The organism is Marinobacterium iners DSM 11526, from assembly GCF_900107855.1.
GTDB classification, from domain to species: domain Bacteria; phylum Pseudomonadota; class Gammaproteobacteria; order Pseudomonadales; family Balneatricaceae; genus Marinobacterium; species Marinobacterium iners.
The window spans coordinates 1-57,204 of the sequence record NZ_FNRJ01000014.1; the positions used below are offsets into that span (position 1 = coordinate 1).

Annotated in this window: 59 protein-coding genes and 2 pseudogenes (1 of these 61 only partly in view); 24 read left to right on the forward strand and 37 right to left on the reverse strand. The window is 53.4% G+C overall.

Features of this window, described 5'->3' with window-relative positions:
* The 3 genes from BLV48_RS19220 to BLV48_RS13690 all read left to right on the forward strand — a co-directional run.
* On the forward strand, positions 1-214 hold a 214-nt coding region (locus tag BLV48_RS19220; protein ID WP_217633023.1), incomplete at its 5' end, for a hypothetical protein.
* Between the two features lie 32 nt (positions 215-246).
* Positions 247-1,212 (forward strand): DUF4238 domain-containing protein, encoded by a 966-nt coding sequence (locus BLV48_RS13685; RefSeq protein ID WP_091827360.1) that lies wholly within the window; start codon positions 247-249, stop codon positions 1,210-1,212.
* A gap of 57 nt (positions 1,213-1,269) precedes the next feature.
* Complete coding sequence (locus tag BLV48_RS13690; RefSeq protein ID WP_091827361.1) at positions 1,270-1,749, forward strand: hypothetical protein; 480 nt, start codon at positions 1,270-1,272, stop codon at positions 1,747-1,749.
* A gap of 28 nt (positions 1,750-1,777) precedes the next feature.
* Here BLV48_RS13690 and BLV48_RS13695 read toward each other — a convergent pair whose 3' ends face one another.
* A complete protein-coding gene (locus BLV48_RS13695; protein WP_091827451.1) occupies positions 1,778-2,728 on the reverse strand; it encodes an IS110 family RNA-guided transposase in 951 nt (316 codons plus the stop codon).
* 331 nt (positions 2,729-3,059) lie between these two features.
* On the opposite strand from BLV48_RS13695, the gene BLV48_RS13700 reads away from it, so the two are divergent.
* Positions 3,060-3,332, forward strand: coding sequence for a hypothetical protein (locus BLV48_RS13700; protein ID WP_091827362.1), 273 nt, complete (start codon positions 3,060-3,062; stop codon positions 3,330-3,332).
* A 165-nt stretch (positions 3,333-3,497) separates the two neighbouring features.
* Positions 3,498-4,034 carry a hypothetical protein gene (locus BLV48_RS13705; RefSeq protein ID WP_217633024.1) on the forward strand — a complete coding sequence of 179 codons (537 nt, stop codon included), beginning with the start codon at positions 3,498-3,500 and terminating at the stop codon, positions 4,032-4,034.
* Positions 4,035-4,248: 214 nt separating this feature from the next.
* Here BLV48_RS13705 and BLV48_RS13710 read toward each other — a convergent pair.
* Positions 4,249-5,126, reverse strand: a pseudogene (locus BLV48_RS13710) (IS5 family transposase).
* A gap of 81 nt (positions 5,127-5,207) precedes the next feature.
* Between BLV48_RS13710 and BLV48_RS18785 the strand changes: the two are divergent.
* The 5 genes and pseudogenes from BLV48_RS18785 to BLV48_RS13735 form a co-directional block, all read left to right on the forward strand.
* Entirely contained in the window at positions 5,208-5,735 is a 528-nt protein-coding gene (locus tag BLV48_RS18785; protein WP_139253928.1) for a hypothetical protein, read from the forward strand.
* 107 nt (positions 5,736-5,842) lie between these two features.
* Positions 5,843-6,082: a helix-turn-helix domain-containing protein gene (locus BLV48_RS13720; protein ID WP_091827365.1), complete on the forward strand. Its 240-nt coding sequence runs from the start codon at positions 5,843-5,845 to the stop codon at positions 6,080-6,082.
* Positions 6,075-6,581, forward strand: coding sequence for a Clp protease N-terminal domain-containing protein (locus BLV48_RS13725; protein WP_091827366.1), 507 nt, complete (start codon positions 6,075-6,077; stop codon positions 6,579-6,581). The genes BLV48_RS13720 and BLV48_RS13725 overlap by 8 nt, the downstream gene beginning before the upstream one ends.
* A 106-nt stretch (positions 6,582-6,687) precedes the next feature.
* The gene (locus BLV48_RS13730; RefSeq protein ID WP_091827367.1) at positions 6,688-7,059 is read left to right on the forward strand and encodes a hypothetical protein; all 372 of its coding nucleotides are present in this window, start codon (positions 6,688-6,690) and stop codon (positions 7,057-7,059) included.
* 12 nt (positions 7,060-7,071) lie between these two features.
* Positions 7,072-7,596: pseudogene (locus tag BLV48_RS13735) on the forward strand (transposase); the annotation flags it as partial.
* An 89-nt stretch (positions 7,597-7,685) separates the two neighbouring features.
* Here BLV48_RS13735 and creC read toward each other — a convergent pair.
* Entirely contained in the window at positions 7,686-9,152 is a 1,467-nt protein-coding gene (gene creC, locus BLV48_RS13740) for a two-component system sensor histidine kinase CreC (RefSeq protein WP_091827368.1), read from the reverse strand.
* Positions 9,149-9,817 (reverse strand): two-component system response regulator CreB, encoded by a 669-nt coding sequence (creB, locus tag BLV48_RS13745; protein ID WP_091827369.1) that lies wholly within the window; start codon positions 9,815-9,817, stop codon positions 9,149-9,151. The genes creC and creB overlap by 4 nt, the downstream gene beginning before the upstream one ends.
* Before the next feature lie 228 nt (positions 9,818-10,045).
* Between creB and BLV48_RS13750 the strand changes: the two genes are divergently transcribed.
* The 11 genes from BLV48_RS13750 (at position 10,046) to ppiC (ending at position 18,837) form a co-directional block, all read left to right on the forward strand.
* Entirely contained in the window at positions 10,046-12,100 is a 2,055-nt protein-coding gene (locus tag BLV48_RS13750) for a marine proteobacterial sortase target protein (RefSeq protein ID WP_175527682.1), read from the forward strand.
* Positions 12,097-12,684 carry a class GN sortase gene (locus tag BLV48_RS13755; protein WP_091827371.1) on the forward strand — a complete coding sequence of 196 codons (588 nt, stop codon included), beginning with the start codon at positions 12,097-12,099 and terminating at the stop codon, positions 12,682-12,684. Before BLV48_RS13750 ends, BLV48_RS13755 begins: the two co-directional genes overlap by 4 nt.
* A gap of 733 nt (positions 12,685-13,417) precedes the next feature.
* On the forward strand, positions 13,418-13,960 hold the full coding sequence (locus tag BLV48_RS13760) for a hypothetical protein (RefSeq protein WP_139253929.1): 543 nt from the start codon (positions 13,418-13,420) through the stop codon (positions 13,958-13,960).
* A gap of 101 nt (positions 13,961-14,061) precedes the next feature.
* Positions 14,062-14,496, forward strand: a complete 435-nt coding sequence (locus tag BLV48_RS13765; RefSeq protein WP_091827373.1) for an HIT family protein — start codon at positions 14,062-14,064, stop codon at positions 14,494-14,496.
* 93 nt (positions 14,497-14,589) lie between these two features.
* Positions 14,590-14,991, forward strand: coding sequence for a putative signal transducing protein (locus BLV48_RS13770; protein ID WP_091827374.1), 402 nt, complete (start codon positions 14,590-14,592; stop codon positions 14,989-14,991).
* A gap of 191 nt (positions 14,992-15,182) precedes the next feature.
* Complete coding sequence (locus tag BLV48_RS13775; protein WP_091827375.1) at positions 15,183-15,527, forward strand: hypothetical protein; 345 nt, start codon at positions 15,183-15,185, stop codon at positions 15,525-15,527.
* A 247-nt stretch (positions 15,528-15,774) separates the two neighbouring features.
* The gene (locus BLV48_RS13780) at positions 15,775-16,320 is read left to right on the forward strand and encodes a DUF6624 domain-containing protein (protein WP_091827376.1); all 546 of its coding nucleotides are present in this window, start codon (positions 15,775-15,777) and stop codon (positions 16,318-16,320) included.
* Between the two features lie 78 nt (positions 16,321-16,398).
* A complete protein-coding gene (locus BLV48_RS13785) occupies positions 16,399-17,637 on the forward strand; it encodes a hypothetical protein (RefSeq protein WP_091827377.1) in 1,239 nt (412 codons plus the stop codon).
* Between the two features lie 81 nt (positions 17,638-17,718).
* Positions 17,719-18,093, forward strand: coding sequence for a nuclear transport factor 2 family protein (locus BLV48_RS13790; RefSeq protein WP_091827378.1), 375 nt, complete (start codon positions 17,719-17,721; stop codon positions 18,091-18,093).
* A 72-nt stretch (positions 18,094-18,165) separates the two neighbouring features.
* The gene (locus BLV48_RS19600; RefSeq protein WP_091827379.1) at positions 18,166-18,534 is read left to right on the forward strand and encodes a GFA family protein; all 369 of its coding nucleotides are present in this window, start codon (positions 18,166-18,168) and stop codon (positions 18,532-18,534) included.
* A 24-nt stretch (positions 18,535-18,558) separates the two neighbouring features.
* Positions 18,559-18,837, forward strand: a complete 279-nt coding sequence (ppiC, locus tag BLV48_RS13800; RefSeq protein WP_091827380.1) for a peptidylprolyl isomerase PpiC — start codon at positions 18,559-18,561, stop codon at positions 18,835-18,837.
* 5 nt (positions 18,838-18,842) lie between these two features.
* On the opposite strand, the gene BLV48_RS13805 is transcribed toward ppiC, so the two are convergent.
* From BLV48_RS13805 to ampD, 4 genes are all read right to left on the reverse strand, one after another.
* Positions 18,843-19,754: a response regulator gene (locus BLV48_RS13805; RefSeq protein WP_091827381.1), complete on the reverse strand. Its 912-nt coding sequence runs from the start codon at positions 19,752-19,754 to the stop codon at positions 18,843-18,845.
* Positions 19,751-23,149 (reverse strand): ATP-binding protein, encoded by a 3,399-nt coding sequence (locus BLV48_RS13810; protein ID WP_091827382.1) that lies wholly within the window; start codon positions 23,147-23,149, stop codon positions 19,751-19,753. The genes BLV48_RS13805 and BLV48_RS13810 overlap by 4 nt, the downstream gene beginning before the upstream one ends.
* Positions 23,150-23,305: 156 nt before the next feature.
* The gene (locus BLV48_RS13815; protein WP_091827383.1) at positions 23,306-24,370 is read right to left on the reverse strand and encodes an ABC transporter ATP-binding protein; all 1,065 of its coding nucleotides are present in this window, start codon (positions 24,368-24,370) and stop codon (positions 23,306-23,308) included.
* Positions 24,371-24,431: 61 nt separating this feature from the next.
* Positions 24,432-24,977, reverse strand: a complete 546-nt coding sequence (ampD, locus tag BLV48_RS13820; RefSeq protein WP_091827384.1) for a 1,6-anhydro-N-acetylmuramyl-L-alanine amidase AmpD — start codon at positions 24,975-24,977, stop codon at positions 24,432-24,434.
* A gap of 94 nt (positions 24,978-25,071) precedes the next feature.
* On the opposite strand from ampD, the gene nadC reads away from it, so the two are divergent.
* Positions 25,072-25,920 (forward strand): carboxylating nicotinate-nucleotide diphosphorylase, encoded by an 849-nt coding sequence (gene nadC, locus BLV48_RS13825; protein WP_175527683.1) that lies wholly within the window; start codon positions 25,072-25,074, stop codon positions 25,918-25,920.
* 115 nt (positions 25,921-26,035) lie between these two features.
* On the opposite strand, the gene BLV48_RS13830 is transcribed toward nadC, so the two are convergent.
* From BLV48_RS13830 to BLV48_RS13910, 17 genes are read right to left on the reverse strand one after another with little or no spacing between them, the layout of a single operon-like run.
* The gene (locus tag BLV48_RS13830; protein ID WP_091827385.1) at positions 26,036-27,262 is read right to left on the reverse strand and encodes a beta-ketoacyl-ACP synthase; all 1,227 of its coding nucleotides are present in this window, start codon (positions 27,260-27,262) and stop codon (positions 26,036-26,038) included.
* Complete coding sequence (locus BLV48_RS13835; protein WP_091827386.1) at positions 27,262-27,987, reverse strand: 3-ketoacyl-ACP reductase FabG2; 726 nt, start codon at positions 27,985-27,987, stop codon at positions 27,262-27,264. Before BLV48_RS13835 ends, BLV48_RS13830 begins: the two co-directional genes overlap by 1 nt.
* Entirely contained in the window at positions 27,984-28,436 is a 453-nt protein-coding gene (locus BLV48_RS13840; RefSeq protein WP_091827387.1) for a hotdog family protein, read from the reverse strand. The genes BLV48_RS13835 and BLV48_RS13840 overlap by 4 nt, the downstream gene beginning before the upstream one ends.
* Complete coding sequence (locus BLV48_RS13845; RefSeq protein ID WP_091827388.1) at positions 28,433-29,602, reverse strand: beta-ketoacyl-[acyl-carrier-protein] synthase family protein; 1,170 nt, start codon at positions 29,600-29,602, stop codon at positions 28,433-28,435. The genes BLV48_RS13840 and BLV48_RS13845 overlap by 4 nt, the downstream gene beginning before the upstream one ends.
* Positions 29,599-30,153, reverse strand: coding sequence for a DUF3261 domain-containing protein (locus tag BLV48_RS13850; RefSeq protein ID WP_091827389.1), 555 nt, complete (start codon positions 30,151-30,153; stop codon positions 29,599-29,601). Before BLV48_RS13850 ends, BLV48_RS13845 begins: the two co-directional genes overlap by 4 nt.
* Positions 30,141-31,373 carry an NAD(P)/FAD-dependent oxidoreductase gene (locus BLV48_RS13855; protein WP_091827390.1) on the reverse strand — a complete coding sequence of 411 codons (1,233 nt, stop codon included), beginning with the start codon at positions 31,371-31,373 and terminating at the stop codon, positions 30,141-30,143. The genes BLV48_RS13850 and BLV48_RS13855 overlap by 13 nt, the downstream gene beginning before the upstream one ends.
* Positions 31,348-33,687: an MMPL family transporter gene (locus BLV48_RS13860; protein WP_091827391.1), complete on the reverse strand. Its 2,340-nt coding sequence runs from the start codon at positions 33,685-33,687 to the stop codon at positions 31,348-31,350. Before BLV48_RS13860 ends, BLV48_RS13855 begins: the two co-directional genes overlap by 26 nt.
* Positions 33,684-34,247 carry an outer membrane lipoprotein carrier protein LolA gene (locus BLV48_RS13865; protein ID WP_139253930.1) on the reverse strand — a complete coding sequence of 188 codons (564 nt, stop codon included), beginning with the start codon at positions 34,245-34,247 and terminating at the stop codon, positions 33,684-33,686. The genes BLV48_RS13860 and BLV48_RS13865 overlap by 4 nt, the downstream gene beginning before the upstream one ends.
* Positions 34,244-34,651, reverse strand: a complete 408-nt coding sequence (locus BLV48_RS13870; RefSeq protein ID WP_091827453.1) for an acyl-CoA thioesterase — start codon at positions 34,649-34,651, stop codon at positions 34,244-34,246. Before BLV48_RS13870 ends, BLV48_RS13865 begins: the two co-directional genes overlap by 4 nt.
* 12 nt (positions 34,652-34,663) lie before the next feature.
* A complete protein-coding gene (locus BLV48_RS13875; RefSeq protein WP_091827393.1) occupies positions 34,664-35,641 on the reverse strand; it encodes an LpxL/LpxP family acyltransferase in 978 nt (325 codons plus the stop codon).
* Complete coding sequence (locus BLV48_RS13880) at positions 35,634-36,401, reverse strand: glycosyltransferase family 2 protein (protein ID WP_254775046.1); 768 nt, start codon at positions 36,399-36,401, stop codon at positions 35,634-35,636. Before BLV48_RS13880 ends, BLV48_RS13875 begins: the two co-directional genes overlap by 8 nt.
* Positions 36,379-38,073, reverse strand: a complete 1,695-nt coding sequence (locus BLV48_RS13885) for an ApeI family dehydratase (RefSeq protein WP_175527684.1) — start codon at positions 38,071-38,073, stop codon at positions 36,379-36,381. Before BLV48_RS13885 ends, BLV48_RS13880 begins: the two co-directional genes overlap by 23 nt.
* The gene (locus BLV48_RS13890) at positions 38,070-38,609 is read right to left on the reverse strand and encodes a COG4648 family protein (RefSeq protein ID WP_091827454.1); all 540 of its coding nucleotides are present in this window, start codon (positions 38,607-38,609) and stop codon (positions 38,070-38,072) included. Before BLV48_RS13890 ends, BLV48_RS13885 begins: the two co-directional genes overlap by 4 nt.
* A gap of 5 nt (positions 38,610-38,614) precedes the next feature.
* Positions 38,615-38,860, reverse strand: a complete 246-nt coding sequence (locus tag BLV48_RS13895; protein WP_091827396.1) for an acyl carrier protein — start codon at positions 38,858-38,860, stop codon at positions 38,615-38,617.
* 5 nt (positions 38,861-38,865) lie between these two features.
* On the reverse strand, positions 38,866-39,129 hold the full coding sequence (locus tag BLV48_RS13900; RefSeq protein ID WP_091827397.1) for a phosphopantetheine-binding protein: 264 nt from the start codon (positions 39,127-39,129) through the stop codon (positions 38,866-38,868).
* Positions 39,080-39,898, reverse strand: coding sequence for a lysophospholipid acyltransferase family protein (locus BLV48_RS13905; RefSeq protein ID WP_254775049.1), 819 nt, complete (start codon positions 39,896-39,898; stop codon positions 39,080-39,082). Before BLV48_RS13905 ends, BLV48_RS13900 begins: the two co-directional genes overlap by 50 nt.
* Positions 39,891-40,610 (reverse strand): beta-ketoacyl synthase chain length factor, encoded by a 720-nt coding sequence (locus BLV48_RS13910; protein ID WP_175527685.1) that lies wholly within the window; start codon positions 40,608-40,610, stop codon positions 39,891-39,893. Before BLV48_RS13910 ends, BLV48_RS13905 begins: the two co-directional genes overlap by 8 nt.
* 195 nt (positions 40,611-40,805) lie before the next feature.
* Between BLV48_RS13910 and BLV48_RS13915 the strand changes: the two genes are divergently transcribed.
* Both BLV48_RS13915 and BLV48_RS13920 read left to right on the forward strand, forming a co-directional pair.
* Entirely contained in the window at positions 40,806-41,246 is a 441-nt protein-coding gene (locus tag BLV48_RS13915) for an excinuclease ATPase subunit (RefSeq protein ID WP_091827399.1), read from the forward strand.
* A gap of 43 nt (positions 41,247-41,289) precedes the next feature.
* On the forward strand, positions 41,290-41,940 hold the full coding sequence (locus BLV48_RS13920) for a 4'-phosphopantetheinyl transferase family protein (protein ID WP_091827400.1): 651 nt from the start codon (positions 41,290-41,292) through the stop codon (positions 41,938-41,940).
* A gap of 11 nt (positions 41,941-41,951) precedes the next feature.
* On the opposite strand, the gene BLV48_RS13925 is transcribed toward BLV48_RS13920, so the two are convergent.
* The 12 genes from BLV48_RS13925 to murD form a co-directional block, all read right to left on the reverse strand.
* A complete protein-coding gene (locus BLV48_RS13925) occupies positions 41,952-42,887 on the reverse strand; it encodes a Nudix family hydrolase (protein ID WP_091827401.1) in 936 nt (311 codons plus the stop codon).
* A 12-nt stretch (positions 42,888-42,899) separates the two neighbouring features.
* Entirely contained in the window at positions 42,900-44,117 is a 1,218-nt protein-coding gene (gene argJ / locus BLV48_RS13930; protein WP_091827402.1) for a bifunctional glutamate N-acetyltransferase/amino-acid acetyltransferase ArgJ, read from the reverse strand.
* Between the two features lie 20 nt (positions 44,118-44,137).
* Entirely contained in the window at positions 44,138-46,888 is a 2,751-nt protein-coding gene (gene secA / locus BLV48_RS13935; RefSeq protein WP_091827403.1) for a preprotein translocase subunit SecA, read from the reverse strand.
* A 214-nt stretch (positions 46,889-47,102) separates the two neighbouring features.
* Positions 47,103-48,017, reverse strand: a complete 915-nt coding sequence (gene lpxC / locus BLV48_RS13940) for a UDP-3-O-acyl-N-acetylglucosamine deacetylase (protein ID WP_091827404.1) — start codon at positions 48,015-48,017, stop codon at positions 47,103-47,105.
* Positions 48,018-48,112: 95 nt separating this feature from the next.
* The gene (gene ftsZ, locus BLV48_RS13945) at positions 48,113-49,294 is read right to left on the reverse strand and encodes a cell division protein FtsZ (RefSeq protein ID WP_091827405.1); all 1,182 of its coding nucleotides are present in this window, start codon (positions 49,292-49,294) and stop codon (positions 48,113-48,115) included.
* A 71-nt stretch (positions 49,295-49,365) separates the two neighbouring features.
* Positions 49,366-50,658, reverse strand: a complete 1,293-nt coding sequence (gene ftsA, locus BLV48_RS13950) for a cell division protein FtsA (protein WP_242530140.1) — start codon at positions 50,656-50,658, stop codon at positions 49,366-49,368.
* Positions 50,648-51,406: a cell division protein FtsQ/DivIB gene (locus BLV48_RS13955; protein WP_091827406.1), complete on the reverse strand. Its 759-nt coding sequence runs from the start codon at positions 51,404-51,406 to the stop codon at positions 50,648-50,650. Before BLV48_RS13955 ends, ftsA begins: the two co-directional genes overlap by 11 nt.
* 4 nt (positions 51,407-51,410) lie before the next feature.
* Positions 51,411-52,364, reverse strand: a complete 954-nt coding sequence (locus BLV48_RS13960) for a D-alanine--D-alanine ligase (protein ID WP_091827407.1) — start codon at positions 52,362-52,364, stop codon at positions 51,411-51,413.
* The gene (gene murC, locus BLV48_RS13965; RefSeq protein WP_217633026.1) at positions 52,361-53,770 is read right to left on the reverse strand and encodes a UDP-N-acetylmuramate--L-alanine ligase; all 1,410 of its coding nucleotides are present in this window, start codon (positions 53,768-53,770) and stop codon (positions 52,361-52,363) included. Before murC ends, BLV48_RS13960 begins: the two co-directional genes overlap by 4 nt.
* A 41-nt stretch (positions 53,771-53,811) precedes the next feature.
* Positions 53,812-54,894 carry an undecaprenyldiphospho-muramoylpentapeptide beta-N-acetylglucosaminyltransferase gene (gene murG / locus BLV48_RS13970; protein WP_091827409.1) on the reverse strand — a complete coding sequence of 361 codons (1,083 nt, stop codon included), beginning with the start codon at positions 54,892-54,894 and terminating at the stop codon, positions 53,812-53,814.
* A complete protein-coding gene (gene ftsW / locus BLV48_RS13975) occupies positions 54,891-56,117 on the reverse strand; it encodes a putative lipid II flippase FtsW (protein WP_091827410.1) in 1,227 nt (408 codons plus the stop codon). Before ftsW ends, murG begins: the two co-directional genes overlap by 4 nt.
* A protein-coding gene (gene murD, locus BLV48_RS13980) for a UDP-N-acetylmuramoyl-L-alanine--D-glutamate ligase (RefSeq protein WP_091827411.1) crosses the window boundary here: on the reverse strand, positions 56,114-57,204 show its 3' portion. 259 nt of this gene lie beyond the right edge of the window; the window shows 1,091 of its 1,350 coding nt (coding positions 260-1,350); the start codon falls outside the window, past its right edge; it ends in the stop codon at positions 56,114-56,116. Before murD ends, ftsW begins: the two co-directional genes overlap by 4 nt.

The window sequence follows — 57,204 nt, forward strand, 5'->3', positions numbered from 1 at the left end:
AACAGGCGGGAAAATCGTTCAGTATCAGGTAACTATGGTCTGGCCGTTGCAGGATAACACGCACGGCAAAGCTGCAAAACGCGCATGCTCGTTTTCACCGGAAGAGAATGACTGTGGTATCTCGATTTCTTCTTTCTCTTCAGGTGCTTACGACAACGTTCCTAGTCTTCGACTGAGATTAAATATGCGCATGCACAGTATTATAATTTTATGAGTCACCCAAGGATTTAGGGATTGCCAAGTTTTATGAAAAAGCATAAGCAAATTAAACGAAATCATCATTATGTTTGGAGTTTTTATCTAAAGAGTTGGGCGACAGATAACAATATATTCTATATATCAAAAAAAGGTAAAATTGCTTGTGATAGCGTCAAAGGGCTTGCAAGAGAAACTGACTTCTACAAGATAAGCAAGCTAAATCATATGGATATAGAGTTTATAAAGAAAATTTCGGCGAGCTCGCCGCAGTTTCTTCAAGAAATTCATATGTCACACCTAGATGATTTTATAAAACTATCAAATGTATCGAGTTTCATTTCTAGGGTAAAACATGTTCCAGAGGAGATTTTGTCTGTTCAGAAGGCAATAGAACACAATAGCTTGGAGAATCTGCATTCTTTTATTGAAGACACCGCGGTCGAAGTAATCTCAAATTTGGCACAAGGCAATTCCGAATGTCTAATGTCAAAAGATAACATGATTGCGTTTTGTTCATATGTCGGTCATCAAATGTCGAGAACAAAATCTTTTAAAGAAAAGTCGATGAGGGCCATTAAATCGAATCCAGATATTGGAGTCGAATACAAAGAGCTCTTAGAGCTCCTTGAAAAAAATTGGTGGTTTTTAAGCTTCATGTTTGGCATAAGTATTGGGTGTAGTTTGTACGAGTCAAAAGATAGGGATAATCATATATTCATTACCAATGATACTGGCCACCCATTTTTAACCAGTGATAATCCTATCATTAATGTGCATTCATCTTTGGCTTCGATTAAAGAAAGACAGGCACCGGAAAGTGCTGATTTTTATATCCCTTTATCACCTAAATACGCCTATATGATTAATAAATCGGAAGATTATAATCACTTAGCTTACTCAATTGGACTTGAAGATGTAAAAATATTCAACGAAAAAATAGTTGATAAATCGTATCGCACTGTATTTGGAAGCTCTGAAGCGGCGTTAAAAACTCATAACAAACGCGTCAATTAGGACGCTAGCAAGCTCGCGCCTATTACGCGGGCGTTATACTTCAAGAAAGTGTGTGCCATGGAATACGAAGGCTATTTAACAAAAGAAGAAGTATTGGAGAGAATTGAAAATGCATTTCCGTTCGTGGAAAGGCCATCGGAAGATGACCTTTATGTATATGACGAGTCCGATAGAATGCGGAAAATCATAAGTTCTGGTATATCTAAATTTCGAGAGCCAGAACTTCCTTATGAAGGCGTAATGGTTTTGTACGATGAATTTTCTACTATAAGCCAGAAAGCCGTCATTTGGCTGCTTCCGTCAATGCTAAGAATTATAATAAAAGAACGAGATCTGTCTGAAAATCTTCATTGGTTTCTGCCGTCATACTTTGAACACTTGGATTTAAATAGCCCTGATTCAGCATATAATTTTTCCTGGCTATCTCGGCAGCAGTTGTCTGCATTAAATTGCCTATTTGAGTACATGTCCGAAAAATACGATGGGTCAACTGGCTATGCACAAGAGAAATTACGAGAGATTGAGCAAAAGATATAACAAGTAGCTGTGGTGTCTAGTTAAATATTTAAGCCATATTTTCGCCCCATCGTGTCTCATTCTTGAGCATGGTGTTGAGCACCACGATCAGCTTGCGCATGCAGGCGATGATGGCCACTTTAGGCAGTTTGCCCTGGGCTTTCAGATGCTCGTAGAAGCGTTTGAACACAGGGTTGCATTGGATCGATGACAGCATCGCCATGAACATGACCGTGCGGATACGGTGACGGCCTCCGCGGATGCGCCGTTTGCCATTCCAGGAGCCACTTTCGCGGTTCATGGGTGCGACACCGACGAGTGCAGCTATCTCTTTGCGGTTGAGCTTGCCGAGTTCAGGCAGTTCGCTGAGCAAAGTGTAGGCGAGCACTTTACCGACGCCCGGCACACTGATCAGGATCTCGGTTTGGGTGCGCCAATGCTTGACCTGCATAATGGCTTCGTCGATCTGTTTGGTGATAGTCTTGATCTGCGTTTCCAGCGAGCGCAGCAATGTTTTGATAGAACGGTGCAGGGCTTTGGGTAAGATCTGGAGGCGGTTTTTCTCCATGGTCTGCATTTCGAGCAACTGAGTACGCCGAACAAGTAAGTCCTTGATCAAACGAGACTGTTTGTCCGCGATAGGTTTGATTTTAGGCTGGATAGTTGCTGCATAATGGGCGATGAGATTAGCATCGACCTTATCCGTTTTGGCAAGTATACCGATGACCTGGGCGTAGCGTCTGACACTGATAGGGTTGACGACAACAATGGGAAGATTGGCCTGGTCACAGGCGAACACGAAGGCGTGCTCATAGCGCCCTGTGGCTTCGACCACAATGCGTTTGATGTTGCGCTTTTTCAGTACGTTAATGACCTTGAGAATGTTTTCCTCGTCGTTCGGAATTTGGAAATGGAGGTCCAGCGGATGCAGGACGATATCGAGTTTGGATTTGCCGACATCAACGCCGACGTTGATTTCAATTTGGCTTTCTGTGTGTATGGTCATAGGCTAACTCTGCCTTGCTATGCGGGCTCGGGGCCTGTGATGCCCTTTGGGTGCCGATGACTGTTCGAGTTATCGCTAACGAGTCATGCAGCGCTACACACTTGTTATCGGTCTCTCGAAAGAGGAGCCGGCGCTACACCGAGCTGCTGCATGAAGGCCCTCAATGGCCGTTGAAGGTGGGTCCCAATTTACCCGGAAAACGCAAAGAATTATCCATACAAGGTGCTGTAGTCGCTGCGCTGGGACCTCCGTTACGCTGCGCTTCACTACGGCCCCTAAGCACGGCGTTATGTGTCCTAGTGAGCTACGAGTCTCGGAACAATAAATGATGCCTGCGAAGAAAACAGAAGTGAGGAAAGCGGCCGGAAAGCTAGTTTCAGCGATTCAGAAAGAATGGGGCGATGAACTAGGTGATCCTGGCGCAGTGCTAAGTGAAACTGTAATGCACAATTGCCACGCCCTCCTTCACGCGAATACAGCTGAAGAATTGCAAAAAATATTAAATGGTCGCAGTGTCGAGGAATTTCTCGGTATACATTGGGTAAAAGCTCACCCCACGGTAAAGCCTTTTATCCGTAAACTGGAGTCGGCGTGTTGAGTAAAACACATAACAAATTTCAGCACGCAAAGCGCCGCTGCGCGGCTCGGACCTCCTTACGCTGCGCCTCAGTCGGCCCGTGTGCAAGGCGTTAGGTTTACGATGCGGCTACCTACGTTTACAGAGTCTCTATTCGGAGCTTCCCTCTTCTTTCTTTGTTGCTACTTGGCTGCCTTTAACTATGAACTCCTTGGCAGAGATAAAGTTTGCAGCATTGATCTTCTAACAACGAACGAAGGGGCATGCTTGGTAAACCCAGGGGTTACTTCTGAGTTCAGGCTGATCGTAAATTTCGGAGGTGATATTGATACTGTTACCACCAAAGTACCGGTGTCGATACATATCACTTCAGAAACTTACGAATACTCCAAAACCAATATAATTCAAAAATCTGCAATTACTGGTGCGGGTAGGAGGTACTATCAGACCTTAAACTACGGCGACTTCAAAATATCAAAGAACGAAGAAACAGAAATTCTTCTGAAGGCAGGAGCAGGTGTTGAGAATCTACGCTTATTCAAAGCCCAAATAGTACCAAGCCTTAGCAACATCTATATTTATACATTCGCCATGCTGTTCTTGTTATTCTTATTTCTTTCAATTTTTTTACGCAAGAAAATATTTTTACAAAGATACGGAAAACCAATTCCATATATTCTTTACTTTTTCGTAGCACTTATAGCGTTAACATGGAATATTTAAAACCTAACAAAGCCGTCAACGTTCAGCCCAGCTTTGCTGGGCTTGGACCTTCGCTACTACGCAGCTTCGGCCCGTTACGGCGACGTTAGGGAACGTATGAACAAGTCCCACCAGCGCCATTAAAACTGCATTTTCTCTGTGCTGGGGCTCATAAAATGCGCACGTCCGCCTCTTTTAACCAACTGCAACCGACTTTTCAGGCAGTACAGACGGATTAACCCTGTGCTCTCAACATCTGGTCCACCCGCACAACATTGGCCAGCGCGAACAGCATGGCCAGCTTGCTGTCGTTTTTCTTCAGGCCACGGTAACGGGCTTTCACGAAGCCGAACTGGCACTTGATGATCCGGAACGGATGCTCAACTTTCGCACGGATGCTGGCTTTCAGATACTCGGTGCGGATTCTGACCTTATTGATCCGAGGGTGTTTTTTCAGGGTCTTCAGCTTCCCTGGCTGTTCAGCGATGTACCAATCCGCACTGACATCTTTCAGCTCATCTCGCTTTTCGGCGCCCCGGTAACCCGCATCAGCAAAGATGAATGCTTCTTCACCGTGCAGTAGCTGGTCAGCCTGATTGAGATCGTGCTCGTTTACGGCAGTTGTACTGAAACTGTGTGTGATACCGGTGCGGGCATCCACACCTATGTGAGCTTTCAAGCCGAAATGCCACTGGTTGCCTTTTTTGGTCTGATACATCTCCGGATATCGCTCGCCCGTTTTGTTCTTGGTGGAGCTGGGGCTTCGATGATAGTAGCATCAACCAGCGAGCCTTCTTTAAGAAGGACACCGGCCTCAGACAGCCATTGGTTCACTTCTTCAAAAACCTGTCGGGCCAAGCCTTGGCGTTCGAGCAAGTGCCGGAACTTCAGAATGGTGGTGTGATCGGGAATGGCTTTATCCAGTGACAAGCCTGCGAACAGCCGCATTGAGGCAATCTCGTACAGTGCATCTTCCATCGCTGGGTCACTGAGGTTGTACCATTGCTGCATACAATGAATCCGCAGTATAGTGGACAAGGGGTACGGCCGACGGTCGTTTCCAGCCTTGGGATAGTGGGGCTCGATAACGGCTTCGAGACGCGCCCATGGAATCAGCTTGTCCATTCGGCCCAGGAGTTTCTCCTTGCGGGTCTGACAGCGCTTGTTGCTGAACTCGCTGTCCGAGAATGTAAGTTGCTGATCCATCTGATGCGTCCTCGATTATGTGCAGTCAGCATTATCCCATGTGGCGAACTTGATCACACCTTCCCTAGGCTGGGGAGAAGGCTCAATGAGTATCAAGGCCAAGCAGAGCGACCCATTTTCCGTTCCGCCTTTGGCTCCACTACAAATGGTCGCCTGTTGGCGGCGTTATGCAGAATGATGAACTGGTCAATCACTAAAAAATTATCAGGTGGAGCGCTGACATTGATCGGTTTGGCAGTGTTGGCAGATATCCTCGTTGCATTGTTCATCGGGCGTAGTGCGCTGACCGCTGAATCTGTTGGTTGCTATCTTACTGATGCAATGGTGATTGGTTTTCACTGTCAGGGGTTTTGGGCATCCGACAGTGTGTCGGTCTGGCTCAACCTTCCAGCGTGGGCGGTCTACGGGCTAATGTTCGCGCCCTATAGCTTGAAAGCGACCATTCTGGCTATTTTGGTATGGCTGCCGCTAATCATATTCATCGTGGCGTCTCGCAAGGTGGCTCAACGCGCATAACAAGGCGCAGCAGTGCTTCGGCGTTAGATGCCAGTAGAGGTCCTACCTTCGTTTCTGTTTCGTCAACATTTGTTGACAGCCTCCTATTCGTCAACTATTGTTGACGAATGACAGAGATAAAATCACTTCCATCACCGAACAACCCCGAAGACGCGCTCGTTGCTGTAGTTGCGCTTCGCCGTATGGCAGATAAGTTGGAAAGAAAAGCCGTCAAAGAAGCTATTGCCCAAGGATGGAGTTGGTCACAGGTCGCTGAAGCACTGGGCGTTTCAAAGCAAGCAGCTCATAAACGCCACGCAGCATACATTCAGAACACAACGGGTCGAAAAGGGAAAAGTAATGTTTAAACGTCTTCTATTACGTTTTCGAGATATGAAAACCATTGGAAAATTAATACCCGGAGCAGATGAACAGGCAAATATCATGGGTGAAGAAAAACCCGGTGCTGAGCACTTTGTCCTCTCTGCGCTCTGTTTAGAAGACGGTACGGCTAAGCGAGCATTTAACAAATTAGGAATCGATTCCAAAAAATTCCAAAATGCCATTAAAGCGCAGTATGATGACGCGCTAAGCTCTGTCGGTATCAGTGAGCAAGTTACTGAGATTGAACCTGAGCCTATAAAATCAGACAAAATCCTCCACGACTCGCAGCCTTCAGGCCAAGATCTAATAAAATCTCTTTATACGTTAAAAAAAGAGGATAAAACTCGTCCTCTACAAGGAGCCCATGTAATAATCGTGGCTGCTTCCATAGAGTATGGTGTGGTACCGAGGGCGTTTAAAGTTCTGGGGGTTGACAGAGAATCGCTAGCCAAAGCAGCTAGAGACGAGCTCGTCTCGATATAGTATGAAGCAAATTGCATCTAATAAAGCCAGCCAGAGGGACACAAAAACCGTCGCTTCGCTCTTGTTTTCGTTCCCCTGCTGGCGGCGTTAAGTTTCAAGGAAAAGCATGAATCAGTACGTCAAGGGAACAATATTTGGCTTGGTCATCACCATAGGATTGGGAATTGTTGGCTATCTTGCGGTGGTTTTCTACCTCATTTCACAAGGCTTCGATGAAAGCAATGAAATCATTGATGTCATTAGGTCGAAAAACGCTATGTATTGGTCTACGCCATACACCTTGCTAGTCACAATATTAGGAGTCTGGCTGGGTGTTAGAAAAATCGATTCAAGAGTCTACTTTGTAGCTGCCATCATAGTGTTGCTCACAGCTTTATCTGTCACATCTGGCCCCCTCAAAATAATGAGTATCCACATGAATTATATTCCAATTATTTTGGGTGGAATTTTAGGGGGGTATGCCGGAGCGAAAACTTAACAAAGGGGTGAAGCTGTTATCGAACCTCATTACCCCAAGCCCGGCAATGGCCGCCGGTCGTTCTCCTTGTCCACCATACTGCGGATTCATTGTATGCAGCAATGGTACAACCTCAGTGATCCGGCCATGGAGGATGCACTGTATGAAATTGCTTCCATGCGCCTGTTTGCTCGGTTGTCATTGGATAAAGCAATTCCCGATTACACCACCATCTTGAACTTCCGCCATCTTTTGGAACGCCACGGGCTAGCTCGGCAGGTTTTTGAGGAGATGAACCAATAGCTGTCTGAAGCCGGTGTCCTTCTGAAAAAGGGCTCACTGGTTGATGCCACTATCATCGAAGCCCCCTGCTCCACCAAGAACAAAACGTACGAGCATGCCCGCACCGGCATCACACACAGTTTCAGTACAACTGCCGCAAACGAGCACGATCTCAAGCTGAAGACACTGAAAAAGCGCCCTCGGATCAATAAGGTCAGAATCCGCACAGAGTATCTGAAGACCAGTCTTCGTGCGAAAAATGAGGAAGCTAAACGTGAAGGCTGAAAGTTGTCTGATATGCGATGGTGACTTTGAATGAGAGAAAATGCCATTGAAGGAATACCATTATGACTCAGTCTATAAAATCAAACTCCGTTCGGCAGGCTAGACTCAGCTGGCAGTGTCAGTGAGAACACAGTGGCTGGTGGTTCCGTTTCGCGGTGGTAATTCAGCTTTCCGTTATGCAGTTGCATGATCTCATGAACAAAACTCAGCCCCAGCCCACTGCCTTTGCTGCCATCTGTCCGGGGCAGACAGAAAAAGCGCTGGGTCAGTTTTTCTTCAGCAAAAGGCGGCACACCGGGCCCGGAATCTTTTACGCTGATGTAAACAGAAGCATCGTTTTGTATGGCACCGATCAGTACAGCTGACTCCGGCGGTGAGAACTCTATGGCGTTCCGGATCAGGTTGCTCAGTGCATCCTGCAGCAGGGTAGTGTCGCCGGTGATGGACAAGGAAGGGGCACAGCTGTATTCAAGGCTGACTCTGTGCCGGCTGGCGTAGTCTTCAAGGCTCCGGCAGACTGCTGTGATCAGCTCTTTCAGTACAACTCTGTCGTGTCGTTCCAGGCTGCTCTGATATTCAATGGCGGCCAGTTTCAGCAAGCGCTCGATCAGCTCCTGCATCCTTGAACCCTGCTCAATAATATTATTGAGAAACTGATTGCGCCGAGCATCGGACATTGGTTCCTGCAACAGCTCTGCGGCACCACGGATACCGGCGATCGGGGCTTTCAGTTCGTGCGTCAGGCTCTGCACATAATCTGCCACATAGGATTTGCCATCCAGTGCGGCTTTCATGCTTTCAAGCGCTTTACCCACACGTCCAACTTCATTATGACCAAGCGCTGGCAGCACGGGGCGTTCGCCTCTGGAAACCCCTCTGGCATACTGTTCAAGGCGGTGCAAAGGCCGTGTAATCCAGAGGGTGATCACAAGACCGGTCAACAGCGTTGCCAGTGCAGCGACCAGTGAAATCCAGAGCAGGTTGGTGCTCAGGTGGCTGATAAAGCGGTTAATGTTGCGGGTGGGCTTTCCGGTGGACACCACACCGATAATATCACCGCGATACAGCACCGGGCTTGCGGCATAGAGCCGTTCGGTATCACTATTACCGGGCACATCGTCGCTGCTGCGGGCACCATAATGACCGCGCAGAGTCAGATAGACATCGCGCCACTGGGAATAATCGCGGCCGGTATCGGTGTAATGGGAATCAAAAATCACGGTGCCTCTGGCATCGGTGATATACATTCTCAGATCAACTTCGGTTTTAAGCAGATCATAAATCTGTGCGTTTAGCGGCCTGCCGGCCAGCCCTGCAAAGAGCCGTTCAGCCAGATGTGTGTCGATCACGGTGCCACCGCTTTCGCTGAAGCTGACACCTTCATTCGCGATCAAAGTAGCCATCATTTCTGATATATCGACCAGAATCTCTTCCTGAGCTTCTTTATAACGGGGCTCCAGCTCATCGAGTACCCAGTAAACCACACTGCCAAGGCCTGTCAGCACTGAAAACAGAAACACCAGAATCAGGCGTGATCTCAGGCTCATGCATCCGCCTCAAAGCTGTAGCCAAGGCCACGGCGGGTTTTGAGCGGGTCGCAGTTTGCGCTGATGTCGCGGATTTTGCGCCGGAGGGTTTTGATGTGTGTATCGACAGTGCGGTCAAAGCTGCGTTCAGGCTCTTCCCACACCTGTTGCATCAACTGTTCACGGGAATAGATTCTACCGGGATTGCTCATCAGTAACAGTAGCAGGCGGTATTCATAGCGGCTCAGATCCAGCAAGATACCATTCAGCATGATTCTGGCGCCATCTGCATCGTGACTGAAGCCGGCAGAGCTGATATTCGCAGCTTCCTGAGGCTGACGCAGGCGAGCACGGATACGGGCCGTGAGTACCCGGGGGCTGAAGGGTTTGGTGATGTAATCATCAGCGCCCAGTTCAAGGCCCAACACCTGGTCGATCTCTTCATGGCGGGAGGTCAGAAACACCACCGGCACAGAGGATGCCTGCCTGATGACCCGGCAGACATCAAATCCGCTCATATCGGGAAGGCCGATATCCAGCAGAACCAGCTCTATATTACCCTCGCTGAGTGCATCCAGAGCCTGCTGCCCGGTGGTGACCCAGATATTAACCATCCGTTCGGTTTCCAGAGCATAGCGTATGGTGTCAGCAATAGAGGGTTCATCCTCAACAATCAGTACCGCCATGGTGTTCCCTCTGTTAAAACGCCGGTCCATAAGTGGTGCAGAGGCCCACATTATCTTTGGCAGATCAGCGAGTGTAAAGCCGCTTACATTACCACCAGGGTGTGTGCCACCTGTGCCTGAATGTAACCTGGCGTTCTTATTTCACAGAAAAACAGGACTCCACACTCACTTCACATTTTCCTCAAACAGAAAGCAGATACTCGCCTCATATTAATGAGGAGAAGAGCAATGCATACATTTTCACACAAGGGCATTCGCCCACTGATTCTGGCCTGTCTGATGATGGGGTGTGCACAGAATGCGGTAGCTGATGCGGTTACCCACGGTACCCTGGTATCCCGTGATGAGCAGGGGCAAAAACAGGATATGCCGCTGGTCAGCACCCGTGTGGCCATGGAGATTACAGGTTCTGTACTGCGCGCTCAGGTGACCCAGGTATTCCATAACCCCACAGATAACTGGGCAGAGGCACTGTATCTGTTCCCTCTGCCCGGTGAGGCAGCCGTTGATCACCTGAAAATGCAGATAGGAGACCGCATTATCGAGGGTGATATTCAGGAAAAAGAGCAGGCCCGGGCAACCTACGAGCAGGCAAAATCTCAGGGACAGAACGCCGCGCTCACCGAGCAGGACCGCCCCAACCTGTTTCACACATCCGTTGCCAATATTCCGCCGGGTGGCGAGGTCACCATCAGTATTGAGTACCAGCAGACACTGGTCTGGAAAGATGGCCGGTTCAGCGCCGGTTTTCCGCTGGCAATCACCCCACGTTATAACCCGGTACAGCCCGGAGAAGTGCGCCGTGTGGTTGAGGGACTGGCAACCCTGAGCAGCGGCTGGCAGGTACTGCCGGGTGAGCGTAAAACCGTGATAGCCACAAGCGGCGATGACGACAACGCCGTCAGCCCTACTCCGGGACCGGTTGAGATCAGCCTTAGTCTGCAACCTGGATTCAGACTCAGCTCTTTGGACAGCCCTTCACATCAGATCAGTCAGCAACAGACAGAAGATGGCCGCTACCTCATCAGCCTGCTGGCGGATGAGCCGGATGACTACCGTGATTTTGTTTTGAACTGGACACCGGTGGAAAGCGCCGAACCTTCGGCGGCGTTTTTCTCTGAGCAGCATGGGGATGAACACTATGGTCTGCTGATGCTTATGCCGCCTCAGGATCTGCACACAGCACGCTACAGCCGAGAAGTGGTCTTTGTGATTGATACGTCAGGTTCCATGGCCGGTACCTCAATTGAAGCCGCGCGCAGAGCGCTGCAGGCCGGTATAGACGGGCTGGCATCTGATGACACGTTTAACGTGATTCAGTTTAACTCTTCAACCGATACACTCTTTAACCAGCCGGTTATAGCCGATATCCGGCGCCGTCAGCAGGCCGCCAGCTATATCAACTCACTGCAGGCAGGCGGTGGTACCGAAATGGCACCTGCACTGACTGCTGCACTGTCAGGCATACGCAGCAATGATGACACTCCCAGATTGCGCCAGATCGTGTTTATCACCGATGGCAGTGTGTCCAACGAACAGCAATTGTTTGATCTGATCCGCAGCCGTCTCGATAACACCCGCCTGTTCACCGTGGGTATTGGCAGCGCACCCAACAGTTACTTTATGGAAGAGGCTGCAGTAGCCGGGCGAGGTACCTTTACGTATATTGCGTCTCCGTCTGAATCTGAAAGCAGTATGCAAACGCTCTTCAGCAAGCTGGAAAAACCGGCCATGACCGATATCAGGATCGAAGGCGATGGGATTAAAGACCTGATGCCATCGGTAATTCCTGACCTTTACTCCGGTGAGCCGCTGGCGGTGTCGATGAAACTGGCAAACGGCACAGGCGAAGTCCGTATCAGTGGTCGTACCGGTGATGCCGCCTGGCAGGAAACACTGACACTGGCACCGGCGGATAATACCCGGGGTATCATGACAGACTGGGCCCAGCGTGCGGTGCAGGACTGGCGCCGTGGCTATCTCAGAGGTGTCAGCGAAGAACAGATCCGTTCTGAAATCATTGCGCTGGGTCTTCAATATCACCTGGTTACGCCATACACCAGCCTGGTTGCCGTTGATAAAACACCTGTCCGTCCTGAACAGGAAGGGAGCGAAACGCTGGTGGTGCCTGCAGCCAAACCCCACGGCCTTGATCTGGGGATGGCCCAGGGCGCTACCGGGTATCAGCTGCCCCTCGCCGGAGGACTTGCCGCCCTGCTGGCAGCACTTTCCGTCATGATTGTGGAGCGGCGCAGAAAGTCCGGTTCAAGGTGGTGTGCATGACCCTCAGCATCCGTAACCTCATACTGGCAGCCCTTGTGGCTGCTGGTCTGATCCTCACCTCAACAGCCCTGTGGATTCCTGTAAAAGCCCGGTTGGCGCAATGGCTGCTGGCCGATGCCTGGGCCGAAAGTCTGGACAGCGGTACAGCAGTAAAACCCTGGCCCTGGGCCGACCACTGGCCGGTTGCGCGTCTGAGCGTGCCTGATATGGACATTGATCAGATTGTACTGGCCGGAGACAGTGGCAGCTCGCTGGCTTTTGGTCCCGGTGAAAATATGCAGGCACATGCGATGACCCATGCCGCACGGATTATCAGCGGACACAGAGATACCCACTTCAGCTTCTTGAGGAATATACAACCAGGCCAGACGCTGATGCTCAGCGACCATAACGGAAATGTGACATACCAGGTTGATCAGATTCAGGTGGTGGATTCGGCCGTTACCCGGCTGACGCCCACTGCCTTTCCAGATGGACTGATACTGGTGACCTGCTATCCTTTTGATGCGCTCACCGCAGGAGGAACTCAGCGGCTGGTTGTGATGGCCTCTGCTGTTGAGCCTGAGAAGCCCCCTGCATACTGAGTAAAAGCATAATGTTCATCATATTGATCAGTGCTCAATACCTTCTGTGTGAGGCTGACTAGGAGGCCTAAGATCGATTTGATGTGGAATGCTTTTGGTATGCGCCAATCACCAAATTTTGATGATGAGGGAAATTGAGCGCCTCGGGACTGAATGTTAACAAGTCGCAGCAGTACGCGGCCGATAGCCGCCGGACGTCCTTTCCATGGTTCCTTCGTAGCCCTTCCAAGGTCACCGCTGTGTTCAGCGTTAATGATAATACTGAACGGCTTGTATACTAGGTTAGGTTAACAACCCAGCTAACATTTGCTTCGGGCCACCTCTTGTAATCCCGGCTATGGGGCGGTCCAGCGCACAGAGAGGAACTTCACAAGAGTCATCCAATCGTTTCGAGCGCCGAGCACCTGTGGAAAAGTCAACCTGACTTTTTGTGATTTTATACAGTGTATTGATGGCAACATGCTCTCCGCGCTCACTTTATCGCGTACCGGTGCTCATTTGCGACTGGTAACAGGCTGAAAAATCGTTCACTATCAGAGGACTATGGACTGGCCGTTGCAGGATACTGCGCACGGCAAAGCTGCAAAATGCGCAAGCTCGTTTTCACCGGAGGAGAATGACTGTGGTATCTCGACTTATCCTTTCTCTTCATATGCTTACAACAGCTCTCCAGTCTGCGACTGAGAGCAAATATGCGCATGTGCAGTATTAATAATGTTAGGCAATCATAAGTATGGAAACATGGGTGCAAGTAGTTGAGTTGGTAGTCTGGCCATTCACGATAGTCGTGGTGGTTGGCTTGCTGCGTGCACCTTTGTCAAAACTGGTGCCAACGCTTAAGAGGCTTAAATACAAAGATTTGGAGCTTGAGTTCGAACGGGAAGCGAGCAAGATTCTTGCTGAGGTAGAACGTGATCTGCCAGAGCCTAAACGCTCAGATAATGTGGAAGAACGCGGTCCTGACACTCCGAGATTTAGTCGCATAGCGACTGTGCCTACGGACTTAGTTATGTGCTCGTGGAGCGAGCTTGAGAGCGTTATCCGTGATCTCGTTGGTATAAGTGCATACGAGGAGACAAGTGTGCGCTCGTTGGTGGATCTTCTTGCCAAATCTGGAAGAGTCAGCGACGAAACAATCAGAGCAATTTTAGACTTGGCCGCTTTACGTAATCGTGTTGCTCATGCGGAGTCAGAAGTAATTTCAGCCGGTATGGCTCATTCGTATGCCAATTCAGTACGGAGAGTCAAAGCGGGACTGGGCGGCATCGATGCCTAACCAATACAATCACGGCGACGGTTACTGCATTGCGGCTGCGCCTCCATTCCGTAACCGCGCGTGTTGCCGGCGTTATACATTTCCGTAAGCTGGAGAAATCAGTGAAACCAATCTACGACACTAATAATATTTTCGCGAAGATCATTGCTGGAGAGGCCCCCTGTGTAAAGGTCTATGAGGATGATTTAACGCTCGCATTCATGGATATAATGCCGCAGAAGGATGGTCACGTATTAGTAGTACCCAAGGAACAAGCGGTCACAATTTACGATCTGTCTGCAGAAGCTGCTCAAGCATGCATGCTAACCGTTCAGAAAATAGGTAAAGCTCTCGAGCGCGCTATGGGGGTGACTGGGTCAACCATATTCCAGCACAATGGCTCTTCTGCCGGTCAAACTGTGGGGCATTTTCATTTTCATGTTTTTCCAGGTCCTTTGTTGGTGATAAAAGACCATGGCGTGCAGTTTGAAGAGGTTGGGAAGCTTGAAGAGATAGCTGCGTTAATCATTGCACAATTAGAAAGTCCACATGCATAAAAAATGCAGGCACAGCGACGCCCACTGCATTGCGCCTCCGGCTCCATTTCGTGGGCACGCGTGCTGCAAGCGTTATGACTTCAGGGAGGGGGCGTGGGTACTTTAGTAACCGTAGCAAGATTTTCTTTTCCGCATGAGGCCAATATAGCTAAAGGGCTATTAGAAAGTGAGGGAATTCCTTCATTCGTAGCGGATGAACATACCGTCAATATGCAGTGGCTTTACTCTAATGCAATGGGTGGTGTAAGGCTTCAAGTACCATGTGAATTTTCAGTGAGTGCGCTCGATATTCTGAAAGAGGATTTTTCTGATAGCGTCAACTCTGAGTTTGATATGCCTATTGAAAAATGTCCTCAATGTGAATCTTTGGATGTCGAGAATTATACAAAAGGTAAAAGAAGTGCATTTTTAGTTTTCATATTTTTAGGCTTTCCATTATTCTTCTATAAACATGGCTTAAGATGTAAGAAATGTGGATATTTCTGGAAAACATAAAAAAACATTGAAAACGTTGAAAAACGTTCGTTTCACTCACTGGGACCTACTAGTAAAAAAATCACTGTAAGAATTAAATCAGATAGTAGTTTATAATTTTCCAGAGAAGTTATTTGCTATTTATTCTGAGGCCAATGGAACAACGCGCCGGCTGTTTTTAAATGTTAGCTTTTCAGAAGGATTAGAGAGAGATGTATGTCATTGTGCTACTTCTCATGTCCCTAGGAATGGGGGCTGACGAAATTATCATGAATGCAAAGGGTGAAGTGGTCTCTGATTTAACCCAGACACTTTGGGCATTTATGTTCTTTATACTATCCACAATGTGGTCTGCTCAAGATTCAAAAGCCCGAAATATTCACCGACCATTTGACTTTGGGTTTCTTATTTACATTCTATGGCCTATTTCTTTCCCAGCATATCTAATTGCAACACGAGGTGTGGAAGGCATTATTACGTTTCTTGGATTCCTGGCGATTTGGTGTGGGCCGTGGCTTTTAGGACTTGTTTCTTACGTCTATATATATTCAGGCTGAAAGCTAACAAAGAATTTCATTCGCACACAAGTGGGCTGGGACCTCCGTCTCTATGCGGATCCGATCTAACCGATGATTTTGGTTTAGGTCCTCTATGGCTACTCATCGTTCTCCCGGGAAACATAATTGTAGGGGCTATTAGTTCATGGGTAACATTGATAGCCTTAAAAGAAGAGAGCGGTAGTGATAATGAAAATACATAACCAGGCGTTCAAAATCGTTCGCCTCGCTCACAGGGAAGAAGCCCATGAATCAGAATCTTGCAGATGAACTGGTCACGATGATGACGGAAGACCAGCGATTATTGCAGCAACTTTTCGATTCCGGAGAACTGCCATCTGAGTCTTATCATCCCCGGATGAAAGCTCTACATGAGCACAACGCTTCTCGCCTCAAGGAGATTATCGGTGCTCATGGTTGGCCCAGCATTTCGTTGGTTGGTGAGGATGCTGCCAAGGCTGCTTGGCTTGTCGCTCAGCATTCCGTTTCAGATATCGAGTTCATGGCGGAATGTGTTTCCCTGCTGGAAAATGCCATTGTGAGAGAAGATGTGGCAGGCTGGCAATTGGCGTTCCTTCAGGACCGAGTACGGACGCTATCCGGCGAGCCCCAATATTATGGCACCCAGTTTGATATTGATGAAGATGGGTGGCCAACACCGTTTCCCATTGAGGATTCTGCTACGGTTAATGAGCGCCGTGCTCGCCTTGGGCTTAATTCCCTGGAGGAGCGCTTGGAGCAAATGACCGAGCAGGAGCGGAAGCGTCGTGCCAATACCCAGCACACCCGTTAACCAAACGCACTCTCGAACGTCCTGGTCTCCGCTTCGCTGCGCCAGGAAGGCCGGTGCGCTCTGCGTTAGGCAATAAATATGTCAGATAACTTTATTTTAGACAATATAGATAAGCCCCAATCCTTAGAAGAAGCCTATAGAAACTCACCTGAGCTATTTGAGGCTGACCTAAAAAAGGCTTTATTGGTTGAAAAAAACTCTGAAACGTTGAATGTTTGGCATGCTCGGTTAAGCTACTTGCCCAAAATTGCAGCACCCAAAATATCCACCTTCCATCTAATCATAATATGCTCTATTGCAGGATTTTTTGTAAAAATACCATCGATATTCGACGTTCATGATGATTGGTACTACTCTAGGTTTGCTCCAATAATAACCATTTCTGCAATAATTTCTTATTTTATAATCTCAACTTGCAAGAAAAAATTTGCATGGTTTATAGTTTTGGCATTAGCTGCTTGCATTTCATACCTATTGGTTATCCCCGATAACTCTCGATCAGCCTCTATAACAATGGCATTGATTCATCTGCCATTATTTACATTGAGCCTTTTAGCGGTTAGCTTCATGTCTGATCAATGGCTTAATGTTGACTCAAGGATAAATTTTATCCGGTATCTTGGCGAAATGGGTATATATTCTGTACTTATACTGCTGGGTGGCATTATTCTAACAGCGCTTACTCTAGGCCTTTTTAGCCTTATAGATCTGCCTATTGATAGGTGGTATATGGAGTACGTTGTTGTAATTGGACTTGTTTCTTCACCAGTAGTCGCAACTTATTTATTCGATTCGGTTCAAAATCGTCAAAGTAAATTTGCTCCAATATTATCTAACGTATTTTCACCACTTTTCCTTATTACCATTTTGGCCTACTTGATCGCGACAGTTTATCAGGGTAAGAGTCCTTATACTGACAGAGATTTTCTTATTACTTTCAATGGGCTTTTGATTGTAATATTGGCATTAACTATTTTTTCAATATCTGGAAAAAGAAGAGCAGCTGCAGTAGAGGCTTCAGACTATATAAATATTTGTTTGATTGGGTCAACATTGATAGTAAACTTAGTCGCACTATCTGCAATTTTGTTTCGTTGGGCAGAGTACGGTGTCACTTTAAACCGGATAGTAGTGTCTGGCGCAAACATCCTTATTTTTGTTCATTTGGTTTTATTGTTATCTGGGTATATTGGTCACATAAAAGACGGAAAAGGGCTCTCAAATCTTGAGTCTATCATCGCGAGATATATGCCCATATATGCAGTATGGTCGCTCATCGTCTCTTTTGTTTTACCGTTGGTATTTCAATTTGAATAATATGCCTGACAAACACATCATCAATCACCGGCAGACTCCATCGGAGTGGTGTTAATTGCTAAAGAAGGTAGGGGGCAGTCCATGCATAATGAAGATCTGAAACAAGTACGAGAAAAATGGTACTCCGCTTTTTTCGCAGGTGACGTTGAGCACCTTGCTCGAGTCCAGGCAGACAATTTTACGGTCACTACCGCGCGTGGTATCCAATCCAAGAAATCTCAGATCGACGCAATCTCCTCAGCCAAGCGTAATGGAAGTTGGTTTCCCCAAGGCGGGCAAAAAAACGATACTGAGTTAACCATTCAGGATTCTGGTAGCACCACCACTGTCACTGGTCAGGGGTACACCACTTCTGGACAATCCCAAGGGCCAATAATCGCATTTTCCGAGACCTGGACGTGGGATGGTACTGCATGGCGAGTTGTCAGTCTGAGCTATAGCGCAGCCCGAAACTAAAATTAACAAGTCTCAGAAGTACACGGCCGATGGTCGCCGCTGTGCTCAGCATGAGCTGTTTCAGGAAAGATTATGTACAAAGGTAGCTGTTTATGTGGAGCAGTGGTTTTTGAGCTTCTCTCGGAGCCAAAAGCTACAACTCACTGTCATTGCAAAATGTGCCAAAAGCAACATGGTGCTGCTTTTGCAACTTATGCAAGTCTACCGAAATCGGATTTAAGATATGTCTCGGGTGAAGCACACCTTTCGTCATACAATTCATCCGAGAACATTGTCCGCAAGTTTTGTAGTGTATGTGGTTCCAACATAGAGTGGAGCGGTAGTGAAAAGTTTCCAGACTGGATATCTATTGCAGTCGCAACACTTGATACCTCATTTTATCCTAAGAAGATTAAACAGGCTCACCAAGACTCCAGAGCCTGCTGGCTAGAAATCAGTTAACAAACCAAGGTAGCGAGACACGATATGGCGACTGCAGCCGCACTGCACATACTGGTAAAGACCGAGAAAGAGGCGCTGGATATTCTTGACCAGTTGAAACGGGGCAAGAAGTTCGATGCACTGGCCAAGCGCTATTCCATCTGCCCGTCCGGCAAGCGCGGCGGCGATCTGGGTGAGTTTCATCGCGGCGACATGGTGAAAGCATTCGATGACGTGGTATTCAAGCGCCCCTTGCTCAAGGTACACGGGCCGATCAAGACCCGCTTCGGCTACCATTTGATCAAGACGCTGTACCGTAACTGATCAGCTCATTCCCTGACCATAATCCGCAGCGCGACCCCGGCGGCTGAGGTGCGATTTTCTACGCCCAGTGTCGGATAGATCTGTTCCAGGTGCTTGTTGACCGTACGTGGACTCATGCCGAGGATTTCACCGATCTCCTTGTTCGTTTTGCCGTTGGCGATCCAGTACAGCACTTCCGCTTCACGTGTCGTCAATCCCAACTGATGCTGCAACAGGGCGGGGCCCGTCCCCCGCTGCTCATCGACCAGCTTGAACAGGTAGTCGCCGTTGCTCTGATGGCTGAGCAGGCGCACGGACAGGGCATAGTCCAGCCCACGCAGGGCCAGCTGGTCATTGACGGCCGGGCTGCGTCGCAGCCAGTCCGCCAGCTGGGGACGCAACGACATTTCAAGCCAGAGTTCACTGGCGTTGGCCCGTGACAGCAAGGCGTGTGTCTGCGGCGTCGCCCACTGCACATGCCCCTCAGGCGCGACAGTCAGTAAATGCTGGCCCGTGGTATCAAGAGCGGACTGGGCGGACTGGGTCAGCCGTGCATTGCCCAGATGGACGCGCATGCGGGCCAGCAACTCATCTGGATTGATCGGTTTGGTGAGGTAGTCCACCCCGCCAACATCCAGTCCTCGCACCACATGTTCGGTTTCAGTCAGCCCTGTCATGAAAATGACCGGGATCGCACACAGGGCGGGGTCCTGCTTCAGCGCCTGACAGGTCTCGAAGCCATCCATGTGCGGCATGATCGCATCCAACAGGATGATGTCGGGACGAATGCGACGTGCGATGGTCATCGCCTGACGCCCCTCCAACGCTACCAGTACGTCCATGCCGGCCTCTTCCAGCGCATCGTTGATCAGACTGAGCGCATCCGGCGAGTCATCCACCACCAGCACGACATCACGTTGAGTCGTTTGAGTTGTCATGAGGTCTGCTCCAAATACTCGGCCAGTTGTGCGAATTGCATCGAGTCTGCCAGTGTCTGCAGTTCAGTCAGAACCGTACGACTGACCAACTGTTCCCGTTCAATCTGCTCCAGTGCTTCACGTACCCCACGGCGAAAGCCGATCTCGGCGCTGCCTCTGAGCTCCCGAATAAGAGGATGATCAGGCAGTGACGAGGCCGTCTGGTCATTGGGCGGCACCGGGGTAACGGGCACGCTGACAGGCGGCACCACAGTGGCGGCTGTGCGAATCCACTCCAGCTGCAGGTAGTGCCCTACTCTTTCCAGCAGCAGCTGGTTGCTGATCGGTTTGACCAGATAATCATCATATACCGCCTCGCCCGCAGGCTGACGGCGCTGTTCCTGCACGTCGGCCGACAACATGAGGATCGGTACCTTGTGACCGGTTTTCCGCAACCGGTCGGCCAGGGTCAGACCATCCATGCCCGGCATGGAGATGTCCAGCAGAAACAGGTCAGGCGTTGTGCGCTGCACCAGCTCCAGACAGTGGTGCGCATCACGGGCCTCCAGCACCTTGAACCCCAGAGGCATCAGCAGGTCGGCCAGAAGCCCCCGCAGCACCGGATCATCATCGACCACGCAAATCTGCCTGCGCGAGCCCACATAGCCGCTGATCGGCTGCTGCACTTCTGGACGGGTTTCGGCAGCCTCGGCCCAGGGCAACATCAGTGATACCCGAAAGCAACTGCCCCTACCGGGGTGACTCTCGACCTGCAGGTCGCCTCCCATGATTTCGGTCAGCAGCTTGACGATGGTCAGCCCCAGCCCGGTGCCAGGCAGGTTGGGCGTATCCGCATCCCGCACCCGTTCGAAGGGGTCAAAAATGCGTTCCAGATGGGCTGCATCAATACCGATACCGGTGTCTTCAATGGAAAATTCCGCGACCTGATTACGATAGCGAATGCGAAAGTGAACCTCACCCTCCAGAGTGTATTTCACCGCATTGGACAACAGGTTGATCAAGATCTGGCGCAGCCGTTTTTCATCCGTCATCACCACAGGCGGTAACGGATTCAGTATCTCGCAGCTGAACCCCACCCGTTTCTGTGCTGCCTGAAAACTGAACATCTGCTCCAGCTGGGCCACCAGCTCCGGCAAGGCCACCGCGCTGCGGTTCAGCTCCAGTCGCCCTGCCTCAATACGGGAGATGTCCAACAGTCCCTCGATCAGATCGGCCAGATACTGGCCACTGCGGTGTATGATGCGCAGCCCTTCCCGATCCTGCTTCTGCACGGTACTGCGCCCCTGCAGCAGCTGGGCATAGCCGATGATCGACTGCAGCGGTGTGCGCAGTTCATGACTGATGCCGGTCATATACCGGCTCTTGGCATCACTGGCTCGCTCTGCCAGTTCCTTGGCCGCCTGAAGCTCACGGTCGGTCTGTTCGTGGGCCTCGATCTCTTCAAGCAGCTTTCGTGTCTGTCGATTGGACTCCTGCTGGGCCACAACTCGGCTCTCATGTGCCAGCAGGAACAGCCAGGCCACCACGCCGGATACGATCAGCAGCACAAAAAACAGCGCCCAGAGCGTTTGCCCCACCAGCGCACTGCCGGCCGGGTCACCCGGGTCCATCTGTCGATGAATGACCGCCAGCAAGGCGGCATTGAGCAGATTGATGGTCAGCAGCAGGCCGATGAAACGCCCAAGGCGAGAGTTGATTCGGTTGACCACGGCCTGCGGAAAAAACAGTCGAAAGAAGTCGACCATCTGTTGTCCGAAGCGGGCATGTGGCTTGCAGCTGTCAAGACAGCGGGCATCCAGCGAGCAGCACAGTGAACAGATTGGCAGGTCGTATGCCGGGCAGAAACTCAGGTCTTCCGTTTCGAAATGGTTTTCACACACGCCGCATCGATGCTGCTCTGCCGGACTGGCAGCCTGCAGCATCTTCAGCTCATTCGACTCACGTGCCAGATAGAATCGGCCACCGGTGAGCCATGCCAGCAAAGGTGCCATCAGGAAGCAGCAGCCCAGACTGATGAAGTGGCTCAAAGTCGATGCTGTCTCACCGAACACGCCCAGATAGGCCAGCATGCCCACCAGCACTGCCGTGCCCATTGAGCCAACGCCCACCGGGTTAATGTCATAGAGGTGAGCGCGCTTGAACTCGACACGTGCGGGGCTCAGCCCCAGCGGTTTGTTGATCATCAGATCAGCTGACAGAGACCCCAGCCAGCTGACGGCAACAATGGCAAACACGCCCAGTATCGCTTCCAGCGCTTCATAGATTCCAAGTTCCATCAGGATCAGGGCGATGGTGACGTTGAATACCAGCCACACCACCCTGCCTGGATGGCTGTGTGTCAAACGCGAGAAGAAGTTGGACCAGGCGATGGAACCGGCATAGGCGTTAGTCACATTGATCTTCATCTGCGAGATGATCACCATCAGTCCGGCCATCAGTAACGCCATGCCTTCCGAGTGGGTCAGATAGCTGAAAACCCGCTGATACATGAGGGTTGGGTCGCTGGCCTGCACAAAGCTGCTGCCCTCGGTGATCGCAATATAGGCCAGGAATGAGCCCAGCAGCATTTTGATCATGCCGATAAACACCCAGCCCGGCCCCGCCAGAATCAGCCAGAACCACCAGCGACAGCGGTTCTCGGTTGTTTTCTCGGGCATGAAGCGCAGGTAGTCCACCTGTTCACCAATCTGCGCCACCATGGCGAAAAACACGGACGCCGCCGCACCGAACAGCAGCAGGTTGAATGAATTGTCGGCCTGAACGCCTGCGGGCATAAATTCGGTCCAGCCCTGATACTGATCAGCCTCATGCACGATCACCACTGCCAGCGCGCTGACCTGCAGCAGCAGCCACAGGGGTTGGGTACCCAGTTGAAAGCGGCTGATGGCGGTAATGCCGTGGGTCACTATCGGGATGACCGCCAGGGCACTGAGCAGATACCCCAGCGCCAGCGGCAGGCCGAACAGTGCCCGCAGTGCGGCGGCGAGAATCGCGGCCTCAATGGCAAAGAAAATGAAGGTGAAGGTGGCGTAGATCAGCGAGGTGATCGTTGATCCAAGGTAGCCGAAGCCGGCACCACGCGTGAGCAGATCAATATCCAGACCGTTGCGGGCCGCATGATAGACGATCGGAAATCCGGTGATGAAAAACAGAGCACACACCACCAGCATGGCAACCAGTGTGTTGGTAAAACCGTAAGTCAGCGTAACAGCTGCAGCGATACCCTCAAGAGCCAGAAAGGCGGTTGCGCCCAGTGCCGTCATGGCAACACGCTCAATGCTCATGCGGCGGCCCTGACGGGCTGTGAAGCGCAGCGCAAAGTCTTCCAGCGTTTGATCCGCCACCCATTTGTTGTAGCGGCGCCGAACCTTATAGATACGTTGTGAAGCACGCATGTTGCGGTATCCCGTTCTGCCCCGTTATCGAGCACCATAAAAGTGCAGACGAGCAAAAACAGGGCTTATTCAGCACCATACAGGTGCAAGCCCGTGTCAATCTGCCCGTTATGGGGTCATGTATTACGGATACAGCAGACTTCGTGCCAGATCAGGTCAATAAGGGTTACGAACCGGGCAGGAGGAAAACAGGATCGGACGGTGAGCGGTTACATGCACACCAACCTTTTCACGCTCGCCATAGCGATGCAGCCCCTGTTCCAGCACTTCGATCTCGCGCCCCGTATGCAGACGAATGCAGTAGAGCGTCAGGCTGCCCTGGAATTCAGCCGAGCACACCTCACCGGGCACACCTCCGTCATGGCTCAGGTAAAGATCACCCGGGCGCAGAAACAGTTGCACATCACAGCCCGCATCAACCCCCAACGGCTCAGCAAACTCCAACAGCCCCAGGTCAGTTTCAACGGCACTGGAGTCTGTCACCTTGCCCTGAAACAACTCCCCCTTGCCAACAAAAGCAGCCACTTCAGGGCTGACAGGCTGATAATACAGGGATTCGGGAGTGCCCCACTGTTGTACGCGGCCGGCTGACAGAATGCCGATCTTGTCACTGATGGTGAAGGCTTCCTGTTGATCATGCGTCACCATGATTGCAGCAATGCCACGACGCTTGAGGATTTGGCGCACCTCTTGCGACAACTGACGCCGCAGATCGGTATCCAGATTGGAGAACGGTTCATCCATCAGTAGCAGGCGGGGATCGGGTGCCAACGCACGGGCCAGCGCCACACGCTGCTGCTGCCCACCGGAGAGTTCATGCGGATAACGTTTGCTCAGGTCGGGCAGCTCAACCAGTTCCAGCACCTCTTTTACCCGACGCTGCTTTTCGGCGGCGGGCATGCGGCGCAAACCAAAGGCGATGTTGTCGGCAATATTCAGGTGCGGGAACAAGGCGTAATCCTGAAACACCATTCCCATTCCGCGCTGCTCCGGCGGTACCACATGGGCGGCACTGCTGATCAGCTGTTCACCGAGTCGAATCTCACCCGCCTGAGGGGCAATAAAGCCGGCAATGGCACGCAGCACGGTGGTCTTGCCGCAGCCACTGGGGCCCAGCAGACAGGCGATCTCGCCAGGCTCGATATCAAAGCAGACACTCGCCAGCACCGTCTGCGACTGGTACGCGCACTTTAGACCTTCAATACGGAGCAGAGCTGACATCCAATCCTCGCAGCAGGCAGAGTTTCAGGGGCGTATATGATAGATGAAAACCATTCTCAGATCATCCGAGGGCAGCAAGAAAACGCGCCCAGTCAAATGCAAGGCCAGGATCAGTCTTGCGACCGGGTGCAATATCACTGTGACCGGTAATGGTTTCAGGGCCAAGTTGCGGATAGGTTGTCAAAAGCGTCTGAGTCACCGCGATCAGACATTCGTACTGGGCATCGGTATAAGGGCAATCATCAGTCCCTTCCAGCTCGATGCCGATGGAAAAATCATTGCAGGCCTCACGCCCTTGAAAGCAGGATCTGCCCGCATGCCAGGCGCGGCGATCGAAGGGTACGAACTGGGTCATGCGGCCATCCCGCTCGATCAGCAGATGGGCGGAAACCTCCAGCCCCTCGATTTCGGCAAAGAAGGGGTGTCCGTTTGGGTCCAGTCGATTGGTAAACAGCTCGGCAATATGACCACCACCAAACTGCCCGGGCGGCAGGCTGATATTGTGAATCACCAACAGCGAGATTTCGTCTTCGGGCCGGGCGTTGCAGTTGGGTGAAGGCAGAAAACGGGCACCCTTGATGCGGTGCTGTTCAATTTCGACTGTCATCTGACTGAATACCACTCCCGTTTGACGTACTATCGCCGTGCGATTTCCGCTAAAATGCGCGCTCCATAGTACATCATACGACAGGCCCGCCACCATGCTGCTGACGCTGACCGAGCTCAAGCCCACCATCGAAGAAAACGTCCGTACAGCCCTGAATGAGGATGTCGGCAACGGTGATATCACCGCCGAGCTGATTCCAGCCAGTGACCGGGCACAGGCACGGGTGATTTCACGTCAGGAAGCGGTCGTTTGTGGCCGTGCCTGGGTGGATGAGGTGTTTCGTCAGGTTGACCCTGAGGTACAGGTTGAATGGCTGGTTGAGGATGGAGACAAGGTCGAACGTGATCAGGTGCTGTTTCGGCTGCAAGGGTCTGCCCGCTCACTGCTCACCGGCGAGCGCGCGGCACTGAACTTCCTGCAGACACTCTCCGGCACCGCCACCCTCAGCCACGAATACGCTCAGCGCGTCGCCGGCACCCCGGTGCGCCTGCTGGATACACGCAAGACCATCCCGGGCCTGAGGCTGGCACAGAAATACGCCGTCAGCTGCGGCGGCTGTTTCAACCACCGCATCGGCCTGTACGATGCCTTCCTGATCAAGGAAAACCACATCATGGCCTGTGGCGGCATTGAGAAGGCGATCGAAACCGCCCGCCACAACCACCCGGGCAAGCCGGTGGAAATCGAGGTCGAGACAGAAGAGCAACTGGAACGGGCGCTGGTCGCCGGCGCCGATATTGTCATGCTGGACAACTTCAGCCCCGAGCGGATGATTGCAGCGGTCAAGCAGACCAACGGGCGTGCCAAGCTGGAAGCGTCGGGCAATATTACGGATGAAACCCTGCTCGACTACGCCAACACCGGAGTCGATTACATCTCGATTGGCGCCCTGACCAAGCACTGCCAGGCGGTGGATCTGTCGATGCGGATTGTGGAAGGGTAACACTGCCACACGCATAAGTACCTGTGGGTGCTTGCCTTGCCACCGATCATTGCTGCAGGGTAGGAACTTCAATAGCAAGCATACAGGGAGCCCCCGCTCCCTGTATGCTGAAAACTCAGTTCCAGCGTTTGAAAATCAATGAAGTATTGATACCACCAAACGCAAAGTTGTTGCTCATGACATACTCGGTGTCGATATGTCGCCCTTCGTGCATAAGGTAATCCAGCTCGGCACACTCAGGGTCTACGTTTTCCAGATTGATGGTTGGCGAGAACCAGCCTTCATTCATCATTTCAATCGCTGTCCAGGCTTCCAATGCACCACAGGCGCCCAACGTATGGCCCGTATAGCTTTTAAGTGAGCTGACAGGCGTGGAAGCACCGAATACGGCGTGAGTGGCCTGACTTTCAGCAATATCACCACGATCAGTGGCTGTTCCGTGGGCACTGACATAGCCGATTTCACTGGGGGGCAACTGTGCGCTATCCAGCGCCTGGCGGATAGCAATTTCCATGGTTGCGGCATTGGGCTGAGTCACATGACGCCCGTCAGAGTTGGTGCCGAAGCCGATAATTTCAGCATGAATTTTGGCTCCGCGGGCTCGGGCATGTTCCAGCTCCTCCAGTATCAGGACACAGCCCCCCTCGCCTATCACAAGTCCATCTCGATCACGGTCAAAGGGACGAGGCGACAGATGCGGGGTGTCATTAACGACACTGGTGGCATAAAGAGTGTCAAACACGGCCGCTTCGGTGGCGCATAGCCCTTCACTGCCGCCCGCCACCATCACATCTTGAGTGCCGAACTTGATCGCTTCATAAGCATAGCCAATGCCCTGGCTACCCGAAGTGCAGGCGCTTGACGTGGTGATCACGCGCCCACGAATGCCGAAATGAACACCAATGTTCACAGGGCCGGTGTGTGCCATCATCTTGATGTAGGAATTGGCATTGAGTCCATCCGAGGAGCAGTTCATCAGCATATTGCCGAAATCCACGAAGGCTTTGGTATCTCCGACCGATGAACCAAATGAAATGCCGACACGGCCGCTGCCAAGCTGTTCCCAGCCCAGCAGGTTTGCATCTTCAAGCGCACGCTCTGTCGCATATACACCGAACTGAGCTACCCGCCCCATGCTGCGCAATGCCTTGCGGTTGTAGTGCGAGGGCATTTTAAAATCCGGCACCGGGGCTGCCAGCCGGGTGTTCAACCCATCATAGCAATCCCAGCCATCCATCCTGACTACACCACTGTGGCCAGCAACCAGATTTTTCTTAATGGCTGGCCAGTCGTTTCCTATCGGTGAAAAGCCGGCCATTCCGGTTACAACAACCCGTTTCATTAATACATTCCACCGTTTACTGAAATCACCTGACGCGTGATATATCCGGCTTCCTCGGACATCAGGAAGCTGATCGTACCGGCCACTTCATTGACTCTGCCGACTCGTTGCATGGGAATCATCTTCAGTGCTTCTTCCAGGGGCAGGTCTTCGGTCATTTCGGTTTCAATCAGCCCCGGTGCGACACAGTTCACCGTTATCTTGCGCTTGGCCAGCTCGACAGCCAGCGCTTTGGTCGCTCCGATGATGCCGGCTTTTGCGGCACTGTAATTGACCTGTCCACGATTGCCCATTTCACCGGACACGGAAGACAGGGTAACAATGCGTCCTGGCTTTCGACGTCGAATCATGGGCATGATCAGCGGATGCAGTACATTGTAAAACCCGTCAAGGTTGGTCCTGAGCACCAGATCCCAATCCTCTTCCGGCATGGCCGGAAAGGCGTTATCACGCGCAATCCCAGCATTGCATACCACACCGTAATAGGCACCATATGTGTCAATATCCTGTTCCAATACCTGACGGCACTCTTCTCGGTCCGCAATGTCGAATTGCAGAATGCGGACACTGCGACCATGTGACTCAATCTCTTCAGCGACCGCCTGCACAGAGTCCAGGCCCGAGCGGCAGTGCAGGACGATATCGTAACCATCCTGTGCCAGGCGCAGTGCAATCCCCTTACCAATCCCACGGCTGGAACCGGTCACTAAAATAGTAGCTGTCATGACATGGCATCCCGTAAAAACGTTTCGGCATCATCCGGCTGATAAATATTGAGGCTGGCCGTCGCTGTGTAGCCATTCCCCGTCAGCTCGCAATCAAAGGCACAAAGGCCGTTTTCTGCCTGCATATTCTTGATAACCTTTAGCTGAATACGCTCCCCCGGTGCGAAATAAGGCACGGGGATACTGTACCGGCGTGTTCCCAGCAGGAATCCCACCCTGGGCTCATGCCCCTTGAGCCTTTCCTGCAGACCCGCGTAGGCTCCTATCGCCTGCGCCATATATTCCAGCCCGACCCAGGCGGGAACTCCCTGTTCTTCAAGGAACATGGACGTTGGGGTGATATCAACCGCCGCAGATAACCAGTCTTCACCATAGCCTGTAATTTCCGACAGCAGGCTCATCTGCCCTGAATGGGGCACCAGTTGATCAACACTGAATTCAGCTCTCATGTGGTTCGTCTCAAAATCACGGAGATGTTGTTGCCGCCGAAAGCAAAGGAATTGCTTAAGGCGTAGTCAAAATCAGTGACTTCACTTTGCAGGGCGGCAAGATTCAGGGGGGGTAAATTCGGGTCCGGTTGCCCATCCCAGACATGACCGGGAATAAACCTATCCAACAGTGCAAGGCCACAAATCACGGCTTCAATTGCGCCCGCAGCCCCCAGTGTGTGGCCAGTAAACGGTTTGGTCGAACTGCAGGGCACCGTGCTGCCAAATACTTCGGCCACAGCGTGCGCCTCCATCTGATCATTCAGCTCTGTCGCCGTGCCGTGCAGGTTGATATAGCCAACGGCTTCAGGGGAAATGTCCGCATCATCAAGAGCTGCCTGCATGCAGCGCATCGCCCCGGCCCCGGTTGGGTCAGGTGCAGAGATGTGGTGTGCATCCGAACTTTCACCAATTCCGGCCAGCTCCAGTGGCCCCTCTTCGCGACTGAGCAGACACAAGCCGGCACCCTCGCCTATGTTAATGCCGTCACGGTTCGCGCTGAATGGATTACAACGCTTATGACTGACTGCCTCCAATGAAGAAAAGCCCTGTACGGTCAAATGACACAGCGTATCAACACCGCCCGCAATCACCGCATCGCAGACACCTGCTCTCAGCAACCTGCGTGCCGAAGCAAGCGCTTTGGCACCGGATGAGCACGCAGTAGAAATACCATATACAGGCCCGGTCAATTTGAGTTCGGCGGCTATGAAAGCGGCTGTAGCGCCCATCTCCTGCAATCGGTAGTGATACTCTTGCGGCAAGCCCCCGGTTGCAGCTCGATGTTTCAGGCAGACTTCACTGTCACTGATGCCCGAAGTTGAGGTACCGATGACAACGCCAACGCGGTGAGAGCCAAAGCGGTGTCGGGCTTCGGCAGCCGCTTCACGAATCTGGTTCAAGGCCAGCAGGGCCATGCGATTGTTGCGGCTGTGCCAATATGGCTCTGACAACGATATTTCCGGCAAGGCCCCGGTATAAAGGCCCAGTGGCATCGCTGTCCCGGGGCTGAACTGGTCCGTCACGGTCAATCGCGGCTCGCCCGCTGTCAAACTGACCGATGCAGCACTGCAATCGGCTCCCAGGGCACTGACCATTGACAAGGCATTTAGATAGCACCGGGTCACTGTTCCAGGTCCTTTTGCTCAAGTGTCTTGATGATTACCTGATACTCACCCGGATAGTTGCGTACTCGCGTGGTATCCACCTCCTGGACGATATCCAGAAAACGTGCGCCATGATGCCACAACTGACGCCGATTCGCCTCTAGACGAAGGGTCCAGCCCTGTACTGCCGGGTAATGCTTGCGTACCGACGCTTGCGGCCAGAGAGCGAACTGTATGGTGGCCAGGATCGCCCTTCCCGGCAGCTCCAGCGGAACAGCAACACTTTGCTGCAGATATGTGCCGTCATACTCCAGTGCCGTCAGTTGTTGGCCGGTCGGCATTAATGCCACCAGCCGAGCCTGTTTGGCATCAAAACGGCTCACAACAAGAAACTGAAAACGTTCGCCCTGCGCTTCCATGGCAACGGTCTGTTTCAACAGTACTGGTGCCGGACCTTCAGACGGAGGCAATAGTGCCAGAGCCGGAGGCAGATCAGGCGCAGGACTGAAAAGCGAACAGCCAGATAACAGGCAAAGCATCGCCGGCAACAGATAACGCATCAAGCACGACATAGTTCGGCCAGCGTAGTCAGTCGATTAGGCTCGCGAACATAGGGGTTGCGCGTATCCCATGCATAGCCCGCCAGAATGGAACTGATCATTGCCTTGATCGCATCGCCTTTATTGTCGGCAAAAATGACATCCTGCAACCGACCGTCATACCAGCCTTCCACGAATACCCTGAACGTGTCGATCCCGGTTTTCAGGGGGGCTGCATACTCGTTCTGCCAGTCGGGCTCCAGTCCCTGTAACTGTCGATGTACGGTGGCTGCTGCCAGAGTGGCTGATTTGAGAGCGATGGTCACACCGGATGAAAAAACCGGGTCCAGAAACTCGCCGGCATTGCCCAGCAGGGCAAAACGCTCACCATAAAGGCTGTTTACATCACAGGAGTACCCACCCAGTGTCCTGACTGGAGTATCAAATACCGCATTGGCCAGAATCTCGCTCAACATCCCGCCTTCACCAATATAACGCTGCAGAGTTGCCTGCTGCCCCATACTGACATCGTCATACAGCGATCGCGGCAGCACGACACCCACCGATGCACGTCCATCACTGAAGGGGATCAGCCAGTACCATATTTCCGGGTTTTCAGGGTGTACCGTGATCAGGATTTTATTGCGATCAAAACGTTTGTCACTAATGTTGTCTTCAATGTGGGTGAACAGCGCAATGCGTGTGCCAAGTTGGGACGCTTTTTCAAGATTCAGCAGCCGCGGCAGGACACGCCCAAACCCACTGCCATCGAGCAGAAAATCAGCGCTCACGCGGTAAGCATCGCCCTGCTCAGGCTGCACCTCTACAGCAATGTCACTTGCGCACTGATCAACCGCCGTCACCACTTGGCCGTAACGAATTTCTACCCCACGCTGCTCCGCCACATCGGCCAGGGTCTTGTCAAAGCGACCGCGCTGCACCTGGAAGGTGGTACCCCAGCCTTCAGAGAACTTCTGCCGGAAGTCAAAATAGTCATACTCATGACCTCGACAGAACGCGGCGCCATTCTTGTACTGGAAGCCGACCTCGACCACGGCCTGCAGCATGCCGGCCTGCTCAAGAAACTCCATGCTCTGCGGTAAAAGGCTCTCGCCTATGGAGAAACGGGGAAAATGCTGTTGTTCCAGGACCAGCACCCGGTAGCCATAATTCGCTAATGATGTGGCTGCGACAGAGCCGGAGGGACCGGCGCCAATCACAATTACATCATAACGTCCCTGTAACTCTGCCATTCACTATCTCTCCTGTAGAGGGGTTGCGCATAAGGGGTGCCAGCAGCCAGGTCAGCAGCAGGCCGGGCAGGATAATGACACCAAAATGATAAAGCACCGGCGTCTGGCTCAAGGTCAGCAGCCCGAACGCCAGCAGGCTGCTCAGCGCCGACAGACTGACCGCCAGCCAGGTATGATCGCTGTCACCGGTTTCGTTAAGGAAAATACCCATATCCAGACCAATGCCCAGAACCAGCATCAATGCGATCAGGTTAAACAGGTTGTAGCCGCCGTTTAACAGCAGGAAACCGGCAAAGGTAATCAGGGAAGCCAGCAGCGGCGGCAATAGAATACGCCAGCAATGCTGCCGATAACGAAGCACCAGCATCAAGATCACGCAACCGTAGGCCAGCAATAGCCAGTATGTTATTTCGGTGCGATACCCCGCCAACAGATCAGTCATATCACTCATCCTGTCGACAAAATACACACCGGGCTCCTGCTCCGTCAGAGCCGTCAGCGCCTGCTTCAAAGAACTGCTGACATCGCCCTGTAGCTGGATGACGGTCGCAACATCAGTATCATCACTGATGATATGTTGTGACCATGCCCCACTTAGTCGCTGTTGCCGCCACTCTTCAGGCGTCAGCACTGCAGCGGTGGCACGCTGCATATTTTCAAGGGCTGTGACGCGTTGCTGTGGAGACAGTTTCAGCAGGTCTGCCAGCCGCGGCCACTGGGCAGCATACAGCGCTCGTACCTGCCGGGCGTTTTGCATCTGGCGCTGCTGCGAGGGCAGCACCTGAGACAGAGCCTTAAACCCCTGCAAAGATGACTTATTCTGAAGGCTTATCAGCGCTGGGTGAATGCGTTCTTCGGTCTGCAGCACCTGCTCAAGGTCGCTCCCCGTCACCAACAGGAAAGCAGCGCTGCTGCCATTCCCCAGCAGGGACTGTACGCTTCGGTCTTCCTGCAACAGTGCCGGCGGAGAGGTTTGCAGCAGCGTCACATCGTCACTGGCACTCCCCTGCCAGATAACAACAGTACTGCCCAAGCCCAGTATCAGCAGTAACCCAGCCAACCAGGGCGACTGGCTGATCTGCGGACAAGCCTTGCGCCAACGGTCCAGCCAAACCGCTGCAGATAGCGGGCCTGTTGCTTTTTGGCGGTTCAGCACCGGCAGCCAGAGCAGTACGGTCAGCCATGCAGCGATGAGGCCTACTGCACAGAACAGGGCCATCTGACGAAGTCCCGGGAAAGGAGCCAGTGCCAGCCCAGCATAGGCCAGTACACTGGAAATCAGCCCCAAAAGAAGTCCGGCGAACAGCTTTCGGGCGATCTCGTGAGACGGCAACACGCGGGCCTCGCAGAGAAAATGCAACGCGTAATCAACGGCCACCCCCACCAGGCCTGCGCCAAAGGCCACCGTGATCATATGGATACGGCCAAACAAGAGTTGAGTAGCTGCCATGGCCACCAAAGCACCCGTTGCGACAGGCAGCAGCACCAGTGCCAGCGGCAGAGCACTTCTGAACACGAAGGTGATCAACAGGATGATACCCAGCACCGAACCCAGCCCGATGGTGGACATCTCGGAACGGGCCTGGTCGGCACCGGCAGCGGCATGCAGCAGGAGCCCCGAGCGCTGCAGACTTATCCCCTGCCGTTCCAGTTCCAGTATCAGCGGATCAAGCACGGAAGTGACCGCATGTTGTACCGAAAGGCTAAACGGATCTTCAAGCAATTGCAGGCTAAGCAGGTAAGCCGGCTTATCTGAAGCAGAAAGACGTAACAAGCCGGAGTCGAAACGAATTGGCAGATCCGACTGTAATGAAACCATCAGGTCGGTATAGAGACCAAAGGGATCCTGCAAAGGCTCATTGGCAAACCCGGATATGGGATTCAACAACCGCTGAAGAGCCAACTGAAACTGCACGCTACCGTTGTCGGTTGACAGTCTCTTCCGGGTTTCATCTCTCAGCAGGGTAAAACGGTAGGGATGAAGTTCAGCCAGTTCAGCGTCTGACTCAGGGGCCTGCCAGGTTAGACGAGTTTGGGTATCCAGAGCCTTCAGGCGCTCTACCGCCAATCGAACACCCGCCCGCGCCAAGGCTTCATCCTCCGCCGAAATCACCAGCAGCAACTTGTCGGCATAAGCCGCTGCCTGTTTTTCGGTCGCTTTTTGAATGAACGGTTGCTGCTCACTGGCTGGAAGCAGTGCCATCAAACTGGTATCGATGACAGTCCCCTGGCGCAAGGCACCAAAGCCGAGTGCCAGCACAACCAACAGCCACCCCCAGGCAGCCACTTTGCTGCCAGCACGAGACGTTATCATTGCTGCAAATCGTGGAACTGGATACGGGTCCAGTCCCCTCCCTCTTCGTACAGCAGCACCTGTCTGAGGTTGCGGTCACCCTGTAATTCAACTCTGGATATAACCCTTTTCACACGTGCTTCTCGGGGTATCAGCGTTGCACGCCAATCGGAACCACTGACATGGGTCTCGGCACTGAAATGCTTATCCAGCTTGTCCCAGCGTGCGGTCATTACACCGAAAAAAATTTCGCTGAACAGCTCAACAACAGGGTTACTGCGTGTTTCCAGCTGCGACAGTAATGTACCGTCCTGCTCACTGGTGATCTGGTTGGGCGTCAACCGCAGCAAACTTTCGATGGGAACCTGCGTATGCCAGCTGATTTCGACATCCTGTTCGTAAGCAAAGCGTCCGGACGATTGTATTTCAGTATCAAGCGATGCCAGGTGTTTGACCTGCTCAAAACGCCCCTGAAGAGACGCTGGCGACTCCATCAGCGCTTCCACTGCCTGGTAGCCCGATTCAGCCAGTGCAGAGGGTGCCAGCAGAACCATCAACCACAATGCGAAACCATATCTCACGATTCGAGCCCCAGTTTTTGCAGCAGCACGGTCGGTGAAGCATAAAGCATTTCACCAGACTCAATCGCCACGGCCACCTGCACTGTGTAGGCCTTTGTCAGCCGTTTTCCGCTCGCGGCATCCTTGATCAGATAATCAATCTTCAGCCGGTTTTCCCACTCGGTCAGCCTCGCTTCCACCCGGATTTTTTGCTGAAAACGCAACGGCTGGGCATAGCGAATACGCATGTCAATGACAGGCCAGGCGTATCCCGATGCTTCCATCTGCGGCACGTTGTAGTCGATCTGCTCAAGTAACGCACAGCGCGCTATTTCCAGGTATTTCGCATAGTGTCCATGCCAGGCAATGCGCATGACATCGACATCGTGAAAGGGAATTTCAAGCTCAACTGCTGTACTAACCATGTGCATTCCTCTTCATGAGTGCTTGTTTGACCGAGAGCACTCAGACTCTGGTGAGGGGTTCTCGTCCTGATCCGCCAACCAGAAGGGAAAAAAATTAAACCATTGCAGGGGTGTCCGACGGCAATATTCAGCCAGCCGGTCTGCATAATCCTGAGCGGCCTGTTGCAGGCCTTCATTGCGTTTTTTGCGCGGCCACGACAACTGGTCACTGAACCGCTCGAGGTAGAGGTGGTAACGGCTCGACTCCTTCAGGCAAAACATCAGATATACCGGGCAGCGCAGCAGGCTGGCCAGGATAAAGGCCCCCTGCGGAAACTCGGCTTCATCACCAAGAAAGTTGACCTTTGATGTTCGCCCGCCTCCATGCACCGGAGTACGGTCGCCCGCTATCACAATGTACTCCCCCGCAGCGACTCTTTCCGACAGTAACATCGCCGTCGCCGGAGACATGTCGGTTACCTGCATCAGGTTTATGGCAGCAGTAGCATTCGCCTGCTTCATGAGCCGATTGAATTTCTCTGCATGCCGGGTATGAACCAGCATGGTCACGGCGATATCCGGCAGTTGATGTGCCAGGGCGCTGCACACCTCCGTATTGCCCAGATGAGAGACAATGATAATGCCGCCGCTGCGGCTCCTGTCGATCTCAGCAAATGCGTCTGGGGTTGCAAACACCACATCTTCGTGACGAATATGCCCCATCCAGACCAACAGCTTATCGAGCAGAATTTCACCGAAACACCAGAAGTGGCGAAACGGGGTCAGCCCGGTATGCTGTTCGGGCGGCAGTTGACCGAGCATTCGGCGCAGATAGGCCTTGGAAGCACGACGTGACTCAGTGCGTGTCAAATAGAAATAGGCCATCACCGGCAGCAGGAAGATCCTGAACCCGGTACGGCCAAACAACCGATAGGCCAGCAACAGGCTCTTCATGCCCAGCAAGGTACCGGCTTCGCCAACACCGGCCCAGTGTTTGCGAGGCTCAGACATGACGACGATTACTCAGGATTTTCGGCAAGCGCACCAGCATGCCGAAGAACAGCCGAGCATGCATTAACGAGATCAAAACGTTGTCTTTGACCGCATTGAAATGCGATACCCCATCAATCGGGTAATGCACCTGTGTAGGCAGATTTTCCACCGGCCAGCCACGCCACGCCCAGCGTACGATGACTTCTGGATCAAAATCCATGCGATTGCCGCAGGATTCCTGATCCAGCAGCTCAACCACTTTTGCCAGGGGATACACTCTGAAGCCACACATGGTGTCTTTGATACGCAGCGACAGTGTATTGATCCAAACCCAAACGTGAGTCAGGTAACGGGCATAATATCGCAGCGCAGGTACAGACGCGTCATAACGGGGATAGCCGGTAACCAGCGCTTCAGGTTGACGCTTACCGGTGGCCATGAAAGTGGGCAGATCGGTTAGATCATGCTGGCCATCTGCATCGATCTGAACGGCATGGGTATAGCCCAGCGCAAACAGATGCCGCAGGCCTGCTTTTACGGCCGCACCCTTGCCGCCGTTTTGTGCCAACCTGATCAACTGCACCCGCTCATCATATTGCCGGTCCAGATTGATAAGCACATCACGGCAGGCCGGGCCACTGCCATCATCGACCAACAGTACTGGATAGCCATATTCAAGCACACTGGCCAGTGTAGGCCCTATAGCTTCTTCATGGTTATAGACCGGAATGACGATGGCCGCCCTGAACAGAGGCTCAGTTGAAACAGATCCGTCCACTGGAATGACCTCCTTTCCCCGAAACATACTTGAATGTGAGCTTTTGCTTCTCTTTCGAGTACTCAAGCAACAATGTTATCTCCGCTTCGGGGAAAATAACCTGCTGAAACTTCGCAGCCTCAAGGCCACAGAAAACACCCTTAACCCCCAGCAACTCACGGCCATAATGCGCAGCCCAGTGCACTTGGGCAATACCCGGGAGAATAGGGGTTCCCGCAAAATGACCGTCGAAATAGATTAGCTGAGACGGAATTTTCAATTCGAGCTCAGCCGTGTGAGCCGTAACGGTCTGATTCACCAAGTGCGGCCACTTGACCTCATCCTGCTGGAACATCGCCTTCAAGGAATCCACTGTAATTTTCCCCTGCGGGTTGTACGGCATCTGTTTAACAAACCGCCACCTCCGTGGCAGTGCTACCGGCTCAAAATGCTGGCTGAATGCCTGACGCAACTGGCGCACCAGCGCTTTTTTACTGCTTGCCTGAAGACACTGCTCCCCCTCAGGAGTCAACTCCGCAACCAGAGCCACTTCTGTGCGGCGACCACTCAAAACAAGTGCCTTGGCGGTTTTAATCATCCCCTGTTGCTCCGCCACCTGCTCCACTTCCAGTAGAGAGATTCGTTTGCCTTCTATTTTGGCAATGCGATCGGTGCGACCCAACAGAACAAAACTGCCATCCGGTGCAAGCTCAACCCGGTCATACAGGACCTGACGGCCATGCTGCACTTGGGGAGCGTCCACCTGCAGGGTCGAGTCAGCCGTCAGCGTACAACGCACCCCAGGCAACGACTGCCAACGGGCCTCAACCTGGGGGCTCTGAACACGCCAGGCCACCGCGCCTGTTTCCGAGCTGCCATAGATTTCACGTACCGGGGCCTGCAGCAACGCTGATACCTGCAGGCTATCTGCACGCTGTAAGGGTGCCGCCGATGACAAAACACATTCACAGCGTGAACGCAGACTCACCCAATCAAGCCCCGGATTCAGTCGGCTTAAGTGAGAGGGTGTAGACACCAGAACAAACTGTGCATGCTGTTGTGCTCTGCTGACAATGTCTTCAACGAACTGACAACTGTTGCGTTCAAAAATCTGCCCTCTGCAGAGCGGCCAAAACAGGCGGAAGGTCAGTCCATACAGATGCTGGTGCGTCACCGTGGTCACGATCACGGCCTGCTTCTCTTCCGGCCATAACCGCTCCAATGCCCCCAACTCACTTTCAATCTGAGCAAAGGTTTTAAGAATGGGCTTGGGCTCTCCCGTCGAGCCGGAGGTAAATATCTCCAGTGCCGGAAAAACGGCTGGCAACGGGCGCCAGATCTGTGTGCTTGATGCTTGCGAGGGAGAGTCATTGTAAGACAGCAAGGACGCGGGGTACTGGCCTGCAAAACCCGATACTCTGCGCTGTAAACGTTCATTGGTAGCAGGCAGATTGTCACCGGGAATGCATACGGTACAGCCCAGCTGCCACAGTGCCAGCGACAGAGCCAAAAACTCAACCGTATCCTGATGATAAACAGCCCAACGCTGTCCAGATTCGGCCGGCAATCGTTGGCACCAGTAGGCAACTCTTTTGCTGATGTCCGATCGTGAAACGAGCCCTGTTTCGTCATGAGCCACAGCTGCATTGGGAGCCTGGTTCAACCAGTCCGACAGGGGTACCAGGCTGCTCATGCTCGCCTCCTGACACGCTGTCTGACAAGCCATTCCACTGCCAGCATAACCCCAATCAGGAGATAGGCTATCAGGCCGTTGTATAGCACCCAAACCTCTTCTGAAGCCCATAACATGGTAGCGGTCGATACCGCTGCGTTGAACATAAAAAACAGACACCAAGCCTGCGTCACCTTGCGTGTGTAGCGCACTCCCTCTGGCGGAAGGGTTGGCTCTTTTATACGGGCAAGCCGCTCAATAACTGTCTGAGACGCAAAGAGGCTACTGCCAAACACGACCAACAGGCCCAAGTTAACCAGTACCGGATAAAGCTTGAGCCCCTGGTGGGGATCCCACAGCAGCGTGACGGCCAACACACCCAGCGCACTGGCAGCAATCACAAAACGATCACGCGCATGCTCTCCTCCGAGCCAACGGAGAATCAATACCGCCATCAGAACAGGCAGTAAGGCAAGCGCATCAAAACGCTGCAGTCCCCAGTACACCAAAAACGGGTAGCTCAGGGTCAGTAATGTAACCAGGGCGCGAATCAGCATCAGGATCAATCGAGCAGTTTTTCAACTTCGGTGACGACATCTTGCACGGTGCGCACTGATTTGAAATCTTCCGGCTTGATTTTCTTACCGGTCATTTTCTTCAGCTCAACAACCAGGTCGACTGCATCAATGCTGTCAATGTCGAGGTCCTGATAGAGGTTTGCATCGGGATGAATCGAATCCGGGTCGATTTCAAACAGTTCTTCAAGAACCTGTGCGATTTTTTGATAGGTTTTGTCCTGACCTGACATAGCACTCACTTACGTTCAGCTTGAGATTGAATCAAGGCAACCAGCGCATTCACACTGGCAAAATGCTGGCGAGTCTCTTCAGAGTCTGCTTTCAGCTTAATGCCATACCGTTTTTGCAATGCCAGTCCGATTTCCAATGCATCGATCGAGTCCAGACCCAACCCATCAACAAACAGGGGCTCACTATCGTCGATCTCTGTTACATCAAGATCTTCAAGATCAAGCGCATCGATAATCATCTGCTTTACTTCCAGGTGCAGACTGCTCATGGACTCTTAACTCCTTATCAAAATAATCGGCAAGATCCGCCGTCAGTTGTCTTGCCGCTACAGAAGGGACACTATCCTGCAGGTATGGCTCTATTGGAATAGCCTCATTAACCTGTATACGCATATGCACTTTCGACGCAGGTACCTGATACCAGCGGTCTTCCTTAGTCAAAGTGGTCGGGCAGCAGGAAATCAAAACCGGTGTAATATCCACAGCGGTACGAACGGCCACATTGGCGGCACCCCGTTTAAGCTGCAGAGGTTTTCCCGGCGTGGTACGTGTACCCTCCGGAAAAATAATCAGGGCACGTCCTTTGGCAAAGGCAGCACTGGCAGCCGCTATAACCTTGTCACTTTCTTCATTGATAATGTAACCGGCAGTTTTAACCGGCCCGCGGGTGAATGGATTGCGGGTCAATTTACCTTTCACCACACAGCTAGCATTGGGCACCAGGGCGATAAGGAAGATTACGTCAATCAATGACGGATGATTGGCAAGAATCAGTCGAGCGTTGCGCAGCTTGTCGAGACCGTCCACTTCATAGCTGAGCACACCCAAAAACTTCATCAGGCCAATATAAAAGCGGAAGGCATGATGGATTACCTGTTGCCCTCTTTGCTCACGCTGCTCGGCACTACCGGGAAGCACATAAAGTACCGGCATGATAATAAGCGGCAGCAATATGCCCCCCACACCAAACACCAGAAAACTGAATGCGGTGCCACACCAACGCCAGACATGATTAATACGCGCCTGCATGTTATTCATCACGGCTCAGCTTCCAGCCCATTTCTGCGCACACTGGAAAGTGCACGTCGCGATCAAGCCCGGCTATGCACCGCATCGTGCGCAGCAAATCACTGGAGTCGGCCTCAATAGCCTGAGGCGAGTGTTGCTCAAGCGACATTTTGACACCCTTACTGCGACTGAGCAGCATCGCAAGGGCAAAGGGGAAAGGCTCGCATGAAGCATAGGGCTGGTAAAGCTCAGGCAGGGGAACATCGTAAATGAGGCACAGTACGCTCTCACTATTCTGCAGCTGAGTCACAGCCTCCAACAATGCATGAGGGATCAAATTTTCGACCGATGCTATCGCCGTCACTTCACTGACGTCCTTACGGGCGATTGAGAGCAGCCCACTCACGGCATTGTGAACCGCCAAGCTAAACCCTGTTGGCGACATTGGTTCATCACCGGCAATGCCTTCCAGCAGGGATAAAGTCAGCGGTGTATCACCATGTCTTGATGCAAAGACGCCAGGAACACCATCAACATCTTCGAGCAGGGGCAAGGCCGCACCAGCAGCACAACGACCCAGCTCGGTAAAGCGTCTCCTCAACATGGGAGGAATCTGTTTCAGAGCTACCTTATGCAGCTCGGCAGGGAGAGAAACTGGCTGCTCCAGCCAGCGACTCCAGTCAGAGGAATCTTCCAGTCCGGGTGCCAATGCATTCCATGCTTGCAACTTGAAACTCAGCAATGTCCTACTCCTGCCTGCAGTACACTCAAAACCAAGCAGGCCAGCCATCCCAGTCTTGAAACATTGTCCCTGTTGAGGGACAAGCGGATTCTACCTGCACAACAGGTCGATGCAAAGAGCAAGTCGTTTGAACAATGAGGTTACTATGCCTATAATCCGCGGCACTCGGGATTCTGATAACACAAGGAGTTAAGCGTGAAAAAAATTGCTGCGTGCCTCTCGGTCTTTCTTATTCTGGCATCACCTCAAGCCTTTAGTCGTGACACCAAGCATATGCTGTCCATTGAGGAAGCATTTCAGTCACCGGATTTCAAAGAGAAGCTGGATCCGAATATCCGTTTCTATTTTGGTAACCAGAGTCATCCTAAAGTATCACGATCTTTTGGGAATTTCTCGACCAACAAAAAAACCAACGCTTTCAACAAAAGCGATGAAGAAGCCTGTCGCTGGGTAATGCTGTCTGCCCTCCTTACCCTGCAGGAGCGCGCAATAAAAGAAGGCGGTAATGCTGTCATAAACATTGCCAGCTATTACAAGAAAAACAAGGTCAGCAGTAATAAAGAGTACGAGTGTCATGCTGGGGCGATCATGGCCGGTGTTGCACTGACCGGTGAAGTGGTCAAGCTTGCCCGCTGAGCAGCCAAACACATGTATCCGGCTCTGGTACACCAGAGTCCGGATGCACTCTCCACTGACATCTGAGGAGATGTTACATCTGCTCCCGCCGATGCAACAACAGCATTACCTGCGCATTAACTCGAATAAACGACAGCGGGAATACCTCTACAGCAGGCTCTTGATATGCCTGGCTTTATCTCGATATTACCAACGTCCAGCCGAGAGCTGGATAATTGAAGAGGTTACCAATGCAGCTCCCATTATTCATAATCTGCCATCCCCTGCTTATATTAGCCTGAGCCACAGCCATGATCTGGTTTGTTTTACTCTAAGCCCACTTAAAGTTGGTGTTGATATAGAAAGAGTACAGCCAAGGCAAAACCTGCAAGCGATGGCAGAGCTGTTCATGAACAGCAGCGAACTAAAGCGATTGCCCACCTCTGAGCACCAACGGCAGTTATATTTCTATCGCGTTTGGTGTGCCAAGGAAGCTTTATACAAGGCCTTGCCGAAATTTGAGCAATCAGAAGCAATCTTAAAAAAGCTATCGTATTTACAATTAAAAAGCGGACAGTTGGAATGGCAGCTGTCTGAGTTTGAACTGGAGGGCTACCTAGCCGCGATTGTGCACAAAAAACATCTACACACAGCAGTGAAAATTAAGCATTTTATTGATCTGGATTCGTTTCAAGAACGCTCAGTAACACATTAAACGATACGGCTTTACCACCAAGCCGAGATCGCCGCGATACCCTGAGCACCCTGCTCTCTGACCTGAATTAGATCATCTTCACCAAGCCCGCCCAGCGCATAGACCGGCAGCCTGCATTCGGCGACCAGTTCGGCAAAACCTTCCCAACCCAACACCGGTGAACCCGGGTGTGAGCGGGTGGGTTTGACCGGTGACAGGGTGATGAAGTCGATACCCTTCTCCTGCGCCATGCGGATCTGCTCCGCGTTGTGACAGGAGGCACTGAGCCAGCGCCCCTTGAACTGAGCCCGATTGCCCAGCGCCTGCAAACGCGCCGACGTTAGATGCAGGTGCTCAGCACACAATGCATTGGCCTGTTCAACGGAGGTATTCACCCCCATCAGAGCATTGAATTCGTCACACAACGGTTGCAGCTGTTGATACCGGTCCGCAAAAGCGGTCTCGCTGAGCGACTTGGCACGCAGCATGACCTGAGTAATACCCTGCTCCAGCGCGTGTTGAAGTTTCCCTGTACAGGCATCGATGTCGTCAACGTCACCGGTGATCAGCAGCCGTGGCGACAGGCGTGCGGCTGTAATGATGGGCGTGTTGGCCGCGGGAAAGGCATAGTCATCCAGTGCTTCGGGCGCAACCCAACAAACCGGCTGACCTTCGGCCCCATGCGCTTCACCCTCAAACACAGTCACCTCCCATACATCCAGCAGCACCGACTTATCAGGATAGTGATGCGGAATACGAATCAGAGGGTGTGCCTGTAAAACCTGAATTCCCAACTCTTCAAGCAGTTCACGGGAGAGCGCCTGAGCAACGGGTTCGCCAGGCTCTACCTTGCCACCGGGAAACTCCCACAGACCGCCCTGATGCTTGTCATCGGGTCGACGGGCGATGAGGATGTGACCGCGGCGGTCACGAATGACCGCCGCAGCAACGTGGATCAGTTTAGGCATATCGGATACAGATCAGCTGCGGTAATCCGCATTGATGCTGACGTAGTCATGGGACAGGTCTGTGGTCCAGACCCGTTCGGTGACTTGGCCGCGGTTGAGGACCACATGGATCAAAATTTCTTCTCCGTTCATGACCGCCTGACCGGCTTCTTCGGTGTAGCTGGCCGCACGGCCGCCCTTCTCAACAATGCAGACATCGTTGAGGTAGATCTGCAAAGCGTCCAGATCCAGATTGTCGATCCCGGCACGGCCCACACAGGCCAAAATACGGCCCCAGTTCGGGTCGCTGGCAAAGAGCGCCGTCTTGACCAAAGGTGAGTGAGCAATGGTATAGGCAACATCCAGCGCTTCCTTGCTGGTACCCGCTGACTCAACACGCACCTCAACAAACTTGGTCGCGCCCTCACCATCTCGCACAATGGCGTGTGACAGTGACAACATGACGCGTTCCAGTGCTTCGGTAAACAGGCTGGCCAGCTCGTAGTCCGAGCCGTCAATCAGCACGCCGCTGGCACCTGTAGCCGCCAGCATGCAAGAGTCATTGGTTGAAGTGTCACCATCAATAGTGATGCGGTTGAAAGAGCGGTCCGCCACACTGCTCAACCACTGCTGCAGCAGCGGCTGCGGGATCTCGGCATCGGTAGCGACATAGCCCAGCATGGTGGCCATATTGGGCATGATCATGCCGGCGCCTTTGGAGATGCCGGTCAGGGTTACCGTCTTACCCTTGTATTCAAACTGTTCGCTGGCTGCCTTGGGGCGGGTATCGGTGGTCATGATACCCGAAGCGGCCTGCTCCCAGTTGTTTTCCGACAGGTCGGCTTTGGCCGCGTCCAGCGCCGACAGAATCTTCGCTACCGGCAGCGGTTCACCAATCACACCGGTGGAAAACGGCAGAACTGCTTCTACCGGCACATCACACAAGCCTGCAACGGCTTCACAACAGCTCATCGCATCACGCATGCCCTGCTCCCCAGTGCCCGCGTTAGCGTTACCGGTATTAATCAGCATATAGCGTGAACCTGCCTGGCCCAGGTGCTGCTTGCAGATGCGCACCGGCGCAGCGCAAAAGGCATTCAGTGTAAACACGCCCGCCAGCGAGCTGCCTTCGGCCAGCTCCATCAGTACAATATCGCGTCGGCCCGGTTTCTTGATCCCTGCGGATGCGATACCCAGACGAAATCCCTTAACCGGATGTAACGGTGGCAAAGTAGCCGGACCAACTGCCATGATGCTGTTTTCCTTAGTAATTAACTGATTTTACCGTGACACTGTTTGTATTTTTTGCCTGATCCGCACGGACAGGGATCGTTACGACCTACCTTGGGTGCCTGACGCACATAGGGCTCGGCGTTATCGGCCGGATCAGCCTCAGGTTGCTCTTGGGTCTCTTCTTCCGCCATGGCACTGCCCTGAGCGTGTTCAAAGTTCATCTGCTGACGTTCGGCCTGGGCGCGGCGCTCGGCTTCCATACGTTCCACTTCTTCCTGCTCACGCACCTTCACATGACTCAGAATGCGGATCACATCGCGTTTGATGTTATCCAGCAGGTCCTGGAACAGAGCAAAGGCTTCGCGCTTGTATTCCTGCTTGGGGTTTTTCTGCGCATAACCACGCAGATGGATACCCTGACGCAACAGGTCCATAGTCTGCAAATGCTCTTTCCAAAGCGTGTCGAGGACCTGCAGCATCACCTGTTTCTCGAACATGCGCAGTGTTGGGGCGCCAACAACCTCTTCCTTCGCCTTATAGGCCGATACGATTTCGTGATTGATTTTCTCGCGCAGGGTTTCCTCATGCAGCGAATCATCTTCATCCAGCCACTGCTGTATCGGCATCTGAAGAGCAAATTCAGTTTCCAGCGCTTTTTCCAGCGCCGGTACATCCCACATCTCTTCAAGACTCTGCGGCGGGACATGTTCGCTGATGGTGTTTTCAATCACTTCATCACGCACTGAGGCGATGGTTTCGGAAATATCATCCGATGCCATCACTTCGTTACGCTGGTCATAGATCACGCTGCGCTGATCGTTGGCGACATCGTCATATTCAAGCAGCGACTTGCGGATATCAAAGTTGCGACCTTCTACCTTGCGCTGTGCCTTTTCGATGGCGTTGGTCACCATCTTGTGCTCAATCGCTTCACCCTTTTCCATGCCCAGTGCCTGCATGAACTGGCGCACACGCTCGGAGGCGAAGATACGCATCAGGTCATCTTCCATCGACAGGAAGAAGCGGGATGACCCAGGGTCGCCCTGACGGCCGGCACGACCGCGCAACTGGTTGTCGATACGACGGGATTCATGGCGCTCGGTACCAATAATGTGCAAACCACCCGCTTCGATCACAATATCGTGGCGTTCACGCCATTCGCGCATGGCTTCATCAACTTCAGCCTGACTACTGTCAGCCGACATTGCTTCCAGCTCAGCTTCCAGTTTGCCGCCAAGCTTGATATCCGTACCACGACCCGCCATGTTGGTAGCGATGGTGATTGCGCCAGGACGGCCTGCTTCAGCAATGATTTCAGCCTCACGCCCATGATTCTTGGCGTTGAGAACGTTATGCGGAATGTCTTCTTTCTTCAGCAGTGCCGACAGCAGTTCCGATGACTCAACCGAAGCCGTGCCCACCAATACAGGCCGGTTATGTTCGCGGCAATGGCGAATTTCCTTGACGATCGCCTGATATTTCTCCTCGATGGTGAGGAACACGATGTCATTGTAGTCCTTACGCTGCACCGGACGGTTGGTGGGAATAACCACCACATCAAGGCCGTAGATCTGACGCAGTTCGAACGCTTCAGTATCGGCCGTACCGGTCATGCCAGACAGCTTTTCATACAGACGGAAGTAGTTCTGGAAGGTGGTTGAAGCCAGTGTCTGGCTTTCCATCTGGATCTGAACGCCTTCTTTCGCTTCAACAGCCTGATGCAACCCTTCAGACCAGCGACGCCCAGGCATGATACGGCCGGTATGCTCGTCAACGATGACGATCTGGCCGTTCTGAATAATGTAGTCCTTGTCACGCTGAAACAGATAGTGGGCTCGCAGTGCGGCCAGCACATGGTGCAACAGGTTCAGGTTTTGCGGCGCATACAGGCTTTCACCTTCGTTAAGCATGCCGTGTTCGATCAGAAGATCTTCCACCAGCTGATGGCCGGCTTCGGTCAGCTCGACCGTGCGGTTTTTCTCATCAACCGCAAAATGCTCATCGACAACCTGTTCAGTATCTTTCGGATCCAGCTCACCATGGAACTGCTGCAGATTGGGGATCAGCTGATTGATCTTCTGATAGGTGGCTGAGCTGTCTTCCGCCGGCCCTGAAATGATCAGAGGGGTACGCGCCTCATCGATCAGGATGGAGTCAACTTCATCGACAACCGCGAAGCAGAAGTCACGCTGCACCTTGTCAGCAAGACTGAACGCCATATTGTCGCGCAGGTAGTCAAAGCCGAATTCGTTGTTGGTACCGTAAGTGATGTCACAGGCATAGGCTGCACGCTTGGATTCCGGGTCTTGCCCGGAGCGCACGACACCAACGCTCAGACCAAGGGATTCGTACAGCGGGCGCATCCAGTCGGCATCACGCTGGGCCAGGTAGTCGTTCACGGTGACAACATGCACGCCACGCTGAGGTAAGGCGTTAAGGTAAACGGCCAGGGTGGCGACCAGCGTCTTGCCCTCACCGGTCTTCATCTCGGCCACTTTGCCTTCATGCAGTGCCAGACCACCGATCAGCTGGACATCAAAGTGCCTCATGCCCATCACACGCTTGGAGGCTTCCCGCACAGCGGCAAAGGCTTCGGGCAGGACCTTGTCCAGCGGCTCCGCCTGTTCCAGACGCTTCCTGAACTCAACTGTCTTGCCTTTCAACTCGTCATCGGAGAGCGCCTCAAAGGCCTCCTCCAGCGTGTTGATCTGCTTGACGATCTTGCCAAGGCGCTTCAGTTCGCGCTCGTTTTTACTTCCCAGAATCTTCTTGAACAGTGAGGTCAGCATAATTCGACTTTTAACCGGTTGAATGCAAAGAGGCGGGAGTAAGCCCGGAGATCCTTTGCCTGAAAAAATGGATACGACATTGTACCTGTATTGGGGCAGATAGTTGAATGTCAATGCGATACAAATTTGACTTGGTGCCGGAACAACAAAAACCGGCCCTGAAAACGACAAAACCGGCACTGGGCCGGCTTTGCTGGTCAGCGGTAGCGAGCGATCAACCCGCTGCAACCGGACGATGATAGGAAATAGGGGCAGCCTGTTCCTGGCCTTCAAAAGTAACCAGCTCCCAGGCATCTTCGGTTGCCAGCAGTTCACGCAGCAACATGTTGTTCAGGTAATGACCGGACTTGTACCCGTAGAACTCGCCAATCAGGCTTTTGCCCAACAGGTAGAGATCACCGATTGCATCCAGCACCTTGTGTTTGACGAACTCGTCTTCGTAGCGCAGACCGTCTTCATTCAGGATTTTGAAGTCATCAACCACGATGGCATTCTCGAAGCTTCCACCGAGTACCAGGTTCTGCGAGCGCAGATATTCGATATCGCGCATAAAACCAAAGGTGCGCGCCCGGCTGACTTCCTTCACGAAGGAGGTGCTGGAGAAGTCCAGTACTGCTTCCATGTTTCGGTTGGCAAAAGCCGGGTGATCGAATTCAATGCAGAAGCCCACCTTGAAGCCATCAAAAGGACGGAAGGTTGCGGTTTTGCCTTCGTTGCTGACGGTTACTTCCTTCTTGATGCGAATGAACTGCTTCGGGGCATTTTGCTCTTCGATGCCGGCAGACTGAACCAGGAATACGAAGGGAGCTGCACTGCCATCCATGATGGGAACTTCTTCAGCACTCAGTTCTACAAGGGCGTTGTCAATACCAAGCCCTGCCAATGCCGACAGAAGATGCTCGACCGTCGCAACACGGATGCCATCACGCGCCAGGTTGGTCGAAAGCGTCGTATCGGCTACGTTATCAGCACGAGCCTCGATCTCGAAAACAGGATCCAGGTCAACTCGTCGAAACACGATGCCAGTATTGACCGGCGCCGGCTTCAGCGTCAGGTACACCTTCTGGCCGGTATGCAGACCGATGCCGGTGGCCTTGATGCTGTTCTTGAGAGTGCGCTGTTTGATCATCCGCTTCGCCAACCTAAAATGTTACAAAAATATCAGGAAATTCTAACAAACAAGTGACACCTTCATCAATCTAAAGGTTCTCACCTGCCTGTTTTCTAATCAGCCTGACGCCGCAGAAATGTCGGGATATCCAGACTTCCGTAGTCATCCCGACGCCCGCTCTGGTCAACGCCGGAATCCTGCTGAGGCTTGTCCAGCAGCGCTTCCTCGCGCTGACGACGCAGGATGGTCGGCAGCTCGATTTCATCCAGATTGAGCGATCCATCCTGTTTGCGACTGGTCGGCGCATTGCCCTGAACCACTTTCATCGACTGATTGCGCGCACGATCAAGTCCTGTGGCAACGACAGTTACCTTGATTTCATCGCCCAGAGACGGATCAATAACGGTACCGACCACAATGGTGGCATCTTCATCGGCGTACTGCTCGACGATGTTACCCACCTCGGTAAATTCACCCAGACTCAGATCTTCGCCTGCCGCGATGTTGACCAGAATACCACTGGCACCACGCAGGTCGATATCTTCCAGCAGCGGGCTGCGAATGGCGGCTTCGGCGGCCTCTTCGGCACGATTGTCACCACGCGCAACCGCACTGCCCATCATCGCCATGCCCATTTCAGACATAACGGTTCGCACGTCGGCAAAGTCGACGTTAATCATGCCCGGACGGGTAATCAGGTCGGCAATCCCCTGTACGGCGCCCTTAAGCACATCGTTGGCTGCACTGAACGCATTGACCAGACTGCAGTTTTTACCCAGCACCTGCATCAGCTTCTCATTCGGAATAATAATCAGGGAGTCGACCGCATCACGCAGCTCACTGATGCCCTCTTCCGCAATTTTCATCCGCTTGCGGCCCTCGAACGGGAACGGTCGGGTGACCACTGCCACGGTCAGAATACCCAGTTCGCGGGCGACCTCGGCCACAATGGGTGCGGCACCGGTTCCGGTCCCTCCGCCCATGCCGGCAGTAATGAATACCATATCAGCCCCGGCCAGTGTTTCAGCGATCCTCTCGCGATCCTCGATCGCCGCCTGGCGGCCAATATCCGGGTTGGCGCCTGCACCCAGCCCTTTGGTCAGCTCACCGCCGATATGCAGCGCCGTACGGGCAGCATTACGGCTCAGTGCCTGAGCATCGGTATTGGCACAGATGAACTCGACACCTTCAACCTCTTTGTTGACCATATACTGTACGGCGTTGCCACCACCGCCACCGACACCGATAACCTTAATCAGCGCACTCTGCGTAACACTTTCAACCAGTTCAAACATGTTTTCCTCCTTACCGGGCGCCTGCCACTACCTTCCGGCACTACCGGCAACTGCATTAATGAATTTCGCTCTTAGAAGTTGCCCTGCAACCATTCCTTGAACCGTTTCAGATACACACCCGGATTAGGTCTGGGCATGCGCGGACGTTCCTGCGGTACCGCAACCAGCTCAGTGCCAGTCTCTGCGGCGATGGGTGCCATCGGCACCTCATGATCCTGTTTGGCGTAGTGCAGCAAGCCAATGCTGGTGGCATAGATCGGGTTGCTAAGCTGAGCCTCCAGCCCCCGAATGCCTTGCGGTCTGGCCAACCGTACCGGCATGTGGAAAATTTCTTCCGCCAGCTCCACGGCACCTTCCATCTTGGCGGTGCCACCGGTCAGCACGATGCCGGCTGCCACCAGATCCTCAAAGCCACTGCGACGCAGTTCGGCCTGAATCAATGTGAACAACTCTTCGTACCGCGGCTCAACCACTTCAGCCAGCGCCTGGCGGGACAGATCCCGTGCGGGGCGGTCACCCACACTGGGCACCTTGATCATTTCGTCCGCATGGGCAAGCTGAGCCAGTGCACAGGCGTATTTGATCTTGATCTGCTCCGCATGCTGAGTCGGCGTGCGCAGCGCCATGGCGATATCGTTGGTTACCTGATCACCGGCAATCGGAATAACCGCCGTATGGCGAATCGAGCCGCCAGTAAAGACAGCGATGTCGGTAGTGCCACCACCGATATCGACGATACAGACGCCCAGATCCTTCTCGTCATCGGTCAAGACCGCATAGCTGGATGCCAGCTGCTCCAGCACGACGGCGTCCACCTCAAGGCCGCAGCGGCGGATGCATTTTTCAATATTCTGAATCGCGTTGATCGCCCCCGTAACGAGGTGCACCTTGGCCTCCAGCCGCACGCCCGACATTCCCAGTGGCTCTTTGATCCCTTCCTGATTATCGATCAGATACTCCTGCGGCAGGATATGGATGATTTTCTGATCCGCTGGGATGGCCACGGCACGCGCTGCATCAATCACGCGTTCAAGATCATAGTCTGACACTTCGCGATCACGCACGGCCACGATGCCATGGGAGTTCAGGCTGCTGATGTGACTGCCGGCGATTCCCACCGTGACCCCGTGGACCTTGCAGCCGGCCATCAGTTCAGCCTCTTCCACGGCACGCTGGATCGAGCTGACAGTTGATTCAATATTGACCACTACACCACGCTTCAACCCGCGTGAAGGCTGGGAACCGACGCCAACGATCTCGATTGTGCCCTGTGGGGTCATTTCGCCCACCAGACACACCACCTTCGAGGTGCCGATATCGAGTGCGACGATCATGTTACCTGCCATATCGCCCTTAACCTGCATTATCCTGTCCTGCTCCTGCGCGCCAGCTAACGGCCACGCCATTGGTATATCGAATATCGATCTGCTCTATCTGCCCCGCCTTTTCGGCCAGATTCTGGCGATAGATGCTTAAAAAACGTTTCAGCCGCGGTAGCAGTTGCTCACGGCCGGCAATAACGCGAATACCGTTATCCAGCTCCAGTGTCCAGGCACCACGCGTTTCCAGTGTCAGGCCCGTAAGTCGCAGCCCTTCACTGGAAAACATCCGGTTCAGGTCATGAAATTGCTGCATGATCCTGACCGTTTCATGGGCTGGCCCACTCAAACGTGGCAGCGCACGGTATTCCGGTTTCAGCTCGGGCCAGAAAATATCGCCCTGGTGGTTCAGAAGCCCCTTGTCACCCCAGCGGGCAACCGGCACCTCCTCTTCCAGTTGTACCTCCAGCGAAGGCGGCCACTGCCGTCTGACACTGGCGCTGTGCACCCAGGGATCACCGATCAACTGCTCCTGAATCTGCTTCAGATCCAGCTGCAGCAGCGGACTGGTGAGGCCTCCGGCCAGTGTCTGTGCAAGCGCGGTTTTGTCCAGATGGCGTGTCGCCCCCGCCATACGGATCTCAGCTACCGGCTGATTCAGCCAGCCCCAGAGCTCACGCAGCGCCGAGCTGCCAATGCCGACAAACACCACCAGCAGCGTCAGCAACACAACACTGCGCCAGTAGCGATCCAGCCCCTGTTGTGTGTGTTGTTCGACACTGCTCCTGCTCATGAGCTTACTCCCGCTCCCCTGTCGTACGCAGGATTTCAACCACCAGCTGACTGAAGCTGATACCCGCCTCACGGGCGGCCATGGGCACCAGACTGTGGTCTGTCATGCCAGGAGCTGTATTCACCTCCAGCAACTGGAACTGCCCATTGGCGTCCATCATCACATCCACACGGCCCCAACCATGGCAACCGGCAATCTTGAATGCCTGCTGCACCAACTGCTGCAAAGACTCGGTCTGCTCCGGCGAAAGTGCGGTTCTGAAGTGGTAAGCGGTATCTGCCGCTTCATACTTGGCCGTGAAGTCATAGAAATCATGCGGTGTTTCCAGCCGAATCACCGGCAAGGTTTCATGCCCCAGCACCGCCACTGTAAATTCCGGCCCATCCACCCACTGCTCGGCAATCACACTGCTGTCATAGGCGGTTGCCTGAGCAAAGGCGGCCTCCAGTTCGGCACGGGTGCGCACCTTGCTCATGCCGATGCTGGAGCCTTCATGTGCAGGCTTGACCATGATCGGATACCCCAGACGGGCTTCAACAGCACCAAGGTCGGCACCTTCGTCCAGCACGGCAAATGCCGGTGTCGGCAACCCTGCGCCCTGCCACAGCAGCTTGCAGCGCAATTTGTCCATACCCAACGCCGATGCGCAGACACCGCTGCCGGTGTAGGGCTTGTGCATCATTTCCAGCAGTCCCTGAATGGTGCCGTCCTCGCCACCACGGCCATGCAGAATCAGGAAGGCACGGTCAAAATCGGCCTGCAGCAGCTGTGCAACGGGGTCACGCCCATCTGCCGCAAGGTCGACAGCAAAGGCATCCACACCTGCAGCCTGCAACCCGCGCAGTACTTCGGCACCGCTGCGCAGCGAGATTTCACGCTCAGCGGAGCGCCCTCCCATGATGACGGCCACACGGCCAAAGGCAGCCGCTTCCGATGCATCCAGTCGCCACTCATTCATGCTTTATTCTCCGCATCGACCGCTGTAAGACTTTCCTGTTTCAACTGATGCGCCAGACTGGTGATGTTACCGGCCCCCTGCGTCAACACCAGATCACCGGGCTGCAGCACATTGCGCAACACTTCTGCCACATCATCGGGCCCCTCAACAAACACCGGTTCAACGCCCCGCTGGCGAATACTGCGGCACAGACTGCGCGAGTCTGCACCGGGTATCGGTTCTTCACCGGCCGGGTAGACCTCCATCAGCAACAGCAGGTCCACTTCCGACAGCACCTGTACAAAGTCTTCGTACAGATCTCGTGTACGGGTAAAGCGGTGTGGCTGATAGATCATTACCAGACGCCGATCGGGCCAGCCTTCGCGTACCGCACGAATAACCGCCTGCACTTCACGCGGGTGGTGCCCATAGTCGTCCACCAGCGTGGCACTGCCGTTAGCCAGTGGCAGCTCGCCCAATACCTGAAAGCGGCGCCCAACACCTTCGAATTTTTCCAGTGCCCGCACGATGGCGGCATCATCGATCTGCTCGTCAGAAGCAACTGCAATGCACGCCAGCGCATTCAGTACGTTGTGCCGCCCAGGCATGTTCAGGCACACCTCAAGGGGCTTCTGTCCCGCCGGACGCTCAACCCTGAAACGGGTTTGCATGCCGTTCTGTCGCAGATTCAGCGCACGGTAGTCGGCGCTTTCATGGAAGCCATAGGTCAGGGTTGGTCGGCTGACCTCGGGCAGAATCTCACGCACCACTGGATCGTCGGTACAGAGTACGGCCAGACCGTAGAACGGCAGGTTGTGCAAAAAGCTGACAAAGGTCTGCTTCAGCTTGCCGAAGTCGCCGCCATAGGTGTCCATATGGTCAGCATCAATGTTGGTTACGATGGCGACCATCGGCTGCAGGTGAAGAAAGGAAGCATCACTTTCATCCGCTTCGGCGACCAGATATCGGCTGCCGCCAAGCTGCGCATTGGTACCGGCACTGGTGAGTCGACCACCAATCACAAAGGTGGGATCAAGCCCGCCTTCCGCCATGATGGAAGCCATCAGGCTGGTGGTGGTGGTTTTGCCGTGGGTGCCTGCCACCGCAATGCCGTGGCGGTAGCGCATCAGCTCGGCCAGCATTTCGGCTCGACGCACCACCGGAATGCGCAGCTCGCGCGCAGCGGCCACTTCCGGGTTGGTTTCGTTCACCGCAGTTGAGGTCACGATGACATGAGATCCCACTACATTACCTTCGGCGTGACCGATAAAGACCTGAGCACCGAGCGATTTCAGCCGATCCGTGGTGGCGGACGGGCGGATATCAGAGCCGGATATCTCGTAACCCTGGTTCAGCAGGACTTCGGCGATGCCACACATGCCAACGCCACCGATACCGACAAAATGGATGCGGCGAATACGGCGCATCTCGGGCACCTCGTAGACTTTTACGCTGCGGTTCACCGCTGTCACTTCATAACCTCCAGACAGATTTCTGCCACTGTCGTGCTCGCCTCGGGACGGGCCTGCTCACGCGCACGCTCGGCCATCTGCAATAATTGTTCTCGACTGCCAAGTTCGCTCAGCAGAGCGGCCAACCGCTCCGGGTTCAACTCGGATTGCTGCACCACTCGCGCAGCACCGGCCTGTTCCAGATGCCGAGCATTGGCGGTCTGGTGGTCATCCACCGCATGGGGAAAAGGCACAAAAATGGCACCCAGACCGGCAATTTCGATTTCACTCACCGTGAGCGCGCCGGAGCGACACAGCACTAGATCTGCCCAACCGTAAGCCTTGTCCATACGATCAATAAACGGCACGACACTGGCCGTGACGCCCGCTTCGGCATAAGCCGCCGTGGTTGAGTCCAGGTGACGCTTGCCGGTTTGATGCCAGACTTCCGGGCGCTGTTCCTGTGGCAGCAGCGCCAATGCCCTGGGCAACATCTCATTGATCGCCAGCGCGCCCAGACTGCCTCCCACTACCAGCAGACGCAACGGACCTTCACGGCCGGCAAAGCGTTCGACCGGCGGCGCCAGCTCAAGAATTGGTCCGCGTACCGGATTGCCGGTGGTGATAGCATCCCCGCGCCCGGCAAAGGCCTGCGGAAAGGCCTGCAATACTTTGCTCGCCAAACGTGCCAGTGTGCGGTTGGTCATGCCCGGAATCGCATTCTGCTCATGCACCACAACCGGAACGCGTAACAGCCATGCCGCCAGACCACCCGGGCCTGAAGCAAAACCGCCCATACCCAGCACGACATCCGGCTTGGCGCGGTGTAACACGCCCAGCGCCTGCCCAAGCGCACGGGCAAGACGGAAGGGTGCCAGAAGCAGGCTTAACCGCCCCTTGCCACGCAGCCCCGTTACTGAAATTCTGTACAGCGGGATGCCGGACTTGGGCACAATTTCGTTCTCGATACCAACCTGACTGCCCAGCCATTCGACCACAACACCTCGCTGACGCAGAATATCGGCCGTTGCCAGCGCCGGAAATACGTGACCTCCGGTACCACCTGCCATGATCAATACCTTGCGTGAGGTGTCACTCATGCTGGTCGCTCCTCCAGTTTCAGTATTCGCCGTACCAGTGGCAATTCGCGTGGTACCTTCTTCAGCTGCTGACACTTGAGTTCGTAATCAACGCGCAGCACGATCGCGATCATCCCGGCACAAACCAGCAAACTGGACCCACCGTAACTGAGCAATGGAAGCGTCAGCCCCTTGGTGGGCAGGGCTCCCACGTTAACGCCGATATTGATCAGCGCCTGACCGGCAATGATGAAACCGAAGCCATACACCATATAAGCCCTGAAGAACTGCTGCATTTTTTCAGCACGACGACCAATGATAAAAATCCTGGCCACCAGCAACACATAAAGCGCCACTACAATCAGTGCCCCCAGCAACCCCAACTCTTCCGCCAGTACCGAGTAGACAAAGTCAGTATGCGCCTCGGGCAGGTAAAACAGCTTCTGCACACTGTTGCCCAACCCGGTACCAAACCAGTCGCCCCGTCCAAAGGCGATCTGCGCCTGCGACAGCTGATAGCCGCTGCCATAAGGGTCAGCCCAGGGGTCGGTAAAACTTTTCAGGCGCTCAAGCCGGTAGGGCTGAGCAAAGGCCAGCAATCCAACCAGCAGGCCGGCTGACACTACAACCACCAGCAGCTGCATGAACCGCATGCCGCCCAGAAACACCATGCCGGCTACGGTGCCGACGAGTACAACCAGTGCACCGTAGTCTGGCTCCATAAGCAGGGCCACACCGTAAAAACCCATCGGAATGGCCGGCTTAACCACGCCCCACCAGCCGCTGCGGACTTCCGCCAAACGCCTGACAAGGTAACCGCTGATGAAAATCACCATGCACGCCTTGGCGATTTCGGAGGCCTGAATATTGATAGGCCCCACGCCGATCCAGCGCCGCGAACCATTCACTTCACGGCCAATACCGGGAATCAACACCAGTATTAGAAACGCGAGACCGATCAGCAGCAGCACACCACTGTATTTTTCCCAGGCTCTGACCGGCACCATCAGCGCCAGGGTGCCACTCACCAATGCAACCAGCAGAAACCCGCCATGGCGCAGGATGAAATGACCCGGTGAACCAAAATCGCGCGCCGCCACATCCATGGACGCGGACGTAATCATCACCAGCCCGGTCAGCATCAAGGCAAGTGTGCTTACCAACAGCAAGGGGTCCAACGGCGCCACTCCTGCTGGCACTTGCAGCCTGGCGGGGATCTGAATGGATGGCAGCGCCAGTCTCATGACAGCCCCTCCACCGCCTGAATGAACATCTGCCCACGCTCGCTGTAACCCGAAAACATGTCGAAGCTGGCACAGGCTGGCGACAGCAGTACCACATCACCCGGACGGGCAAGCTCCGCTGCACACTGCACCGCTTCCGCCATGCTGCCGGCAAAATGATGCCGAGGCCCTTCAACCTCTGCCGCGATCTGACTGGCATCTCGACCGATCAGTACCAGATCACGACTGTAGCGACGCAGCGGTGCGGCCAGTGACACAAAAGACTGGTCCTTGCCAACACCACCTGCAATCAGAATCAGACGAGCATCACCTTCCAGCGTAGCCCCCAACCCCTCCAGTGCCGCCAGCGTAGCGCCGACATTGGTACCCTTGGAGTCGTTGTAATAGCTTACACCCGCAACGTCCGCGACCCACTGGCAACGATGAGCAAGGCCCGCAAACTCCTGCAGTGCCCTGAGCGACGCGTCACGTGGAATATTGACCGCATCCGCCAAGGCCAACGCCGCCAGACCATTGGCCAGATTGTGGCTGCCGCGAATTTTCAATGCCGAAGCTGGCAACAGTGGTTCAAGCCCACAGGCGAGCCAGGTTTCACCCTCATGATCCAGCAAGCCATAATCCTTGAGATCCGGTCGATTAAGACCAAAGCTGCGCAACTGCATCCCCTGGGCCAACAGGGGCTGAGTCAGCGGGTCCTCACGATTGGCAACCACGACAGCGGCGCCACGGTAGATTCGCTGCTTGGTCAGGGTATAGTCTTGCATGCCGTTGTAACGATCGAGATGATCAGGGCTGACATTCAGAACGGTCGCTGCGGCTGCGCGCAGTTCATGCGTGGTTTCCAGCTGAAAACTGGACAGCTCAAGCACATACAGCTCAGCGGGGTCCTGCAGCAAATCCAGTGCCGGAGTACCGATATTCCCCCCCACACCCACCTTGATACCGGCTGCTGCAGCCATCTCACCTACCAGTGTGGTCACGGTACTTTTGGCATTGGAGCCGGTAATGGCCACGATGGGAGCCTTGGCTTCACGGCAGAACAGGTCGATATCACCCAGCAGCGGCACACCAGCCGCCACGACAGAAG

Excerpts from the sequence above, each read along its gene's own strand:
- BLV48_RS13685 (WP_091827360.1), top strand. The coding sequence starts at position 247 with ATGAAAAAGCATAAGCAAATTAAACGAAATCATCATTATGTTTGGAGT.
- BLV48_RS13690 (WP_091827361.1), top strand. The coding sequence starts at position 1,270 with ATGGAATACGAAGGCTATTTAACAAAAGAAGAAGTATTGGAGAGAATT.
- BLV48_RS13700 (WP_091827362.1), top strand. The coding sequence starts at position 3,060 with ATGATGCCTGCGAAGAAAACAGAAGTGAGGAAAGCGGCCGGAAAGCTA.
- BLV48_RS13720 (WP_091827365.1), top strand. The coding sequence starts at position 5,843 with ATGACAGAGATAAAATCACTTCCATCACCGAACAACCCCGAAGACGCG.
- BLV48_RS13725 (WP_091827366.1), top strand. The coding sequence starts at position 6,075 with ATGTTTAAACGTCTTCTATTACGTTTTCGAGATATGAAAACCATTGGA.
- BLV48_RS13730 (WP_091827367.1), top strand. The coding sequence starts at position 6,688 with ATGAATCAGTACGTCAAGGGAACAATATTTGGCTTGGTCATCACCATA.
- creC (WP_091827368.1), bottom strand. The coding sequence starts at position 9,152 with ATGAGCCTGAGATCACGCCTGATTCTGGTGTTTCTGTTTTCAGTGCTG.
- creB (WP_091827369.1), bottom strand. The coding sequence starts at position 9,817 with ATGGCGGTACTGATTGTTGAGGATGAACCCTCTATTGCTGACACCATA.
- BLV48_RS13750 (WP_175527682.1), top strand. The coding sequence starts at position 10,046 with ATGCATACATTTTCACACAAGGGCATTCGCCCACTGATTCTGGCCTGT.
- BLV48_RS13755 (WP_091827371.1), top strand. The coding sequence starts at position 12,097 with ATGACCCTCAGCATCCGTAACCTCATACTGGCAGCCCTTGTGGCTGCT.
- BLV48_RS13760 (WP_139253929.1), top strand. The coding sequence starts at position 13,418 with ATGGAAACATGGGTGCAAGTAGTTGAGTTGGTAGTCTGGCCATTCACG.
- BLV48_RS13775 (WP_091827375.1), top strand. The coding sequence starts at position 15,183 with ATGTATGTCATTGTGCTACTTCTCATGTCCCTAGGAATGGGGGCTGAC.
- BLV48_RS13780 (WP_091827376.1), top strand. The coding sequence starts at position 15,775 with ATGAATCAGAATCTTGCAGATGAACTGGTCACGATGATGACGGAAGAC.
- BLV48_RS13785 (WP_091827377.1), top strand. The coding sequence starts at position 16,399 with ATGTCAGATAACTTTATTTTAGACAATATAGATAAGCCCCAATCCTTA.
- BLV48_RS13790 (WP_091827378.1), top strand. The coding sequence starts at position 17,719 with ATGCATAATGAAGATCTGAAACAAGTACGAGAAAAATGGTACTCCGCT.
- BLV48_RS19600 (WP_091827379.1), top strand. The coding sequence starts at position 18,166 with ATGTACAAAGGTAGCTGTTTATGTGGAGCAGTGGTTTTTGAGCTTCTC.
- ppiC (WP_091827380.1), top strand. The coding sequence starts at position 18,559 with ATGGCGACTGCAGCCGCACTGCACATACTGGTAAAGACCGAGAAAGAG.
- BLV48_RS13805 (WP_091827381.1), bottom strand. The coding sequence starts at position 19,754 with ATGACAACTCAAACGACTCAACGTGATGTCGTGCTGGTGGTGGATGAC.
- BLV48_RS13810 (WP_091827382.1), bottom strand. The coding sequence starts at position 23,149 with ATGCGTGCTTCACAACGTATCTATAAGGTTCGGCGCCGCTACAACAAA.
- BLV48_RS13815 (WP_091827383.1), bottom strand. The coding sequence starts at position 24,370 with ATGTCAGCTCTGCTCCGTATTGAAGGTCTAAAGTGCGCGTACCAGTCG.
- ampD (WP_091827384.1), bottom strand. The coding sequence starts at position 24,977 with ATGACAGTCGAAATTGAACAGCACCGCATCAAGGGTGCCCGTTTTCTG.
- nadC (WP_175527683.1), top strand. The coding sequence starts at position 25,072 with ATGCTGCTGACGCTGACCGAGCTCAAGCCCACCATCGAAGAAAACGTC.
- BLV48_RS13830 (WP_091827385.1), bottom strand. The coding sequence starts at position 27,262 with ATGAAACGGGTTGTTGTAACCGGAATGGCCGGCTTTTCACCGATAGGA.
- BLV48_RS13835 (WP_091827386.1), bottom strand. The coding sequence starts at position 27,987 with ATGACAGCTACTATTTTAGTGACCGGTTCCAGCCGTGGGATTGGTAAG.
- BLV48_RS13840 (WP_091827387.1), bottom strand. The coding sequence starts at position 28,436 with ATGAGAGCTGAATTCAGTGTTGATCAACTGGTGCCCCATTCAGGGCAG.
- BLV48_RS13850 (WP_091827389.1), bottom strand. The coding sequence starts at position 30,153 with ATGTCGTGCTTGATGCGTTATCTGTTGCCGGCGATGCTTTGCCTGTTA.
- BLV48_RS13855 (WP_091827390.1), bottom strand. The coding sequence starts at position 31,373 with ATGGCAGAGTTACAGGGACGTTATGATGTAATTGTGATTGGCGCCGGT.
- BLV48_RS13860 (WP_091827391.1), bottom strand. The coding sequence starts at position 33,687 with ATGATAACGTCTCGTGCTGGCAGCAAAGTGGCTGCCTGGGGGTGGCTG.
- BLV48_RS13870 (WP_091827453.1), bottom strand. The coding sequence starts at position 34,651 with ATGGTTAGTACAGCAGTTGAGCTTGAAATTCCCTTTCACGATGTCGAT.
- BLV48_RS13875 (WP_091827393.1), bottom strand. The coding sequence starts at position 35,641 with ATGTCTGAGCCTCGCAAACACTGGGCCGGTGTTGGCGAAGCCGGTACC.
- BLV48_RS13885 (WP_175527684.1), bottom strand. The coding sequence starts at position 38,073 with ATGAGCAGCCTGGTACCCCTGTCGGACTGGTTGAACCAGGCTCCCAAT.
- BLV48_RS13890 (WP_091827454.1), bottom strand. The coding sequence starts at position 38,609 with ATGCTGATTCGCGCCCTGGTTACATTACTGACCCTGAGCTACCCGTTT.
- BLV48_RS13895 (WP_091827396.1), bottom strand. The coding sequence starts at position 38,860 with ATGTCAGGTCAGGACAAAACCTATCAAAAAATCGCACAGGTTCTTGAA.
- BLV48_RS13900 (WP_091827397.1), bottom strand. The coding sequence starts at position 39,129 with ATGAGCAGTCTGCACCTGGAAGTAAAGCAGATGATTATCGATGCGCTT.
- BLV48_RS13905 (WP_254775049.1), bottom strand. The coding sequence starts at position 39,898 with ATGAATAACATGCAGGCGCGTATTAATCATGTCTGGCGTTGGTGTGGC.
- BLV48_RS13920 (WP_091827400.1), top strand. The coding sequence starts at position 41,290 with ATGCACTCTCCACTGACATCTGAGGAGATGTTACATCTGCTCCCGCCG.
- BLV48_RS13925 (WP_091827401.1), bottom strand. The coding sequence starts at position 42,887 with ATGCCTAAACTGATCCACGTTGCTGCGGCGGTCATTCGTGACCGCCGC.
- argJ (WP_091827402.1), bottom strand. The coding sequence starts at position 44,117 with ATGGCAGTTGGTCCGGCTACTTTGCCACCGTTACATCCGGTTAAGGGA.
- secA (WP_091827403.1), bottom strand. The coding sequence starts at position 46,888 with ATGCTGACCTCACTGTTCAAGAAGATTCTGGGAAGTAAAAACGAGCGC.
- lpxC (WP_091827404.1), bottom strand. The coding sequence starts at position 48,017 with ATGATCAAACAGCGCACTCTCAAGAACAGCATCAAGGCCACCGGCATC.
- ftsZ (WP_091827405.1), bottom strand. The coding sequence starts at position 49,294 with ATGTTTGAACTGGTTGAAAGTGTTACGCAGAGTGCGCTGATTAAGGTT.
- ftsA (WP_242530140.1), bottom strand. The coding sequence starts at position 50,658 with ATGCAGGTTAAGGGCGATATGGCAGGTAACATGATCGTCGCACTCGAT.
- BLV48_RS13955 (WP_091827406.1), bottom strand. The coding sequence starts at position 51,406 with ATGAGCAGGAGCAGTGTCGAACAACACACACAACAGGGGCTGGATCGC.
- BLV48_RS13960 (WP_091827407.1), bottom strand. The coding sequence starts at position 52,364 with ATGAATGAGTGGCGACTGGATGCATCGGAAGCGGCTGCCTTTGGCCGT.
- murC (WP_217633026.1), bottom strand. The coding sequence starts at position 53,770 with ATGCGCCGTATTCGCCGCATCCATTTTGTCGGTATCGGTGGCGTTGGC.
- murG (WP_091827409.1), bottom strand. The coding sequence starts at position 54,894 with ATGAGTGACACCTCACGCAAGGTATTGATCATGGCAGGTGGTACCGGA.
- ftsW (WP_091827410.1), bottom strand. The coding sequence starts at position 56,117 with ATGAGACTGGCGCTGCCATCCATTCAGATCCCCGCCAGGCTGCAAGTG.